Annotated in this window: 42 protein-coding genes and 4 pseudogenes; 17 read left to right on the top strand and 29 right to left on the bottom strand. The window is 36.3% G+C overall.

All coding sequences use genetic code 11. The features are described 5' to 3' along the window. Positions 1 to 84: 84 nt before the first annotated feature. The 7 genes and pseudogenes from F6K23_RS18680 to F6K23_RS18650 form a co-directional block, all read right to left on the bottom strand. Positions 85 to 873 carry a hypothetical protein gene (locus tag F6K23_RS18680; protein ID WP_293158600.1) on the bottom strand — a complete coding sequence of 263 codons (789 nt, stop codon included), beginning with the start codon at positions 871 to 873 and terminating at the stop codon, positions 85 to 87. 364 nt (positions 874 to 1,237) lie between these two features. Then, positions 1,238 to 2,026 (bottom strand): DUF2785 domain-containing protein, encoded by a 789-nt coding sequence (locus F6K23_RS18675; RefSeq protein WP_293158598.1) that lies wholly within the window; start codon positions 2,024 to 2,026, stop codon positions 1,238 to 1,240. Positions 2,027 to 3,263: 1,237 nt separating this feature from the next. Further along, positions 3,264 to 3,521 (bottom strand): SDR family NAD(P)-dependent oxidoreductase, encoded by a 258-nt coding sequence (locus tag F6K23_RS18670; RefSeq protein WP_293158596.1) that lies wholly within the window; start codon positions 3,519 to 3,521, stop codon positions 3,264 to 3,266. Positions 3,522 to 3,657: 136 nt separating this feature from the next. Next, positions 3,658 to 4,626, bottom strand: coding sequence for a hypothetical protein (locus F6K23_RS18665; protein ID WP_293158594.1), 969 nt, complete (start codon positions 4,624 to 4,626; stop codon positions 3,658 to 3,660). A gap of 650 nt (positions 4,627 to 5,276) precedes the next feature. Beyond that, positions 5,277 to 10,856 carry an ATP-binding sensor histidine kinase gene (locus F6K23_RS18660; protein WP_293158693.1) on the bottom strand — a complete coding sequence of 1,860 codons (5,580 nt, stop codon included), beginning with the start codon at positions 10,854 to 10,856 and terminating at the stop codon, positions 5,277 to 5,279. 442 nt (positions 10,857 to 11,298) lie between these two features. Beyond that, positions 11,299 to 12,314: pseudogene (locus tag F6K23_RS18655) on the bottom strand (IS701 family transposase). A gap of 231 nt (positions 12,315 to 12,545) precedes the next feature. Beyond that, complete coding sequence (locus tag F6K23_RS18650; protein WP_367267745.1) at positions 12,546 to 17,939, bottom strand: AAA family ATPase; 5,394 nt, start codon at positions 17,937 to 17,939, stop codon at positions 12,546 to 12,548. A gap of 167 nt (positions 17,940 to 18,106) precedes the next feature. Between F6K23_RS18650 and F6K23_RS18645 the strand changes: the two genes are divergently transcribed. After that, positions 18,107 to 18,337 carry a hypothetical protein gene (locus F6K23_RS18645; protein WP_293158592.1) on the top strand — a complete coding sequence of 77 codons (231 nt, stop codon included), beginning with the start codon at positions 18,107 to 18,109 and terminating at the stop codon, positions 18,335 to 18,337. A 489-nt stretch (positions 18,338 to 18,826) separates the two neighbouring features. Continuing rightward, positions 18,827 to 19,060 (top strand): annotated as a pseudogene (locus F6K23_RS41900) (transposase); the annotation flags it as partial. A gap of 1,428 nt (positions 19,061 to 20,488) precedes the next feature. On the opposite strand, the gene F6K23_RS18635 reads toward F6K23_RS41900, so the two are convergent. From F6K23_RS18635 to F6K23_RS18620, 4 genes are all read right to left on the bottom strand, one after another. Continuing rightward, positions 20,489 to 22,681, bottom strand: a complete 2,193-nt coding sequence (locus tag F6K23_RS18635) for a hypothetical protein (protein WP_293158590.1) — start codon at positions 22,679 to 22,681, stop codon at positions 20,489 to 20,491. Positions 22,682 to 23,475: 794 nt separating this feature from the next. Continuing rightward, positions 23,476 to 24,816, bottom strand: coding sequence for a cytochrome P450 (locus F6K23_RS18630; protein WP_293158588.1), 1,341 nt, complete (start codon positions 24,814 to 24,816; stop codon positions 23,476 to 23,478). A gap of 92 nt (positions 24,817 to 24,908) precedes the next feature. Beyond that, positions 24,909 to 26,189, bottom strand: a complete 1,281-nt coding sequence (locus tag F6K23_RS18625) for an NAD(P)/FAD-dependent oxidoreductase (protein WP_293158586.1) — start codon at positions 26,187 to 26,189, stop codon at positions 24,909 to 24,911. Positions 26,190 to 26,554: 365 nt separating this feature from the next. Further along, entirely contained in the window at positions 26,555 to 27,508 is a 954-nt protein-coding gene (locus F6K23_RS18620; protein WP_293158584.1) for a glycosyltransferase family 2 protein, read from the bottom strand. 242 nt (positions 27,509 to 27,750) lie between these two features. Between F6K23_RS18620 and F6K23_RS18615 the strand changes: the two genes are divergently transcribed. From F6K23_RS18615 to F6K23_RS18600, 4 genes are all read left to right on the top strand, one after another. Continuing rightward, positions 27,751 to 28,089 carry a hypothetical protein gene (locus F6K23_RS18615; protein WP_293158582.1) on the top strand — a complete coding sequence of 113 codons (339 nt, stop codon included), beginning with the start codon at positions 27,751 to 27,753 and terminating at the stop codon, positions 28,087 to 28,089. Positions 28,090 to 28,134: 45 nt separating this feature from the next. Next, complete coding sequence (locus tag F6K23_RS18610; protein WP_293158580.1) at positions 28,135 to 29,025, top strand: ATP-binding protein; 891 nt, start codon at positions 28,135 to 28,137, stop codon at positions 29,023 to 29,025. Positions 29,026 to 29,587: 562 nt separating this feature from the next. Further along, positions 29,588 to 30,277 (top strand): hypothetical protein, encoded by a 690-nt coding sequence (locus tag F6K23_RS18605; protein ID WP_293158578.1) that lies wholly within the window; start codon positions 29,588 to 29,590, stop codon positions 30,275 to 30,277. A 103-nt stretch (positions 30,278 to 30,380) separates the two neighbouring features. Beyond that, positions 30,381 to 32,141 (top strand): ABC transporter substrate-binding protein, encoded by a 1,761-nt coding sequence (locus tag F6K23_RS18600; RefSeq protein ID WP_293158576.1) that lies wholly within the window; start codon positions 30,381 to 30,383, stop codon positions 32,139 to 32,141. Positions 32,142 to 32,212: 71 nt separating this feature from the next. Here the strand turns inward: F6K23_RS18600 and F6K23_RS18595 are convergent, their stop codons facing one another. From F6K23_RS18595 to F6K23_RS18570, 6 genes are all read right to left on the bottom strand, one after another. Then, positions 32,213 to 32,548 carry a PIN domain-containing protein gene (locus F6K23_RS18595; protein ID WP_293158575.1) on the bottom strand — a complete coding sequence of 112 codons (336 nt, stop codon included), beginning with the start codon at positions 32,546 to 32,548 and terminating at the stop codon, positions 32,213 to 32,215. 125 nt (positions 32,549 to 32,673) lie between these two features. Beyond that, positions 32,674 to 32,919, bottom strand: coding sequence for a hypothetical protein (locus F6K23_RS18590; protein ID WP_293158573.1), 246 nt, complete (start codon positions 32,917 to 32,919; stop codon positions 32,674 to 32,676). A gap of 80 nt (positions 32,920 to 32,999) precedes the next feature. Continuing rightward, the gene (locus tag F6K23_RS18585) at positions 33,000 to 33,221 is read right to left on the bottom strand and encodes a DUF6737 family protein (protein WP_293158571.1); all 222 of its coding nucleotides are present in this window, start codon (positions 33,219 to 33,221) and stop codon (positions 33,000 to 33,002) included. Positions 33,222 to 33,325: 104 nt separating this feature from the next. Further along, the gene (locus tag F6K23_RS18580) at positions 33,326 to 33,568 is read right to left on the bottom strand and encodes a hypothetical protein (protein WP_293158569.1); all 243 of its coding nucleotides are present in this window, start codon (positions 33,566 to 33,568) and stop codon (positions 33,326 to 33,328) included. 526 nt (positions 33,569 to 34,094) lie between these two features. Continuing rightward, positions 34,095 to 35,204, bottom strand: a complete 1,110-nt coding sequence (locus F6K23_RS18575) for a response regulator (protein ID WP_293158567.1) — start codon at positions 35,202 to 35,204, stop codon at positions 34,095 to 34,097. After that, positions 35,182 to 37,101 (bottom strand): PAS domain-containing sensor histidine kinase, encoded by a 1,920-nt coding sequence (locus F6K23_RS18570; RefSeq protein ID WP_293158565.1) that lies wholly within the window; start codon positions 37,099 to 37,101, stop codon positions 35,182 to 35,184. Before F6K23_RS18570 ends, F6K23_RS18575 begins: the two co-directional genes overlap by 23 nt. 392 nt (positions 37,102 to 37,493) lie before the next feature. Between F6K23_RS18570 and F6K23_RS18565 the strand changes: the two genes are divergently transcribed. From F6K23_RS18565 to F6K23_RS18550, 4 genes and pseudogenes are all read left to right on the top strand, one after another. Further along, positions 37,494 to 38,012, top strand: a complete 519-nt coding sequence (locus F6K23_RS18565; RefSeq protein WP_124144976.1) for a hypothetical protein — start codon at positions 37,494 to 37,496, stop codon at positions 38,010 to 38,012. Between the two features lie 644 nt (positions 38,013 to 38,656). Next, complete coding sequence (locus F6K23_RS18560) at positions 38,657 to 38,851, top strand: DUF2949 domain-containing protein (protein WP_124143954.1); 195 nt, start codon at positions 38,657 to 38,659, stop codon at positions 38,849 to 38,851. 676 nt (positions 38,852 to 39,527) lie between these two features. Continuing rightward, a complete protein-coding gene (locus F6K23_RS18555) occupies positions 39,528 to 39,932 on the top strand; it encodes a nuclear transport factor 2 family protein (protein ID WP_293158561.1) in 405 nt (134 codons plus the stop codon). A 246-nt stretch (positions 39,933 to 40,178) separates the two neighbouring features. Beyond that, positions 40,179 to 41,378 (top strand): annotated as a pseudogene (locus tag F6K23_RS18550) (RRXRR domain-containing protein). A gap of 284 nt (positions 41,379 to 41,662) precedes the next feature. Here F6K23_RS18550 and F6K23_RS18545 read toward each other — a convergent pair. From F6K23_RS18545 to F6K23_RS18500, 10 genes and pseudogenes are all read right to left on the bottom strand, one after another. Further along, positions 41,663 to 41,962: pseudogene (locus F6K23_RS18545) on the bottom strand (family 1 glycosylhydrolase); the annotation flags it as partial. Positions 41,963 to 41,991: 29 nt separating this feature from the next. Continuing rightward, a complete protein-coding gene (locus F6K23_RS18540) occupies positions 41,992 to 42,144 on the bottom strand; it encodes a hypothetical protein (RefSeq protein ID WP_293158559.1) in 153 nt (50 codons plus the stop codon). Next, positions 42,092 to 42,289 (bottom strand): zinc ribbon domain-containing protein, encoded by a 198-nt coding sequence (locus F6K23_RS18535; RefSeq protein WP_293158689.1) that lies wholly within the window; start codon positions 42,287 to 42,289, stop codon positions 42,092 to 42,094. The genes F6K23_RS18540 and F6K23_RS18535 overlap by 53 nt, the downstream gene beginning before the upstream one ends. A 7-nt stretch (positions 42,290 to 42,296) precedes the next feature. Further along, positions 42,297 to 42,695, bottom strand: a complete 399-nt coding sequence (locus F6K23_RS18530) for a transposase (RefSeq protein WP_293158687.1) — start codon at positions 42,693 to 42,695, stop codon at positions 42,297 to 42,299. 34 nt (positions 42,696 to 42,729) lie between these two features. Then, positions 42,730 to 42,954, bottom strand: coding sequence for a hypothetical protein (locus F6K23_RS18525; RefSeq protein ID WP_293158557.1), 225 nt, complete (start codon positions 42,952 to 42,954; stop codon positions 42,730 to 42,732). 4 nt (positions 42,955 to 42,958) lie between these two features. Continuing rightward, the gene (locus tag F6K23_RS18520; protein WP_293158555.1) at positions 42,959 to 43,255 is read right to left on the bottom strand and encodes a helix-turn-helix domain-containing protein; all 297 of its coding nucleotides are present in this window, start codon (positions 43,253 to 43,255) and stop codon (positions 42,959 to 42,961) included. Positions 43,256 to 43,397: 142 nt separating this feature from the next. Beyond that, positions 43,398 to 44,375: a glycoside hydrolase family 1 protein gene (locus tag F6K23_RS18515; protein ID WP_293158553.1), complete on the bottom strand. Its 978-nt coding sequence runs from the start codon at positions 44,373 to 44,375 to the stop codon at positions 43,398 to 43,400. 83 nt (positions 44,376 to 44,458) lie between these two features. After that, positions 44,459 to 44,713 (bottom strand): hypothetical protein, encoded by a 255-nt coding sequence (locus tag F6K23_RS18510; protein ID WP_293158551.1) that lies wholly within the window; start codon positions 44,711 to 44,713, stop codon positions 44,459 to 44,461. A gap of 34 nt (positions 44,714 to 44,747) precedes the next feature. Further along, positions 44,748 to 45,116, bottom strand: a complete 369-nt coding sequence (locus tag F6K23_RS18505; protein WP_293158549.1) for a hypothetical protein — start codon at positions 45,114 to 45,116, stop codon at positions 44,748 to 44,750. A 645-nt stretch (positions 45,117 to 45,761) separates the two neighbouring features. Continuing rightward, positions 45,762 to 46,841: an HlyD family secretion protein gene (locus F6K23_RS18500; RefSeq protein ID WP_293158547.1), complete on the bottom strand. Its 1,080-nt coding sequence runs from the start codon at positions 46,839 to 46,841 to the stop codon at positions 45,762 to 45,764. A 785-nt stretch (positions 46,842 to 47,626) separates the two neighbouring features. On the opposite strand from F6K23_RS18500, the gene F6K23_RS18495 reads away from it, so the two are divergent. From F6K23_RS18495 to F6K23_RS18485, 3 genes are all read left to right on the top strand, one after another. After that, on the top strand, positions 47,627 to 47,842 hold the full coding sequence (locus F6K23_RS18495; protein WP_293158545.1) for a hypothetical protein: 216 nt from the start codon (positions 47,627 to 47,629) through the stop codon (positions 47,840 to 47,842). Between the two features lie 306 nt (positions 47,843 to 48,148). Further along, positions 48,149 to 48,337, top strand: coding sequence for a hypothetical protein (locus F6K23_RS18490; RefSeq protein WP_293158543.1), 189 nt, complete (start codon positions 48,149 to 48,151; stop codon positions 48,335 to 48,337). Positions 48,338 to 48,533: 196 nt separating this feature from the next. Continuing rightward, on the top strand, positions 48,534 to 48,737 hold the full coding sequence (locus tag F6K23_RS18485; protein WP_293158541.1) for a hypothetical protein: 204 nt from the start codon (positions 48,534 to 48,536) through the stop codon (positions 48,735 to 48,737). Between the two features lie 1,442 nt (positions 48,738 to 50,179). On the opposite strand, the gene F6K23_RS18480 is transcribed toward F6K23_RS18485, so the two are convergent. Further along, complete coding sequence (locus F6K23_RS18480) at positions 50,180 to 52,738, bottom strand: glycogen/starch/alpha-glucan phosphorylase (protein WP_293158539.1); 2,559 nt, start codon at positions 52,736 to 52,738, stop codon at positions 50,180 to 50,182. Positions 52,739 to 54,761: 2,023 nt separating this feature from the next. Between F6K23_RS18480 and F6K23_RS18475 the strand changes: the two genes are divergently transcribed. Further along, positions 54,762 to 55,907, top strand: coding sequence for an AAA family ATPase (locus F6K23_RS18475; RefSeq protein WP_293158537.1), 1,146 nt, complete (start codon positions 54,762 to 54,764; stop codon positions 55,905 to 55,907). Then, positions 55,907 to 56,602, top strand: coding sequence for a hypothetical protein (locus F6K23_RS18470; protein ID WP_293158535.1), 696 nt, complete (start codon positions 55,907 to 55,909; stop codon positions 56,600 to 56,602). The genes F6K23_RS18475 and F6K23_RS18470 overlap by 1 nt, the downstream gene beginning before the upstream one ends. A gap of 83 nt (positions 56,603 to 56,685) precedes the next feature. Here F6K23_RS18470 and F6K23_RS18465 read toward each other — a convergent pair whose 3' ends face one another. Beyond that, positions 56,686 to 56,871 carry a helix-turn-helix domain-containing protein gene (locus F6K23_RS18465; RefSeq protein ID WP_293158533.1) on the bottom strand — a complete coding sequence of 62 codons (186 nt, stop codon included), beginning with the start codon at positions 56,869 to 56,871 and terminating at the stop codon, positions 56,686 to 56,688. Positions 56,872 to 57,015: 144 nt separating this feature from the next. On the opposite strand from F6K23_RS18465, the gene F6K23_RS18460 reads away from it, so the two are divergent. Next, positions 57,016 to 57,153 (top strand): hypothetical protein, encoded by a 138-nt coding sequence (locus tag F6K23_RS18460; protein WP_293158531.1) that lies wholly within the window; start codon positions 57,016 to 57,018, stop codon positions 57,151 to 57,153. Positions 57,154 to 57,160: 7 nt separating this feature from the next. Continuing rightward, on the top strand, positions 57,161 to 57,577 hold the full coding sequence (locus F6K23_RS18455) for a transposase (RefSeq protein WP_293158529.1): 417 nt from the start codon (positions 57,161 to 57,163) through the stop codon (positions 57,575 to 57,577). Positions 57,578 to 57,671: the final 94 nt, after the last annotated feature.

Genomic DNA, 57,671 nt, shown 5'->3' with positions numbered 1-57,671 from the left:
CAAAAATCAAATCAATTATTGCAGTCTTATTCATCAATTCTTTCCCCCTACCTTCTATTTTGTAGGAGATGCCTAATAGTTAAATTATAAAAAATTTAAAGTCTTCGCTAATAAAGAGACTGCACTAATAAGTCCAATAATAATCATCAAGTTATTGAAGTATTTTGAGAATTTATTAGCAAGATTTTTGTCTGGCAAGGTACGATTAACAATCTGCCAATCTGAAGATAAGACTAAACTAGATAAACCACGCCAAATGTCAGAATCAATTAAAGTTTGTTCTTTTTTTATTCCCGTTACAACTACAATTAAACTCTGTTGAGTTGGTAAGCGATATTCTTTCAATTCCATAGCTAATTCCTGTTGACGTTGGAGTGAAGTTTCGGCAATTTTTTTAGTTGTATTTGGCAATTTATCTTGGAGTAATTTTTGAGCTTTTTCAGTATTAGTTAATTTTTGTATATGCTGAAAATCAACTTGAAAACCAAGCTCTCCTCCTAAACTCACAGCTTGACTAATTTCTACTGTGAAATGTTGTCTTTCTTCTGTATTTAAAGCCACAGCAGCTAACATTCGCAAAATTCTTTCATTATCTGGAGAATCTGAGATTACCCAAGCTATAGAAATCCGAATCTGACGATCAGCAAAATCTACTCGATCTTGAGGTTTAATAGCTGTTAATAAACACAGTAAGTTATTATTTTTCCTACTCAAAACTACTGAAGCAGACTCGCTATCAATTAGTTGATTTGCTTCCTGAATTATGGCGGGCAAATTTTGTTTATCTATTCTAGCTAGAGTCTCTTCCGCAACCTTTAGCCAACGATAATCATCATCTTGAGAAAAGCCTCTACTTTCAATATATATTTCCATATAAATCTCCTGTTTAAAATCTGAAATAATACAAAATTAATAATTTATTGCCACAAATACGCCAGCTGTTTCTAGTAGTAAATAGATTGAGATTATGATAATTTTTTTGACATGAAACAATTCCATTCCCTCCCATAGATATCTAAATGAAAACATCTTGGCTGACCATAAATCAGGTATAAAGCCTCCCATTTAAAAGGCATAAAAAAAATAAAATTCAGTATTTTCAAGCCTTCTACTTCAGTAGAGGGTACTGTTAACTTATAACTGAAATGATTCAATTATTTGTAAAATTATTTTTTTGAATGGGTATAATAGAGCTTGTTTATTCTAGTTAACTAGCTATCAGGCATTAGCTAGTCTCCTAGGTCGGAACTACGTTAACAGCATTGCAAAAACCTGTTTCTATAAATTGTAAAGCTTGATAAATTAGTTGTCGAACTGGATGTTGCTTCTCAATGGTATTTTCTGCCATGTCCCACTGAAAATAGAGAGAGCGCAGAAAATTTTGGATATTTCGATAAGCACATAGTTGTTCAGTCGAACTTGTAAGTATTTTTCGCCAAGGATACTTTTCAAAGTTATCCCAAATCAAAAGACCCGATGGACACCGCTCAGTTTCAATCAAGATATCCAACCAGGAATTTATTTGCTCAATACTAAGCATATTCTGTTGGCAAATTTTGACAGTTGCTCGTGCTAGTCTCTCCTCTTCTGAATGGAGATCAACTGATGGTACTGGTTGGCGAAGTTTGGTCGCGATCGCTTTTAACAATCTCATCAAATCTGAATCGTTGAGATAGGAATTTAAGCTGAGAATACCTAAAGCATCGGCAACATGAGCAATTCCGTGAAACCATCCTTTCTCTGGATCAAAATATCCCCTTAAATTTTGCTCTTTTTCTAGATAAGTTAGGTATAGTTCCATAGGACTACGAATTTCTGGTTCTTCTAGGTAAGGATGATGGCGATGAAAGTCGGTTAAGTCATTTAAAAGTAATATAGAATAACTCCGCAAAAATACTCCATAGCTTTCTGCTTCACCGAGACCAATTTTGATATTACGTTTAGCTTGTTCTGAGAGTTCCAGCAGTTCTGGGTCACTATAGTGGGTCTGGTCATACCATCCCCAAATGTATGCACTCAATGTCATATAGCTGTAATCCCGCAAATCCGATATTATATCATGTCCGGATAAGAGCGATCTGGAAAAAACTTATCATGAGTGCTTCAACAGTAAATCTTTCTATTTTCCCGGCCTCCCCTACTCCCCCACTCCCCTACTCTCCCACTCCCCTACTCTCCCGCTCCCCTACTATCTTAATTATAAGTATTCAACCGGAATGATATTACTGCTCCTAAATTCTTCATTAGTTGGGGGGTTAATTCCGCAACCTGATAATTATTAGGAATGGCAAATCTATATAGAACCCCTAAGCGTATCTTCATAAATATTAAATTTTTCTAGCTAGGAGACAGGAGACAGGAGGGAAGAGGGAAGAGGGAAGAGGGAAGAGGGAAGAGGGAAGATGTGGGGATAAATAATACAAAAAATTCAACACTCCTTTTCAGATTTTTCCTCACTCATTGATGCGCGAAAAGACTTGGCTACCATAATTATATAGATCTCAAATGGGTTCTATATAGAAAATTGATTTTAAAAGTTCTATATCCATTGATTTTATGTTTGAAAAATAGTAGAGTAGCCATAACTTCGGGCGATCAATAATAGAGTTTATCTAAAAAGTCCAGGAATGCGATAAACTTCTGGATAATCATGGAGTTTTCAGCGACGCTCTGGCCCGTTTTCTGTAATGAAAAAATATTCTTCATTAATTGGTAAATTTTCGATATTATCGGGTAAGCGAATTTGAAAGTTAGTTGACATTTTGTTAAAAATTTTATTGAGTAATATTATGTCCAGATAATCAGCGATAGAACTCTGTTCCGCTTACGCGATCAAAAAGTTTTTGTTTGTAGTAGTAGACTGACACAGCTAAAACTGTGCACTCTTATTTTTATTTCTAGGTGTCTTTTTCTCCCCACCCTTCCCACACTTCCCACACTCCCCACACTCCCCATCTAATGCACCATTTACAGTGCTTTTCAGACTAATAAACCACATCGTCATAAATACAACCCTGTAGGGGCGAATGGCATTCGCCCTTATTGTGGTTCACTGAAATGAAAACCGCTGTAAGGTGTGTCAGTCCAGTAGTAAGTAGCCCCATCTGCCATTACGCCAGCAGAACTACCATTTTTCTATTAGAACTTCTGACTTCTGACTTCGTTAACCTGTCGAAATAGTTAAAGCTTTACTATTATCGCTCGCTCCAATGTGTAACAGAAAAGGAACAGCAACTTGTACCCAAGCTTGAGGTTGAAGACATTTAGCTGCTTTTTCTCGTCCATAAAATGTTTCTAGGGTATCGGTATGGATGGTTCCTGGCTACAGGAGAAACGGCTGCCATACCAGGAGGTAACTCTTGAGCTAAAGCTTTGGTCAATCCTTCGATCGCCCATTTGCTCGCACAATAAGGGACCGCGTTGGCAGTGGTATAACGTCCCCAAGCTGCACTAAAATTAACAATTACTCCTTGACTCTTAGGGAGCATTTGTGGTATAAAATGCCGGAGAAAATTAGCCACTCCTTTGATATTAATATCAATTACGCGGTCAAAAAACTTTCTTGTTCTGCTCCTCTTTATTCTTCTTTATTTCCTCCTGACTCCTGACTCCTGACTCCTCCGTAATTTATTTATAATTGTTCAACCGGACATAATATTACAATAAATCTCTACCCTGAAGTACCGCAAAACCTCCAGTATTTTTACAACCCTTAGAAAACTGAGTCAGAGCATTTTTAATATGAGCATCTAAGCCAATCCAACTAACAAAAGCTTGTAAAAATTTAGGGGTACGCTCTTCATGGTGCATTTTCAACAAAAACCGTAATAAGTAACGTAAAGGTTGGTCATTATCTACAGGACTATATTCAGCGTCGCGACTAATTTTCCGAAATCCAAATGTTGGTAAATAATCGTTTCTTTGCTCTTCAATCATTGTACAAATTACACTTCCCAAAGTTTGTACTGGAGTAATGGCAATAGCAACTTGAGAATTTAATGGTGGAGAGGATAAGAAATTAAGCAAGTCGGCATATTCTTTTTTGATTCTTTCTAATAATTGTTTGGCTGCTCTCTGTCCTTTAGTCATTTCCATCTCACATTTTACTGGAGCAAATATTACTAACCGGGGTTCTCGAATATCCTGATAAGCTTCTTTAAACATTGCCGTAATTTGCTTTGGTTTATTTACATATTCATTAAACTTGCCCTTAGACATCATCAATGCTGGCGTATCAATAGCAATGACAACTGCAGCAGCATCATTCATCAATTCTCTGACAAATTTTCTCTCGTTAGGACTAGCTTTATCAGAAATATAACCTCCTGGATAGTCATAAAAATTCAGTCTTAAAAATGGCTTTTTATCCTGTTCAGCTAAGTCAAAAATAAAAGAGCGAACTTCTGAAGAACCGGGAATACCTGCTCCTGGTTGAACTTTAAAAGTTTCTGTGATACTTTTTAATTCTTTCAGGCGTTTTTTGAGAATAGCGTGACTTTCTGCTTCTGGAATTAGTTGGAGGTTAGCCTGAAAACTTATTCTTTTAAATTGTTCGTACATTGAAGTTAATAGGCTAGTTTTACCAACAGCGCTAGGACCTAGAAGTGTGATTTTTAGTTCATTCATAGTGATAATTATTCCTTGATTTGATTGTTAATTGATCGTAGGTATTATGAGGTATAAACACTAATAATAAAACTTTTGTGGTGTAGGCATCTGGCCTGCCACAAGTGCAGCTCACTTACAGCAGTTTCGGAGTTAGTGAGGTACAAAATTTAGGACTTTAGGCAACAGCTCCGGAAGGCAACAGAGAATTAATAAACTGTACCTGACTATCCTAAAAAGTGCTGTCAATGAAATTGGCTGTAATAGTGGTCTAACTATTTATATTTACTAGAGGTTTTTGACAAAGGTAGACTACAGAAAAAAATATACAGCAGATTCCAGATTAATGTGATAAAACTGACGGAATGAATATTTTTTACCGAAAAATTGTGGGTATGCGCCTCCCCTTGGATAGGGGATAATAAGCGGTCGTTTGCGGAGCATGACCTTAGGATGGGATGGCGAGGTCTCGGAGCCATATCCAATCGACTCCTGTGAAGAAAAATTTTCATGAATTTGTCAATCCTCTTCAATTTATTCTCAAGGAGAGGTAATTATTCATTATTCATTGTTGAACTGTTCCTTATTCTCTATTACTTATCTCTCCATCTCCCCTACTCCCTATTCCCTAAAAACATAAATATATTTACTTCCAAAAGGAAGGTCATATTTTATCTAGGAATCACGATGGTAAAAATTGTACCTTGCCCAACTTTTGAATTACAGCTAATCATACCTCCGTGTTTTTCTGTTACGATTTGATAGGCGATCGCCATCCCCAATCCCGTTCCTTTGCCCACTCCTTTTGTCGTAAATCCTTGCTGGAATAGTCTGGCTTTCACCTCTTCTGGCATTCCCGTTCCGTTGTCCGCAATTCGGACGATGACCTGCTTATTGTCTTCGCTTAATTCTGTGGCAATGGTAATAGAATTAGGTTCTTTTTCTATCTCGGCAAATGTTTTCCCTTCATTGCTTTCATCTAAAGCATCAATCCCATTCGCCAATAAGTTCATAAATACTTGATTTAGTTGTCCCGGATAACATTTCACTTCCGGAATATCCCCATAGTTTTTCACAATTTCAATGGCTGGTCTTTGCTCATTCGCTTTGAGGCGGTATTTTAAGATTAATAAGGTGCTATCTATCCCGTGGTGCAGATTAAACTCGGTTTTGCTGACAGTATCTGTACGGGAAAAAGTACGCAGAGATGTGCTGATATTGCGAATTACCTCGCATCCCTCTTTCATTGATACTATCAGTTTCGGGAAATCTTCCCTAATAAAATCGGCATCAAGGTCTTCAATTTGTTCAGCAATAGATTCTGGCAGGGAGGCATTTTCTTCATAGAGAGAAAGGATTGATAGCAAATCTTGCAAATGTTCTTGTGCTGGAGCGACATTACCACCAATAAAGCCAACAGGATTATTAATTTCGTGGGCGACTCCCGCGACAAGATTGCCCAAGGCAGCCATTTTTTCACTTTGCACTAATTGCAATTGTGCTTGTTGTAAATCTGTTAATGCTTGTTGTAACTCGTTCCGTGCAAGTTGTTCTTTGTCGTATAATTGGGCATTTTGGAGCGCTATGGCTGCTTGAGAACAGAGCAAATTCAATATTTCGATGCGATCGCTGGTAAATGCTCCTGATACTTGATTGTTTTCCAAGTAGAGAATGCCGATAAGTTGACCTCTGTCAATTAAAGGTATACATAAAACTGACTGTGGTTGATGCTTTTGGATGTAGTCATCTCGATCATAGTCCTTATCTTCTTTGACATTATCTAGGACGAGGTACGCTCCCGTGTTTTTCACATGATTTATGATAGTTAAAGGCACACTGTTAGTTTTCTCAACCGGAATGCTTATTAGAGACATTTCCTCTTTTGTGTTCTGGGCTGTTAGCATGAGAATCTCTTCTTGAAAGAGCATGAGTGTAACGCTTTCAGCTCCAGCGTTTTCTTGGATTACTTCCATCAAGTTAGCAATGGTAAGATCGAGGTCTATTTCCTCGGAAAGGCTGCGGGAAGCTTTCATAAGGCTGGCTAAATCTAACAACTCTCCAGTGGAGGTTCCAACAGTGGAAGTTGTTCCTTTAGTGAGAGAATTTATTGTACTTTGTGCAGTCCGACCCAATTGTTGCCATTGGAGAATGGGAGAGAGCAGTTGGGGATAGTTTTTCTCTAGGTCGTCTGTTTTAGCTTTAGCTCCCCACTGAGCGTAACAATAATAGGCTTGTTGCATATATACAGCAGCCTCTTTTTCTCGCCCCCAATCGAGATAGAACTTGGCAAAGAGTTCGTTGGCGATCGCTTCTTCTTGGATGAATTCGTTTTCTTTTGCTCCGGCGATCGCTTTGTCATAAAATTCTATTGCCTCTAATTTCTGTCCGAGCACTCGGCATTTTTCTGCCTCTACTAAATTCACCTTATGTTGATGGTTCATCGGGGCATAATCGGCCCAATGTTGTAGGGAGGCAAGATCGGCTTCCACCTGCTGGATAACTTCTGCTACATTCTCCAAAGCAGGCTGCAACCCTGCCAAAGTGCTTAAAGCTGCATAGAAATGAAGAGCGGGAACATATATCGTTCCTGTCGTTCCCAAAGTGTATTGCCGACAGGTATCGATTTGGATGAGAGCGGACTCGATATCCCCAAACAGATAGCATAGCATGAGTTTCCAGGTATGAAAATAAGATAATCCGGTGACATCGTTAGCTGCTTGCCATTGGAGGAGCGCTTCGCTTTCTTGCAAGGCTTCTCCAGACAAAACAGTAGGATTTTCTGCCTGCGCGAGCAAATTTAACATGGCTTGCCAATAGATCCGAGTGTAATTTGCTGTAAAGATTTGATTGATTTGCTCTAAACCGCGACAGTAAGTGCGGGTTTCTTCTACCAAAGTCTCTAGGGGGTAACCGCACGAAAGTGAGTAGCCACAAAAACTATGACCGCTATGGCCTGCAAATTCGTAATTACCAGTTTCCAAGCCACTGGTATAGCCTGCTTGCAGGAACTGCAGGGTCTCTTGAAGGTGAGAGGTGCGATGGAGAATAAACGCACCTGCCATCAGTAATACTTCAGGCTTGGCAGTTTTAGTGGCGAGTTTGTCAACCAATTGCAAGGCGAGCTGACCGAATTTCCCCCCAGTAATGATATCGGGAGTCGCACTGGTAGAAATCATCAAACCATAGCAAACATAGGCAAAACTTGAAGCGGGAATATTTCCGTACTGGATGGAGAGAGAAACGCACAAACAAACAAGGAGAGGAAAAAGTAGGGAATTGCAGGTGTAAGTACTGCTGAAAATGCTATTGGCAGTTTGCACGATCGCAATTGTTTCCTCATCCTTCATTTCTGGTAAGTCGAGCAAGTCTTCAACTTCACGATTTTCCATAAGTTCTTGGACAGTGGTGAAGGCATTAGTGATATCGGCTTCCGTCGGGTTTTCGGATAACCTCACCCCTAACTGTTGCAAGAACCCTCGGCCAATCTCGATTGCCTCAGCCAGTTGCTCGCGAGAGTTATTGGCTTGAATTTGAATGCGATAAACATTCGCCCGTTCCACCAGGGAATGGCTGTTGGCAACCACTTCTCCCACCCAGCAGTCCATCTCTTCCCATTCCCCGCACAAGGCGACAAATTCGGTGGCGAGTTCGCTGAAGGCAAGGGTCATTTCGTATTGTTCCTGCCAAGGATTTTCACCCAATAACGATAAACCTTTGTCTGCATATTCCCGTCCCGCTTGATAAGCCGTAGCATTTTTTGCCTTGCGACAGGCTATAAGATTGAGCCGCGCCAATTCTTCCTTTTCTTCTGGTTTGGATATCGCATCAATGCCGTAGTTTAATTGACCCACCAACTCAAAGATGTGTTCTTCTCGCTCTTCCAAGGCAATGTTGTCTAGTAGCAGCCGTCCGATGTGATAATGCAAGCTTGCCTTTTCTGCTTCGGGAATCAAAGAATAAGCTGCTTGTTGAACGCGATCGTGTAGGAAGCGATAGCCTACTGCAATGCTGTCAGCTTTCTCTTCGTCTTTTTCCCATCCTTGGAAAAATTTGTAGGCTTCGCTCTGGGGTAGAATAAACCCTTCTTGCAGGGTGCTCCACAGGGCGGTAGCGACTTCTTCGGAAGGGGTTTCGTAGATAATGGCTAAGGTCTCTAAATCAAATTGATTGCCGATACAGGCGGCTAATTTCAGGACATTTTGGGTGGCTTCAGGCAATTTGTACAACCGTCCTGCCATAAATTCTACTACATCATCAGTGATAGCTGCATCTCGTACCTGAACTAAATCGCATTCCCAATATCCAAAATTGGGATTAAATACAATCAAATCATCTTCATACAATCCTTTTAAGAATTGGGTGGTAAAAAAAGGATTTCCTTTCGTCTTTTGATCGACTAAATTCGTTAAGGGAGCTGCTAACTCCACCGTACAACTGAGGGTTTCTGCCACCAATTGATTGATATGACCTACAGACAACGGTGCTAGAGTAATGGTCGAAATCGTCGCTTTTTGTTCTCTTGGTACGCGTTCCCTCTCTTGTTCAGCATTCCCTTTCTTGGTCAGCATTCCCTCTCTTGGTGCGCTAACAGGTGCGAATGTCGTCGTCGCGGGGTCGCACCGCTTGCGACTGTCGTTGCCGCTGGGTCTGACCGCTTGCGAATGTCGTCGTCGCGGGGTCGCACTGCTTGCGTCTCTCGCCGACGCGGAGTCGCACCGCTTCTCCAACTCCGCTAAAGTTAACATCAACGGATGGGCGGGGAAGATTTCGTTATCTCGGTAGGCTCCTAACAGGAGCAAATATCCCGTTTGATTCTCCCCCATCAGCACTTTCAGCAAGTTTAACGATGCTGAGTCCGCCCATTGCAAGTCATCAATAAAGAGGGTTAAGGGATGCTCAATGCTTGTGAAAACGGCGATAAATTTTTCAAACAGGAGATTGAATCGGTTTTGGGCTGCATTGCCAGAAAGTTCTGGGACTGGAGGCTGTTGTCCGATGATGTGTTGAAGTTCAGGAATGACATCAATCAGAACTTGCCCATTTTCTCCCACTGCTTCTAGTACTTTTGCTTTCCACTTTTGCAATTTGGCATCTGATTCTCCCAGTAATTGCCCCATCAGGTCTCGGAAGGCGATGACAAAGGCAGAAAAAGGTATGTTGCGATTGAATTGGTCGAATTTGCCTTTGATAAAGTACCCTTTTTGTCTGGTGATGGGTTTGTGTACTTCATTCACCACTGCAGTTTTCCCGATACCCGAATATCCCGCTACTAGGATCATTTCTGTTTGTCCTGCTGCTACTCTTTCAAACCCATCAAGCAAACTTTGTACTTCTTTTTCCCTTCCATATAGTTTTTCGGGGATTAAAAAGCGATCGCACAAGTCTCGTTCTCCCAATACAAACGGATCTATTTTCCCGGTTTGTTGATATTCAACTCTACATTTTTCTAGGTCATACTTTAGCCCTAAAGCACTTTGATACCGCTGTTCCCCATTTTTCGCCATCAATTTCAACACTATATTTGCTAAGGGTATCGGTACTTGGGTTTCAGGAATTGTGGGAGGACTTTTGGCTATGTGTGCGTGAACCAGTTCCAGGGGGTCTTCGCTTTCAAAGGGTAGTTTGCCTGTTAAGAGTTCATAAAAGGTTACTCCTAGAGAATAAAAATCGCTGCGATAGTCTATGCCTCTATTCATTCGTCCAGTTTGTTCTGGTGAAATATAAGCTAGAGTTCCTTCTAAGACATTGGGGGTTTGCAAACTTTGGGTTTCTTTGGGCAGTAACGATGAGATACTAAAATCGATTAATTTTACTTGTTTTGTTTCTGGATGAATTAATATATTTGCTGGTTTAATATCTTTATGAATAATTTGGTTTTGATGGAGATGGTGCAGAATTTCTGTTATAGATAGAGCAATTTCCCAAAATTGTTTGAGGGATATAGAAAATTGGTGCTGATATTCTGCCAGGGAGATAGCTCCTATATCTTCCATGATGAGAGCATAGCCATTCTTGTAACGCAAGAGGGAGTATGGTTTAACTATACCGGGGGTGTCTAGATTTTTGGCAATGGCGTATTGATTTCTAAACTGAACTAATTCGTTAAAGGAAGGATATTCGTTACCCATTAATTTGACCACTACGGATTGCTTGCTCTCCAAATTTATGCCACGATAGACTAGAGTACGTTCACTTTGGTGGATGAGTTCAAGGGTTTGATAATTAGCGACTTTAACTGTTTTTGTCTCCATCATTTGGCTGAATTTGTTTATCTTTTTAGTCTAATTTTTATCATATCTATACCTATTTTAATTAGTTTTTTTCCGAAAGTCCAGCTATTAGACATCTCCGGAAATACTCATATCATGTCCGAAGGCAATCGTTTGTGTAAAAGTTAGTGTGGATATCTACAGGAAATTTAAGTTTTTTTCTTGCCTGTTGCCTTCCGGAGCAGATGAGCTGTTGCCTATTTACTATACAAGACCGATGCTACCGGAATGATATCAGACATTTCCCAAAAATCAATGAATTGCGATTACTCCCGAAAAGAAACTGACTATAACAGGACTTACGCAAAGACACTATATATAGTGCATGGCAAATATAGCGATTGCTGACGCAAAGCTCCGCTAACGCTTAGAAAAATTATAGCTATCGCCTAACACTGTTGGTTTTATACCTATTCTTCAAAACCTAAATAACTGTCATTTTAATTGTAGGATATTTAAGTTCAGATACTAGATATTTGGACAATAATTGATGTTTCAGATGATCAATAGTTATCCCCAAAATATTTGCCATTTTTTTCAAATAATTCCAGACTAACATGGCACAAGCTATATGATTTTTTTGGAATTTTGCCAATGTCGTCGGGCAAAATTCCAGCCCTGTTAGTTGTTTAATTCTGGCGTGAAATTCCTCAATTTTCCATCTAGGCGCGAATCTCAAACTCAACGTCATCTGTACTCTGATTACTGAGGTGATTACTCACAATATATTCTGTTCTGTTTGTAGAAACAGTAACCCAGAATAATTTGACTTTTTTGTCTCTTGGAAAACCTTTAATTTTTATAACTTTTCCCGATACTAATTCCCTCTCATTCCATGTTAGTTCTTCCAGTTTTTGATATTTTTTCACACCCCCTGTATCGTCTACTAAACGATTGCTTTTTAACGGGCAATAGTAAATTTTACCTAAGTTATCTATTAAGGCTATGAGTCTTTGGGTTGCAGACCAGCTATCCATTAATACTGTTTTAACTGGTATTTTCTTCTTTTTTACTGCATCAATCATCATATATTCTACATTATCTATTTTACTCTTTTCATCACTTTCTGGGTTATAAATCCTATAATCTACTATCCATAAACGTTCTATGTGAGGATTAAAATATAAGCAATTAACTATTCCTATTCCACGCACTACTCTATGTTCGTTACCACTATACTGACGCCGAACAAGCTCAATATGCATGGGAATACTTTTTCTTAAGAACTGTGTCGTCAAAAATTAAATAACCATCTTCAGTAGTTACAATTTCTTCTCTGACATTTTGCCACAACATCTCTGTTCCTAAATCAATATTTTTTAAATAACGGTTAATTTGATCGTGGCTAACTTGTTCCAAATGGTTAGCAAGATTTGTTAAGGTGTAATTTTTCTGACTACTTATTAAATACTGACAATATTTTATATAATTAAAGTCCATTAAAAAATCTTAATTAAAAATTAATGTTATACTTAATTATTATACAAAATAATCTACATAAATCTCAATCAAATTTTTCAGTTGATGATAATTTTGTTGTGGTTCAGGCGATCGCTTAAAAGATTATAGCCTTAGCGGAGCTTTGCGTCAGCAATCGCTATATTTGCCATACACTATATATAGTGTCTTTGCGTAAGTCCTGTTATAGTCAGTTTCCAGAAAAACCATATTTTATCTAGGAATAATAATTGTAAAAATTGTACCTTCCCCAACTGTGGAATTACAGGTAATCATACCACCGTGTTTTTCTGTGACTATTTGATAGGCGATCGCTAATCCCAATCCCGTTCCTTTTCCTACTTCTTTGGTAGTAAAAAAAGGATCGAAAAGTTGCTTTTGCGTTTGTTCACTCATGCCCACTCCATTGTCAGCTATCGTAATCTTCACTTGTTTTCCATCCGCTTCCGTGCCAATGTGAAGAGTTAGAGAATCTTGAGCCTCACATTCTTCCAAAGCATCAATGGCATTATTAAGTATATTCAGAAACACTTGATTTAATTGTCCGGCATAACATTCCACTAAAGGTAATTTTCCATAGTTTTTCTCCACTTGAATTTCTGCTCGTTTTTCCTGTTTTTGCAACCGATGTTGTAAAACCGTTAAGGTACTTTCAATCCCTTTATGTAAATCTACACGTTTTAATTTTGACTCATCCAGACGTGCAAAGGTTCGTAGGGATGTCACGATATTTTTGATGCGTTCGCTCCCATTTTCCATAGATTTTAACAGTTTTTCAAAGTCAGAACGCAGGAACTCTAAATCCATCTCCTCCATTGCGATTTCAATTTCCTGGTGCGGCTGAGGATAGTGGCTTTGATAAAGGGCAAGTAATTCCAGCACTTCTTCCATATATGTGTTGGCATGGGTAATATTGCCATGAATAAAACTCACAGGATTGTTAATTTCATGGGCAACTCCTGCTACCATTTGACCCAAACTAAACATTTTTTCACTTTGAATCAATTGGATTTGGGTTTGTTGGAGTTTATGGAGTTCTCGTTCCAGTTTTAGAGCTTTACGGGATTCTTGATAAAGGCGGGCATTTTCCAGGGTAATAGCAGCTTGAGCGCAGAGCAATTCTATCACTTCTACCCGGTCTACGGTAAAAGCTCCCATTGTTCGATTGTTTTCCAGATAAACAATACCGATGAGTTTTCCGCGGTCTGATAGAGGCAGACATAAAATAGAACCAGGTTGATTTTCTTTTATATACCTATCTCCTACATAGTCAGTTTCACCTACACAATTATCTAGGATAAGAGACTTTCGGGTACGCTTGACTGTATTGACGATCGCTAAGGGAACTTCCAGGCTGTCTTCAACGGGAATACTCTCTATGGGTTTGGTTTGTCCGTCAGATAACTTGGCTTCTAGGATTAAGGCTTCCTCGCGGAATAACATTAATGCGACGGTCTCGGCACCAGCATTTTCTTGGATGACTTGCATGAAGTTGACGATAGCACCCTTAAGGTTGATTTCTTGGGAAAGGCTGCGGGATGCTTTCATAAGAGAGGCTAAATCTAACAGTTCTCCGGTGGAGGTACTGGTGCTGGACACCGTTCCTTTAGTAAGATTGGTTATGGTATCGTTGGCAGTGCTCCTAAATTGCTGCCGTTGTAGAATGGGAGAGAGCAGTTGGGGATAACGTTTTTCGAGGTCTTCTATTTTTGCTTTGGCTCCCCACTGAGCGTAACAATAATAGGCATCCTGCATGTAGGTACACGCTATTTTTTCTTTACCCCAGTTGAGATAAAATTTAGCTGCGAGTTCGTTGGCAAGAGCTTCTTCTTGAATGTATTCATTTTCTTTTGCTCCAGCAATAGCGTGATCGTATTGCTCCATTGCTTCAGTTTTATTGCCCAACACCCGATATGTTTCTGCTTCAATCAAATGCCATTTGTGCAAAAAATTGGTTGGTGCATGAATTGCTGCATTCTGCAATATCTTCTGATTAGCTGCAATTTTTTCCAGCCTCTTTTGGCGTTCGCTTTCTGGTTGGGAGCTGAATTCGGCTAACATCACCAGAGATTGATAAAAATAAAAGAGAGTCACCAACGGAGTTGCGGTAGCACCTGCCAAGCAGTTCTCTGCATTGTCAAGACTCTCAAATGCACCATTCCAGTCTTGAAATAAATAGCAAAGAAATACCCGAGGAATGTAAAAATAACTTTGTGTTGTCAAATCATTGGCTTGCTTGCAAAGAGGCAGCATTTTTTCTTCATCATAAGCTTCACCGACTATCGCGCAAGGATTTTGAGAGTTACCCAACAAGTTATCAACTATCTGACGATATATATCAATCCAATTCTTAGAAGTTTCCTTGTTCATGCGTTCTACAGCTTTACTATTAACTAACATTTCTTTTGCCAGCTCAGATAATTCTTTGCCGCTAAGATAGCTATAGTATGAATAAAAGGCAAGAGCATAGGCTGCAAATTGAAGGTCTCCAACTTCTAAACAAATTGTATAGGCTTCTTTAAGATTTTTGATGCTATTTCTTAAGTGTTCTTTGTAATGCTGGATATGATTAGTCATCATGTAAAAAGCCCGACCATAGGCAACTGCATTACTTTGGTGTTCCAGTTGGAGTGCTAGTTTGCCAAATTGATATCCTTGTTCGATGTCACCAAAATTGTTACATGACAAAAAACCTTGAAAGCAATACCCACTAGCAGAAACAGGTGAGTTGCCGTACCGCAGCGATAAATTAACTTGCTCAAAAGTAAGTAGTACCATCAACATTGGGTCGCATTTGTAAGTAATAGGACTTACATAGAATAAAAGTCTCATCGCTGCTAGCATCTTAGGGTTGGTCATCACAGGTAGTTCTGCTAAGGTGCTTGGATGGCGATCGCCCAAAGTTGCTTTTAAATCATTCCACCAAAGCTCAATATCCGAGGAATTTGTTTTTTTAGGAAACTGCCGAATCCCTAATTTTTCCAAAACCATCATGCCAGTATCAACTGCTTCCTGAAAGCAAGTGCGATCTTCTAATGCCTGCATTTTGACCTCATAAAATTTGATAGTATCGAGCAAAGCACGAGCATTGTTCAGTCCCACCTCGGCCAACTGCTCCATTTTTTCCAAGTCACCATTGAGATAAGCGGACTCACAAGCCAACTCGTACAATGCCAAGGTCAGTTCGTAATCGCACTCCCAACTATTTTCGCTCAATAATTCGATTCCCAACAATAAATATTCAATGGCGGCTGCGTAAGCTGTTGCATTTTTGGCTTTGCGTCCTGCTTGTAAATTTAACTCGCACAGTTGTTTTTTATCTTCATCTGTAGCGATTAAACCCGCTCCTATATTCAGATGATTGATAATATCAAAAATTTTGTCTTCTAAGTTTTCTTCTGATGTAGAATCGAGCAGCAATCGACCAATGGTTAGATGGGTTTGCTGTTTCCGTTCTTCGGGAATTAGAGAATAAGCAGCTTGTTGAACGCGGTCGTGCAAAAATCGATAACCCACTCTAATCCCCTCGGCATTATCCTCCTGTTTTTCCCATTCTTGAAAAAACTTATAGGCTTCGCTCTGGGGTAAAATAAACCCTTCTCGCAGAGCATTCCACAGAACAATGGCGACTTCCTCTGGTGGAGTTTGACAGATAATGGCTAAGGTTTCTAAATCAAATTGATTGCCCATACAAGCCGCTAATTTCAACACTGCTTGAGTAGCTTCAGGCAACTTGTGCAATCGGGAGGCCATAAATTCCACAACATCATCCGTCAGAGCTGCATCTCGTACCTTCACCAAATCGCATTCCCAATATCCTAAATTTTGGTTAAATTCAATCAACATATCCTCATGCAATCCTTTTAAGAATTGAGTGGTGAAGAAGGGATTGCCTTGAGTTTTTTGATAGACTAAATCTGTTAAAGGAGCGGCTAAATTCACAGTACAACTAAGAGTTTCAGCGACCAGTTGATTGATATGAGCAACAGATAAGGGAGCTAGAGTAATGGTTGAAATTGTTGTTTGTTGTTTATCCAAATCCCCCAAAGTCAACATCAACGGATGGGCAGGAAACACTTCATTATCCCGATATGCTCCCAACAGCAGCAAATATCCACTCTGATTATCTCCCATCAGTACTTTCAGCAAGTTTAACGATGCTGAATCCACCCATTGCAAATCATCAAGAAACAGCGTTAAGGGATGCTCAATTGTTGTGAAAACGGCGATAAATTTTTCAAACAGCAGATTGAATCGGTTTTGGGCCGCATTGCCAGAAAGTTCGGGGACAAGAGGCTGTTCTCCAATAATCCTTTCGAGTTCGGGAATAACATCAATGAGAACTTGCCCTTGCTCTCCCACTGCTTCTAGGATTTTTCCTTTCCACTTTTGCAATTGGGCATCAGATTCTCCTAGTAATTGCCCCATTAAGTCTCGGAAGGCGATGACGAAGGCAGAAAAGGGAATGTTCCGATTGAATTGGTCGAATTTTCCTTTGATGAAATATCCTTTCTGTCTGGTGATGGGTTTGTGAACTTCATTCACCACGGCGGTTTTTCCTATACCTGAATATCCTGCTACTAGCATCATTTCCGATCTTCCCCCCTTACCAAGGGGGGTTGGGGGGGATGCTACTCTTTCAAAAGCATTGAGCAAGGTTTGTACTTCTTTTTCCCGTCCGTATAGTTTTTCGGGAATGATAAAGCGATCGCACAAGTCCCGCTCTCCTAACTCAAACTCTTCAATTTTTCCCGTTTCTACCCATTGCTTCCTGCATTTCTCTAAGTCATGTTTTAATCCCAAAGCACTTTGATACCGCTCTTCTGCATTTTTCGCCATCAACTTCAGGACAATATATGAGAGGCATTTCGGACATAAAGAACCCTCTAATACCAAAAACTGACTCAGAGGCTCTGGAGAGACGGCCAGATGAGCATGAATCAGTTCTAAGGGATCATCACTGCTAAAGGGTAGAATTCCCACCACTAATTCATAAAATGTGACTCCTAGAGAATAAAAGTCGCTGCGATAGTCAATACCTCTATTCATCCTTCCGGTTTGTTCTGGAGAAATATAAGCTAGGGTTCCTTCTAAAACATTGGGAGTTTGTAAACTTGTTTGTTCTTTCGGCAGTAACGATGAAATACTAAAATCTATTAATTTTACTTCTTTTGTTTCTGGATGAATTAATATATTTGCTGGTTTGATATCTTTATGAATAATGCAATTTTGATGGAGATGGTGCAGAATTTCTGTTATAGATAGAGCAATTTCCCAAAATTGTTTGAGGGATACAGAAAATTGACGCTGATATTCTGCGAGGGAGATGGCTCCTATATCTTCCATGATTAGAGCATAGCCATTCTTGTAACGCAAGAGGGAGTCTGGTTTGACAAGACCGGGGATGTCTAGATTTTTGGCAATTGCGTATTGATTTCTAAACTGCACTAATTCATTAAAGGAAGGATATTCGTTACCCATCAATTTCATAATTACGGGTTGCCCACTATCGATATTTCTACCGCGATAGACTAGGGTACGTTGGCTTTCGTGGATGAGTTCAAGGCTTTGATAATTAGCGACTTGAATTGTTTTTGTCTCCATCATTTGGTTCTGCTTTTTCGTATTTGAGTCTAATTTTTTTGCTCCTCAGCCTCAGTTTACTTCATTTTTTTCCAAAATTCCAAGTATTAGGTATCTCTTTCAAAAATTAATAATGAATAATGAATAATGAATAATTACCTCTCCATGAATTGAAGAGGATTGACAAATTCATGATTTTTTTTTATTATCCCCTTAAAAGGGGAGGCGCATACCCACAATTTTTCGGTAAAAAATTTGATAATTTATTTAAAACCAAAGCTCAAACAAAGGGATTTTGTTATTATTTAGCGGGATTACTTGGAGAAAGCAAAAGGAAAAATATTGCTCAAATGACCAACAATTTTATTGGTGCTTCGTACAATAATATATATCATTTTATAAGTTTTGCGATTGGGGAATGAAAGCGTAATAAATGAACGTCGTTTACAAATAATGAACAAAGGTAATCAAACAAAAATTAGGCATGGATTTGCTCTGATTATTGATGCCATGCGAACATAGGAAAAGTGTTCAATAATTGATAATGGATAATTGATAATTACCTCTCCCTAAAAGGAAGAGGATTGAATAAAAGGAAAATTTTTTCTCTCTTGGTCGATTGGATATGGCGAGGAGACCCGCTCTTATCAGAGCCGCTCCGAATTGCGCCATCCCCCGACCGCTTGTTTCTCCTTTAAAGGAGAGGCTTTAAAGCTTAATTATTCGGTAATTTTACTTCGGGGGTAAGTAGACAATATCTTGGAGAAATTGGTAAAATAGACAATGGAGTAGTCATAGTGACAACTCACTTATATGATGGAGTACGAAGTCTACCTTTGGATGTGGAATTATATCAATCTTCATCTTCTTTTCCAGAGGGAAAAGAAGATAAATAATTTGTAAAAAAACCGGACTTGGCACTCAAATTAATTCATCAAACGTTGTCCAGAAAATATCGTCCTGGTGTAGTTTTAATGGATGGAGGTTATGGTAATAATTCTTCATTTTTAGAGGTACTAGAAAGGCTAAACCTTAACTATATAGGTGGTTTTGCCAAGAATCGCTTAGTCAGTGTTATCGCTCAAAAAATCAGTAAAAAAAACGGACAAAAAAGGTTAGATGAAATAGCATTATCTTTACCTTAAAAAAATTTTCAAGCAGTAACTTTAGAACAAGATATCCCAAAAACAGTTTGGGTAGCTACTATAGAACCCATTTGAGATCTATATAATTATGGTAGCCAAGTCTTTTCGCGCATCAATGAGTGAGGAAAAATCTGAAAAGGAGTGTTGAATTTTTTGTATTATTTCTCCCCACATCTTCCCTCTTCCCTCTTCCCTCCTCCCTCCTGTCTCCTGTCTCCTGTCTCCTGTCTCCTGTCTCTTGTCTCCTAGCTAGAAAAATTTAATATTTATGAAGATACGCTTAGGGGTTCTATAGAAGCAGAAATCAAAGGTCTAACTGGTCAAATAACTATTGCTATCGTCATGAATAATAATTCTGTAAAAGATGCAACTGAAATTGATTATTTAATTACAAATAAACAAGATAAAAGTGTGACAGTAGAATGGATAGTTAAGACCTTTTCTTAGAGAAACTACATTGAAAAGTTTTATAGAGAATCTAAAGGATGCTTGGGTTTAAAAGAGTATCAAGTCAGAGATAAAACCAGTTTAATGCGTCACTTTATTTTAGTTTTTACAGCCTATACTTTCATTGTATACCAACAATTAATGGGAGAGCTGAGAAAACGTTATTCTCATAAACCTTTGACAAATTTCACAGAAATCTTAGAAGCATTTCTTACCGAAAAATTGGGTTTAAAGCCTCGCCCTTGTAGGGCGACTTTTTATTTTATGTGCAAGTGAATTGAATATGTGGTACAGTGTTATTAGTTGCCGGGGGGCACTCGGAAACTCGTGCGCGGACGTGGAGGGAAGCGTTAGACTACCGCCAAGGAAGCAGCACCCTGTGTTAGCGGCAGCTATGCGAAGCAAAGCGTCAACCCGCCGAGGAGCTACGGCTCAGTAGGAATCTCCGTGCCTTTAGGCCGGGGAGGATGTCAAAGGTGTTCAATAATTGATAATTGATAATTACCAAAAAATGAGGGTATGTGCCTCCCCTTTTAAGGGGATGAAAAAAATATTTAGTTCAGTATTTCAAGCCTCCGACTTCAGTCGGAGGTTCACTGATAACTGATAACTGATAACTGAAATGACCTCTCCCTAAAAGGAATAGGATTGATCTGGGGGTAAACCCAGGTATAATCCATTTTATATCTAGAATAGAGGCTATTATTTTTTACTTTTTTCCAAAAGTCAAGTTATTTTGATAATAAAAAATCAAATCAATTATCACACAGAAATTATCATTTATTTCTCCCTATTGCCTACTACATACTACCTCTTTTCTGGAGAGTTCTATTACAGCGCTTTTCAGATTGATGAACCACATCGTCATAACCAAAAGGGCGAATGCCATTTGCTTCGCATAACTATCGTTAACGCCCCTACTGTGGTCTACTGAAATGAAAACCACTGTAATCTAAGCATTCCGCAGGAAATGCTTACCTATTAATTAATAAATTGTAGTAACTCTAATTGATTAGCATCAGCAACTCTCTCTACTAATTTTTGCCATTCTTTGAGTGAATTTGAACCTTCTCCCATAGGTTTAAAATAAGTAGGCCAAACTTGCGATCGCACTTCATATAAAAACACAGGCCATTCATTTTTTATTTCTTCTCCACGCAATACTTGATCGACAAATTCTTCTACTGCAGCAAATACGGCTAATTTTGGTTCTGATGATAAATCTGCTAAGGCTTCTTGACATTTATATACTGTTTCTTGGTGCAATTGTTCTAAATTTTCTAGCACTTCTTCAGCGGTGGGTTTAGCAGATAATCGGAGGGAAGTATCGTCAGGAGTTAAGTCATCTAAGTGTTGTCTAATTCGGTAATGAAAATTTACTTCATAAGACATTTCAAAATTCCATAAATTCTGGAAAGCTCTGCGTAAATTAGGTTGTAATTCAGACACTTTATTCTGAGCAATAACTTGCAAAAAATCTGCTTCTCTAGCAGTAGTTAAACCTCCCATTTTTCCTTGTTTGGTTAATATTTTAGTTATTTGAGACTTGGCATCATCAATTAATTGTTTTAACCCATTATCTAGAGAATTAAAATGTCGAGTTAAATGAGTCCTAATTTTATGTAAATATTCGGCATAAACAATTTCCCAGGAACCCTTTTCCCGATGTCTAACCTTAATCTCTTGTAAACTAGGAATTCCCGGATCTTCTTTACAACCTTGAATTGCTACCTCTACTTGTGGCTTAAAAAAGTCTTCATCTACTAAATAACGTTGCTGCTTAAAATTATCCAGTAATTCCATTAACCCTACCGATAAATTACTCATCAACTGATTATATAAAGGTAGAAAAACTCCCATTTCATTTTGATTTGCAGTCGGACTTGCTAAAGCCTGACGCGCCTTTTCTATTTCTACCTCTAAAATTTTTTGTAACTCCACCATCCGCTCCTGACAAGAGGAGGCATATTGTCTATCTAAACTCTGAATTTTAGTAGCTAAATAATTTAAAACAGTATCTAATATTTTCATATTAGCTGCTTCTACATCCGCACAATTAGCAATAATACAATCCACTAAATTCAGATGTTTTTTGCTCAGGTCGCCAGCCAAATCTTGACAATTATTCAAATTATCACCATTAGCCGAATTAGCATTAGTTTGATTGAGAATCATAAACGACCACAAATCCAAAGGCAAGTCTATAATTGCTGCACTAGCTGTGTCATAAAGTCGTACATCAACATCTGCCCAATAGTCACCTTTAGCACTAGGCATTCTCACAAATAAAACAGCATCAATATCCTGACTTAATGTCTTAATTAATCGTTCTTCATCTCCTACTCCAGTATCCCCTAATCCCGGCATATCAACTAAAGCAATTTGCCCAACTTCATTATTAGGAAAGGGGCAAGTTATTTTCACTTCTTTTACTGCTAAATAATTGAAAAATATGCGCTGGCCGTCGGCAGTATCTTGAGCCACATATTCCCGAATTTCATTACTAGAAATACGCCTGGGTGGAGAATTTAATAACCCCACATATTTATCAATATTAGTATGATATCGAGTCAAATGTTCGTACATCGCACCCGGTTCCGCATATCCAGGCAAATTTTCTGGTAATGGTGGCAAAGGTTTAGAAGCAAACTCAACTAAACTATTAGGTTTAACACCTAGATGTAGCTTTTCATAATAGGGAGCAATAACATCGTCAATAAACGACCGCTCCGAATGAAAATAAACCTCACCGAAAGTCGTAACATTAGGGTTGTGATGAATAGTACTACGAACGCCCGTACAATGTTGGCGATCGCCATCGGGAATTTCTGTGGCAGTCAACCCCGTTAAACTTTGCAAAAGGCGACTTTTTCCTTGTCTAGCACGACCCACCACCCCAATATTCAAAGTGTCGCGGGAAAAACGTACCTTCAGTTTTGCTAACGCTTCTAACTCTGTAGCAATTTTTAGTTGTAGCGCCAGAAAATCTATTTCTGCCAGTCTACCTTGAATTTTCCGGTCTTCTATTTGGGTAATTAATTTATTGCGTTGAGATTCGAGAGCGTGTAGCGCTGAGGTAAGTTCCCTCAAATTTTCCTCTGTGCGTTCAATTTTCTGAGCAAGGGGACGACGTTTATCGATAATATCGCTAATAGTTTCACTTCTATTTCGCATAGCCAAATTCCTCTATGAATATTTCAGCAGAATTAGAGGATGGTAATTTGGAGACTTCCAATATCCTTCTCTCTGAATTTAGCTACAAATTCTCCCCCCTCGCTTCCGGTTAAATTTTAGTAATTAGTAATTGGGAATTAGCAGTTTGGAAATGGTAGTTAATTGTGATAGAACCCCTGATCGTATCTTCATAAATATCAAGTTTTTTTAGCCTTGAGTCAGGAGACAGGAGACAGGAGACAGGAGACAGGAGGGAAGATGTGGGGAGAGATAATACAAAAAATTCAACACTCCTTCAGATGATTTTTCCTCAAAATTGATGCGCGAAAAGACTTGACTACCATAATTATATAGATCTCAAATGGGTTCTATAGGAATTACGCACCTGCAACGCATTTCCTTCATTGCGACCGACAGGATTTATCGTTAATATCTCTAGTTTTAGCCCACCTGCGACAATAACACCATAGAATATTTTTTTCTACTTGATCGATCAAAAAGTCGCCTGCTTATGGGTTAGGGGAAGAGACCCAATTTTTTGGTAAAGTTCTAGTGCAGGATGGCAGAAATAACTAATATAATGTCCGCTAGTATTGTTTGTGTAAAACCAAGGGTGAATATCTAAAGAAAATTTAAGTTTTTTCAAGCTTTTAAGCCTTCTTCCCTCCTCCTTCTTCCTTCTTCCTTACTTTCGCTATACAATACCGATGCTACCGGACATGATATAACCAGTTACAAAATCCTAAAAGCCTTACCAATCAATACTTTTGACTTTTGACTTCCGCGTAGTGGCACTAGCCTGAATTTTTCATCATCAGTATTTTTAAACCAGAGCGAGGGTGTAAACTGGGAATCGCTGTAAGTGATAAATCTTGATTTGGCTCCAATTTCCACTGATAATTACGCAATAGTAGAGAAGCAAAAATCTTGATTTCCATTTGAGCAAAAGCATAACCCAAACAAAATCTGGAACCTCCACCAAAACCAACTAAACTATAATCCATCTTCTTATCTTCAGCTCTTTCTGGATGAAAACGCTCTGGATCGAATTCTGAAGGATTAGTATAAACTCTTTGATCTTGGTGAGTTCTTTCGATGCGATATAATACTTGCCAACCTTGGGGCACATAGTAACCGTTGTAAGTAAAAGGTTTAACCACACCTCGAAAACCTCCACCAACAGGAGGATATAGTCTTTCTACTTCTTTGAGGACTTGCTCTAAATAAGGCATTTGTTTGAGTTGCTCATTACTCAACTCTCCCTGCTGCTTTAATTTTTCTTGCTCCGCTTTTGCTTGTGCTAAAATATCAGGATGTTGCGCCAATGCCATACATAGTGAGGTAAACATTGATGTTGTGGTTTCATGTCCGGCAAATAGCATTAGTAATGCTTGTACTTTAATTTCTTCCAGACTGAGACTGTTCCCTTCTTCATCTCTAGTTTGAATTAATAAACTTAGTGCATCTTGAGTTGGATTTTTTTCTCTTTCTCTGATTTCTGCTTCTATATGATTCAGTAAAAAATCTCTCGCCTTTAACGCTGAGGTATAAGTAGTAAAAGGTAGCCTAATGGGTAAAGCAAAGAAACCTGCACTTAGTTCGCTAAATTTTTGAGACAAAAGTGCAGTTTTTGTTCCTGGTTTACTACCTAAAAGCAATATACTCGCAACTTCAAAGGTCATCTGTTTCATTTCTGGTAGTAAAGTCAGATGTTTCATCTCAGACCATTTCACTAAATAACGATTGATAATATCAACCATAGTGGCAAAATAATTCCTTAAAGCTTGTCCATGAAAAGCAGGCATTAATAATCGACGGTTTCTTTGATGTTCTTCTCCTTCTTGCAAGAAAAGAGATCTGCCTAAAAGTTCGTGAAAATTTTTCGGCCAACCGTCACGCCAAGAAAAATGGTCAAAATGAGTGTGGAGAATAAAACGGTTTGCTTCAGGGCCGATCATTACAATTGTAGGACGACCTAATATATGAGTTTTGAAGATAGTACCGTATTTTTGTTCTCGTCGATCGGCGAAATTACGATCTCTTAGAAAATCAAGAGTTTCACCAATTAATGGCAGCCCAAAACTACCAGGGGGTAAAGGATGAGTATTTTCTTCTGTCTTTTTAAGAGTTTGCATTTTTATACTTTCGTGTGTGATTTTATTGGTAGTGTACCATTGTCAGAAAAATAACGTGGACGAGATGGAGCATTTGCACAATAACCTACGATTTAATTCTGCATTGATTCTTTAACTCGATTAATCCAGCCTTGACTTTGTTTCAGCACTTCAGAATAGGGAAGTTCACTCTCCATTATTAACTCCATTGGCAGAGGATTTGTCAGCAATGGAAACCAAGGTCTTAGCTTCTTACCAACGGTCAGGCGGAAAATGAATTCTAACATCATAGGTTTTGAGCGCGGAAAGGTATAATCTGAAAGCTCTCGCAAGGCATGAACATCTGATAGTCGCTTGGCTGTAAAAGCTGGAAGCGCTTCTTCCCATTTATCCTCGTACCGATCTAAACATTGAGCAAATACCTGCACGTCTTGTAGTGAAGCATTACATCCCTGTCCAATGGATGGAGAAACTGCATGGACAGCATCACCAACAAGCAAAATGCGATCGCAAACGTGCATCCGGTCACACTTCACCGTCATAATTTTTGATACAGGCCGTTGCCGGAGGACAGCAGCATCTTCTAACCGCATCATAGGTTTGATAAATGGGATATTCTCTTGAAAATAGGCTAGAACTGCTTCATCAGTAGTGCAATTTTCCAGGGGATTATTATCTGGGGAAAAGATCAGCGTTCCATGAAGCCAGTCGTCAGGTTGAGGAGCCATAACTAATCGAATTCCTTTGCCCAAAGTTGAGGTGTGAAGGCAGTTTCCTGCCAGCTCTACTGTTTGATCAGGCGCAATTCTAGGAACGTGCAATGATTTGTATACATCTGGGATAAAATCATATTGACATTGGATATCCGATCTAGCACTCAATACCTCCCGTACCTGGGAACCCACTCCATCTGCTCCCACCAGACGGTCATATTTAGTAGTAAACCTTTCTCCATTGTTGGACTGGAGGATCGCCTCCTGACTTTCTAGATTAATGTCAACGCAGGAACAATCAAATTTGACCTTCACCAAATCCCTACTATGCTTCTCTAGCAAATGTTCCAATAGCACCAAATTAAGTTGATTGCGGTCAATAAGTAGTGAAGGCATCTTCCGGTTAATCCGACGAGGTTGGCCCTGCTTGCTATAAATTAAAACTCCTTGAGACCAAACTCCTTTTTTTGCTAAAGCTACTTTCAACCCAAGAATCTGATCGATAGCATTTAAGCCCCGTGACTGTAGAGCAATTGGGAAGGTACGCTGATTTGATTGTTCTGCCAATCGAGGATCGAGCCGACGCTCATAAATCTCAACCTGGTAATCTCTTCGACTGAGTAGATAGTGGGCTAGCAATAATCCTACTGGGCCAGCTCCAATAATTATAATCTTTTGCATTTGCAAGTTTCCTTTTAGCCAGACTAAACCGAAAAACTTTGTGTTATTCACACGTCGGTAGTTTGATTGAAGTATTCTGTTTGTTTACTGATTCATTATCTTTAATTAGTAAAAGATGTTCCAGTTCCCGATCATTCATAGCTCAATTTACTAATTACCGAAAAATTGTGGTTTAAAGCCTCCCCTTTTAAGGGGATAATAAGCGGTCGAGGGATGGCGCCATTCGGAGCGGCTCTGTCAAGAGCGGGTCTCCTCGTCATATCCAATCGACCAAGAGAAGAAAAAATTTCATGATTAGTCAATCCTATCCTTGAAAATAATTAATAATTATTAATTATTAATTATTAATTATTAATTGTTGAACATTATCCATCAGTAATTTTCTGCATTTTATTCTTAGATAACTGGCGACTAACAGAAGAAACTGCCCTCACAGGAATCTCTGTTAATTGAGCTAAAATTAGATTCCAGAGGTAGCCATATTGAGGATTATTTTTCAGTAATAAAAGTTCGGCAAATACATAAAATCTTTTACTTCTTTTATATTCAGGAGGATTATCTTCAATTCTAATTTGTTCTGGTTTAGGCAATTTATGACCGATAATTTTTCCTTGCTCATAATACTTTGCTTGAATAGATAGCCCTAATAATCTATCCAAACACCAAAAAGGAAAATATTTAAAAGGTCCTGACAAAATCATCGCATCTCTAATATCTGCCAAAGTTGCTTGTACTATTTCATTTTTCCATACCTTTTTATCAAAGTTTTCTGTATGCCATCCTTTATGATCTTTTCTTTTCCCTAACAGACACAAGGGGTTGAATTTATTCTGCAAAGGAGCTATGGGTATTTCTACCATATAATTTGGTTGATTCTGTAAGTTTTGGTCTCCCGTTCTTACACCACAAGTATTCATTTCATCAATATTAAATATTGATTCCCATGGAGATTTTAAACTAGCCTCATCACCGTATTTTACATCTTTTCTATTAAGCCTTAAAACCCAACTATCAGGATATTTAGTAAAATATTGTCTGGTTATTTCTGCAATATCTGGATGCAAAAGTTCATCACAATTTACTGTTAAAATATATTTTCCCGAAGCATTTACTAACCCAGTCATTCTTTGAATTATTTCTCCGCGAAATGAACTATTTATTTGTTGCATTCGGGGGTCATTAATTGGCAGTTTTTTCATTCCTGGGGGGTGGGATAAAATTAATTCCACATCTCCATTTATTTTTAAAAGGGTTTCGATCCAATATTCAGGAAGACCTTCTCTTGTGGGTACTACAATTGATAATATTGGCTGAGTCATTTTTATGTATATGAGTTAAGAATTTTAATTATATTTTAGCAAGTTTATTGAGCCTGAGTCAATTAAGAAGTGATTTTCAAAATTAAAGCTCTGATTAAATTGTCTTTATTTCTGACATATTTTTACTTTTTATTTAGTAAAAAACTTTGGACTTATCAGCTAGCAGCGGAGTTATAATAATGAAAATACCAAAAATATTGTCTGTAAGTCCTTCCTTCTTCAAATTTTCAAGTCAAGATGTAATGGTAAATCCAAGAAATCCTTTCACTGTAGGCCAGCCAGTTGCTCCAGAAGCTTTTGTGGGGCGGAAAAATTTAATAGCAATAGCATTTGACCAAATATACAACCGCAGTAATTTAGCGATTTGGGGTGGCCCTGGAATGGGAAAAACTTCTTTCCTAAATCTGCTGACATCTGAGCAAGTCTGGCAGTCAGAAGATATAGATCCATCTACGGCAGTAATTGTTTATCTAAATTGTCTAGAAATTAAGCCTTTCATGCCTGCTATTTTCTGGCGAAAAATTATTAGTTTAATTAGAGAAAAAACTAAAGATGATACTATTCTACAGCCTATAGTTTGAGATTTACTAAAAAAGCAAAAAATAACTAAAGATTACCTGCGCCATGTGTTGAAAAAATTAGGTCAGCAAAATAAATTTTTAGTTCTACTTTTAGATGATTATGATGCGACTTTTCGTTCCCATTCTCAATATACCGAAACTGACGTAGAAGTATTTTTAAGTGAGTGTAGAAATTTAGCCTATCACTCCTCGGAAAGAAAATATTTATCAATGATTGTAACTTCAATCCGACGCCTGAATGAAACTGGTCCTAGTCTGACACCAGAAAAATCTCCTTGGTATAATCATTACGCATTTCAACAATTAAAACCACTTAATCAGAAGGAAGTAGAATTGTTGCTTAATAAAATGAAAATGCCACCTGGACTATGGGATGGAATTCAAGAAATTGCTGATGGAAATCCACTATTACTACAAAATGCCGGATTTCTTTATTATCATAAAATGCGCTCTGGAGAAATACCTAGTACTGAGATATTTGCTAGAGAGTTGATAGCAGCAACAGAGCATTTTTTTCAAGATACATGGCAGCTTGCTAATGAATTAGAACAGACTTTATTAATGCTAATTGCATTGTCTAATTTAGAAGGTCGCGTGCAAAAAAAACGCTATAATTTAGGTGATGTTAATATCATTTTTAGTCAAAAAGAACGAGAGTTAATTGATTTAGAACAAAGGGGAGTGATTAAACGAACTACAGAACAAGAAAAAACAGTTTATTCATTTTCTTCAACAATTATGGAGTGGTGGGTAATTAAAGAAATAGAAAAGACTAATGCAAAAACACTTAAACAGAGAGAGAAAGTATTTCTCAATTTTATGAGTCATCAACAAGCAAAAAAAGTAACAAATGTAATTAAGTATTTGTCAGAAAATAAAGAAGCTATAAAATCTATAGTGAAATGGGTAAGCAAGCTAGCAGCATACCTTGCATAATTTTTATAACTCTTTAATTATATAGTAATTAGGAATCAGATGTGAGAATTGAGGTGTTTCTTTAAAGCATAGAATATAGCAGTTATCTTATTCTTATGTATTCGTTTCTTCCCTCCATACCTATTCCCTATTCCCTTAAACAAAAGTCTTCAATATCTCACAACTAAAATCATATTGCTATATATAGAAAAGGTTATTTTTCTGTTAGTTGGTAATAGGCCAGTAGGCTCAGTTAGACGGGTAAAATTTAGACTATTAAAGGGATTTAACAATCCGTCGTAACGCACCATGGCATAAGTGTCAGTCCAGTAAGGTGCTTTAGATGGTTAAAATTTAGACTGTTAAAGAGATTTAACAATCCGTCGTAACGCACCATTGTATAAGTGTCAGTCCATTAGGGTACTTTAGATGGCTAAAATCACTCGGTAAAATAGAAATGGTGCGTTACATTTCATTAACGCACCATACTAGGCTATAACTCCTTAATTGTATATAGAAAAGGTTATTTTTATCTTAGTGAGCAATAGTAAAAATATCGTTACTACAGAAACTAATAATTAATATGACAAGCGATCTGCCAAAACTAGCTTTGTTGTTTAGAAGGGCACCTCAGCACAGAATCGGATTGTTAGACCCATTAAGTGCTCAAAGGTTAATTATAAATCCTGTTATTGGATTGCTACAGTACGATAGTAAAGCAATAGACAAAATTATTAGCATTTCAGCAGGACATCCCTACTTCACACAAGCTATATGCTCTGCTCTGTTCGTGCAAGCACGGGAGAACAACAAAACTAAAGTTTTAGCTCAAGATGTAGCTAAAGCGATCGACGATGCTATTGAGTTGAGTGAAGCAGGCTTAATTTGGTTTCGCGAGGGATTAATGATTCCAGAAAAAGTTGTATTTTCAGCAGTAGCAACATCTCAAGAAAAAGCCAAGCAAAATAATCAGTCACGACCAGAAGAAGCATTAAAGCTACTAAAAAGTTTTGGAGTAGAAACAGATCAACTGCATTCGGCAAAACAGAATTTGAGCAAAAATGATTTCTTAGATGCAGACGGGTATAAAGTTACAGTTGAGTTTGTTCGTCGTTGGTTAGTCAAATATTACCCACTACAGTCAGAAATATGGGAATTGGAAAACCTTGAGTCAGACGCTTGTGACTACTTTGAAAAAGCAAAACGATGGCGTCATTTCAGTTATCAGTTATCAGTTATCAGTTATCAGTACCTCTGCAATAAGGAGGCTTGAAATCTGAAATATTCTCTTTTTTTATCCCCTTAAAAGGGGAGGCGCATACCCAGAATTTTTCGGTAAACAGGGAAATATAGACAATGAATCGTCCAACTATCGTATGGCTTTAGACCTTAATCCTAATCATTTTAGTGCTTTATTCCATTTGGCTGAAGCATACCGGAAAAATCAAAAATTTCAGGAAGCAATAAAATTATATGAGCGAGCTGACAAAATTAATCCACAACGTACAAAAGAGGGATATATAGAATCATTGCTCGGTTATGGCGATCATTTAATTCAAAAAGGTTTGATCGAGAAAAATTTAAGCCTAGTGAAAAAGCCATACGAAATGGTCTTAGCAATCGAATCTAACAATACGAAAGCTCTAGAGAAACTTAAATACCTTAGAGCCAAGGAAAAACCTATAAATATTCCAACTTCTCATGTAAAAAAGTCGAAGCAAATTCCAATTAGTTTGGTGATGTTTATAGCAACTTTAGCCGTTCCTATACTAATTGGAACAGGATTTTTTTTTGGAGTTAAAATTCAACCTGTTCTAGATTCTGAACCAGATAATGAGCAGCAAGAAAGAGAAAGATTTAGTAGTGGCGAACGCACACTCTTTTCCAATAGTTATGAAACAAAACATAATGATAATTTTTTAAACTGTAATCAAGAATTCCAAAGCAAGAATTATAGTGAAACTGCTAATTGTTTTGCCGCACTTGTCAAAGACTATCAAAATGAACCAGAACCACTGATTTATCAGAATAATAGCCGAGCTTATGAATTTGGTAATCCTCTAACTCTAGCAGTGGTTGTACCAGCAGATACAGAAAGTAAAATAGCTAAAGAAATATTGCGAGGTGTTGCCCAAGCACAAAATAAGTTTAATCAAGATCGGCCATCAAATTCTAGATTACTAGAAATTGTTATTGTTAATGATAGTAATGAGCCGACAATATCCAAGAAAGTTGCGCAAGAAATAGTGAAAAATAGACGGTCTATTTTAGGGGTTATAGGACATAATTCTAGCAATGCTAGCAAGGCAGCACTAGAAGTATATAAAGCACAGAGAAAAGCACAAAAATTAGCAATGATTTCTCCCACCAGCACAAGTACAGAATTGAAAAGTGATATTTTTTTTAGAACAGTAATTAATAACTCAATGTTGAGTCAAAAACTAGCTAAATATGTTAAAAAATTAGGTATAAAAAAAGTTGTAATTTTTGATAACGATCAAGGTTCATATAGTCTAAGTCTCAAAGAATATTTTGATTTTCACTTAAATAGCAAGGAAATTATTAAGGTAGATTTGAAGGAACAATCCTTCTATTTAGAATTAGCAGTTAAGACAGCAGTAGAAAGTCAAATTAAAGCTGGTATGCTCTTCGCTGATGTAAAAACAATTCACTCAGCAATTAAAATTGCCACAGCTAATTATGAATTGCCAGAAAAACAAAAATTAAAATTACTTGGTGGTGATAGTCTTTATAATTGCGATACTTTAAACAAGGGCAAGCAAGCAATTCAAGGTTTGATTTTAGCAGTACCGTGGCATAAAAAATTACCAACAGCAAAACCATTTGTAGATGGGGCAAAATCTATATGGGGAGGAGAGGTTAGTTGGCGTACTGCTACCAGTTATGATGCAACTAAAGCTTTTATTTATGCTTTATCTAATTCTGGCAATAATCCAACTAGGTCTAAAGTTTTGGAAAAACTTAAAGAAGTAAATCTTCCAGCGAATGAAACATCAGGACAAAATTTGAGATTTTCTCCAGAAGGGGAGCGCGAAGGTGAAGCTTTCCTGGTTGAAGTTGTTGAATCTCCCAATCCAGCTTGTTCTGATTTAGATTTTCGTTTAGTAGAGGAGTAGGAAATCACTTATTTAATTTTAAACCAAAATAAGGCCAGTTTTAGGATCAGAAAGTTAGTTGAAAATTTTAATCAACACCTCCTAAACCTACCTATAAAATTCAATATTAACCAGATAACTGAAGTAACAAAATTTATGTCATCCAAGTAGCACACCCACAACAAAAAAAAATCATAATCTTCCGTCCAAATAGCAGCAGATAAAACTAATGCTAAAGCCACAGCTTCCCAATCGTTAGGATCTCTAGGAATTCTCTTTCTAGCTTCAGTTTCTAGATGAGAATAAAAAGAGATTGGCATTAAATTTATTTGAGTTTCAATTATTGCCAATGCTATTTCTATTTGCTCCTCTCCAGCAGATTCGCTTAATCTTCCTTGATTAACTATTATTTTTACTCGTTGAATCAACTCATACTCTGATTATTCCTTAGTTTTTTCTGCTAAGTAAAGTTCCATTTGAGAATTTCTTAGTAACTCTCTTCCTCGCTTTCGTAATAATTCAGCTATTAAAATATTAGCATCAAGAACTAATTTCATTTCTGTTTTGATTTCTTTGGTGCTAGAGCTTCTACTAATCCTTCTTCATCTAATCCTGTTTCTACTATTACCCTTTCTACTGCTTTATCTAAACGTTCCCAGAGTGCATCAACTTCTACTTTATTTTTTTGCACAATAGGATAAAAGTATCCTAATAATTTACCATGATTTTCGATCGCTAAAGCTTCTTTTCTTGCTATTAATATCTCTGTTTGTAACTGATGCAATTCTACTTTTTTCATGGTTAACCTCTCATTTTTATTGAAAATAAATTTTGCCACCTAAATTATGCTGAATATATGACTCTAAAAATCAATTTTTATCACATTCTTGATTCTGCGATTAATTTCGGCCAAATTAGTATAAAAAATCCCATCCAAGTCAATATTGGAATAGAGATAATAACTGTTAACCAAACAATTCTAAACACTAACCAACTACCACTAATAATAGTTATTCCTGTCAACAATATTGACCAAGGTTGACACCACCAAGGTTTGTAATTCCAAGGGTTAAACTTTTCTTGTTCAATTGAATTTTTCATAAATAATAAACGAAGAATAAGGAAGACAAAAAGTGAACTCAACTTGCCGAAAGTAACAAAGTAACAAGGAGAAAGTTTTTTTATTAGTAATGAATCAAATTTGATTAATTAGAATTTAAACGTTTGGTAATTTGTTTAATTATGCCACTGAGAATTGCACCTCCCATCAAAATTCCGATAGCTGGAGTAAATACTGGTTCCCATAATCTATGCCAAAGATCCAGACCTAAAGCCACTCCAGAATAACGACCAATCACAGCGATCGCGAACCAAGCAAAACCAATTATTACTAAAAATACATCTGCCACTAAAAATGTATCTAACCAATTGAGTAATTTGTCTTTCATTGTTAGTAATTTTCCATTAATATTTTAAGTTATTATACTATAAGTAGATAAATAACATTATTTATATATTTACTCATCTATATTTTTTGTTATCTATTTTAAGCTATTATACCAATTATTATGTAGAAATTCCACAAAAAAAAATAAATATTTTACTCCTAAAAAGGAACGAATCCAATCCTATTATCTACTTATTTCTATTATTTTTCCTTTTTATGTTCTTGATTACGGATTCCAACTTCAGTTTTTCCTTTTTTCTTTTCTTTACTAATATTACATTGCTCGATCAAATTGGTTTTATACATTTAATATCATGTGCCCCCTTCGGGGGAGCTACGCTTACAGTAGAACAGTTATAATAGGGCTTCGTAGTTTTGATTGAGCAATAATATCAGTATGGCCAAGGCTAAAGCCCAACTACAAACAAAAACTTTATTATAAGTAATTATCCGAATATAATATAAATTATGAACTATGAACTATCAACTATGAAGATCAAATTAGCAGTTAGAAATTAACTCATAGTTTAACAGCCTTTTTCTGTTACCTTTGTAGGGATAAAAACAGTTACAGTGGTTTGTTCTAAAGGAATACTTTGGATCTTTAATTGCCCATTATGTAATTCAGCAATTTGTTTAGCAATACTGAGACCTAAGCCCGATCCCTGTTGCTCATATATTTTACGATTAAATTGTTTATAAGCTCCGATATTAGAAATTTCATTAACACTCATTCCTTTGCCATAATCTATAAAATCAACAGCAAAAACATGATGAACTAATCTACCTACTACCTTAACTTTTGTGCCGAAATAAGAAAATTTAAAGGCATTGTCTAACAATTCATCTACAATTTTTCTAAAGTTAGGCTCAGAAATTTTTAAATGAGTATTTTCTGATGCAATCTCTAAGTCTTTTAAGCGATTAAAACTTATTGCTTTTTCTAGAGCAACCTCTCTAATTATTGACTTAGGATTACTAAGAGAACCTGTTGTAAATAATTTCAATCTATCTCGCTCCCGTGATAATAGCTCTAAATCTGCATATAGTAAAAAATTCTGGATTAGTCTATATAAACGGTGGGCAGAAATGTGAATATTTTCTACCATTTCTAAAATTTCATCGTTTTCTAATTCTTGAAACTCTTCAATAATAAAATTGGCAGAACCAATAATTCCATTGAGTGGAGTGCGTAGTTCGTGAGGTAGAGATAAAGTTATACTACTTCTTAATTCATCTAGTTGTTCTTGAGTTTTTCTTTGAATAGTTCCTTGTTTTTCTAATCTAGTATTAATTGCCTTCATTAATTCATCTCTGGTAAAAGGCTTTGTCAAGTAATCGTCAGCTCCTAATTCCATTCCCTCTCTTAAATCGGCTTTTGTAGATTTTGCAGTCAGAAAAATAAATGGAATTGCTTCTGTTACTAAATTTTGCCGTAATAATTTTAATACTTCATAACCATCAAGTTCTGGCATCATTACATCACAAATAATTAAATCTGGAACATTTTCGAGAGCTTTTTCTACTCCTATTCTACCATTTTCTGCCTCTATTGCTATAAAATTTTCTGCTTCTAAAACATCTGTAATTATTTCTAAAATTACTTTTTCATCTTCAATCACTAGAATTTTTTTCATCTATATTTTCCTTTTCTAAATTTAACGGTAATATGACAGTAAATGTAGTTCCTACTCCAACTTCACTTTCGACAAAAATTTGACCTCTATGTAAATCTACAAAATTTTTGACAATAGTAAGTCCTAACCCTGTACCAGAAATATTAATAGCATTTTGAGCGCGGTAGAAAGAGTCAAATAAATATTTTTGTTCTGCTGCTGGAATTCCCATACCTTCATCTTGAATTTGAAAAATTGCATAGTTATTTAAGTAAGAAAGTCTGAGAAAAATATGACTACCTTGGGTCGAATATTTAACTGCATTCCAAAGTAAATTGGATAGAATATGTCGCAACAATTTTTCATCTATGAAAACCAATTCAAATATTTGTTCACTAGATTCATTTTGTGATTCTGCTGGAGCATTATAGATAGCATCATGTTGCTTTTGTTCTTGCTGAATTGAATCCGCTTGAAGGAAATTTAAAATACTTATATTCATCCCATCTTTGCCAGAAAATTTTGTTGTTAATTCCTTGGCTTCTTGAAGCACAAAATCAAGAGAATATTGACTACCAATACTGAGTTTAATATCTTCTATAAGACCTCGACAAAAATTTTCTAAATCTAATGGTGCAGGGTTAAAATCAAAATAACCTGATTCTTTTTTGCCTATAACTAATATATCATTAAGTAACCCTGTCATATGTTGAGCTGTAGCTTGTATACGACGCAAATAAGTCAGTTTTTTTTCTTCATTCCATTTATGACTATAGTATTCTAATGCTTCTGCCGAAGCTAATATAGTAGTTAAAGGAGTACGGAATTCATGGGATGCCATGGAAATAAATTGAGATTTAAGTTGATTCAATTCTTTTTCTATTTCTAGTGCTTTCTTCATTTCAGTTTCTGCCCACTTGCGCTCTGTAATATTTTCAATATCACCTTCATAAGCAATTAAATTACCTTCTGGGTCACGCACTGCTCTGGCATTCTCAGAAACCCAGATGACACTCCCATCGGCACGATAAGCTTGATACTCAAACTTTAATACACTTCCATCCCTGCTAATTAAATCAATAAATTCATCTCTAGAGTTAGAATTAACATAAATTTGTTTGCCAATATCAGTAACTTTTGCCATCATATCCTCTGGCGAGTCATAACCAAATATCTCAGCTAAAGTAGGATTACCATAAAGGTAATGCCCATCTGGTGTAGACTGAAAAATACCTTCAACTGAATTCTCAAAAATGCTACGATATTTGGCCTCAGTTGAATTTAGTTCTTGATATGCTGCCTGTAATTGTAATCTAGTATTAAACTCAGTTTTGTGCAAAGATTCATATAAATATACAGAAATGTCACAAATTAAACATATCCAGAAAATTCCCAGACACATCTTCATAAAATTCCCATCTAAGGGTGCTACATCTAAACCGAGAATCTTATTGAAACCGAAGTAATAGCCTAATATAGTAATCTGGGATATTAGGTGTAAAAACCATCTGACCGGAATTAAAGTTGCCAGAGAAAAGAAAGTCAACATCCAGGCAAAAAACTCAGGATTAACATTTCCTGTAACTGTATCTGAAATTTGCTCGATCATAGTCACAGACCAAGAAAAGCAGATAAATATTAGACCAAGATGACGACCACCCCAGGAAGTTCGTAGTAGAAATATACAACCAAGTAGGGTTAAATGTACTAAAATCCTGGCAATTTCCCACTCTTCTAAAGGAGGGTATTTATCTAGTATGAAGAAGATTAAACTGAGTATACTTCTACTCAAGAAAAAGAAAAAAGCTAGCCACAATGTTAAATTTAGTCGAGCAATCAAAAAACCATGTTGCCACTGTGAATATGAAACATTTGTTAAGTCTCTGCTATTTTCAGAAGTAGGGTTAGCACTATCCAAATAGCTCAGTATTTTCTCAATCGGGGATAGTCTCTGTAGTTTTTTCAGCCATCCATTTAGCATAGCTAATTAGATTGAAACATCATAATTTAAGTCATAGACTTAGTACATAAGAATATTGTAATATAGCTGTCCTAAATAAGTTTTGAATAAATGTTAGTTATCTAAATACTGAGAGTGACTTCTCTTGAGATGTAGCTAATGTTCATATTCTATCTAGGATAGCTATAGTAGGTTCAATATGAGCTAACTACAATTTTTTTTCACTCGTCATTAACAATAATTTAGGGCAGGCAAAAATTATTAATTATTTACAGCTAGCTCGGTCTAAAATGGTATGATTATTTTTACTGTATATTAGTTATATTTATACCTAAATTGTTAGTCAAATTATGGTTAGTTATACCTTGCCTCAAAATCCAGATACAATCATAACTGTTAGGGGGAAAGAGTCACCCCGGGCCCGTCAGAAAGCTATGGATAAGCTTGTGGAAATGATGGACTCTGGTGAAATACTAACAGAATTAGAAAATGGATTTAGTCCGGAGCAATTTATTGAGGTCAAAGAGTCAAAAGAATCAAAGGAAATTGCCTCTGAGGAAGAAGAAGCTGTTGCCCAAGCAGTACAAATACTTAGCGATCTAGCAGCGCTGAAGATTAAGGTTGTAGAATCGAGAGAGGAAGCACTAAAGATTCGTTCTGCAATTGAGGTACTATTCACAGATGAAGCTGTCACTGTTGAAGAAATTGCTAATCTTAAAGATGGTTTTAAGGTGTTGAAAACTTTTGCTGTGGCTAATTTGCGTTATAGAGAAGCAAGAGAGAAAGCAGAAGAAGCTCGTATTATCTTAGACCAAGCGCTAAAATCTGCCGAATCAGAAATCAAGCAGTCTCCTAAACCGGATAAATAAGTTTTCTGGTATCTAATAGACTTCGATGGGCAATTAACTATAGCAAAGAAAGGGTTGGTTAGGACATATATTGATAATGAATCTTAGATAAGAAAGGTTTTTCTCACTATTTTCTATCTATGCATATCTACTACAATATCTAGATATAAGTAATCAAAGCTATTATTGCCTACATCAGTAATATTGCTGAGGGTGATGTAATTATAGTTTCCTGTAATAAATTTATAAAATCTCTACATCATCCCACAAGTCAGACAGTATTATGAAACTTTAAATCAGAGAAGATCGGATAGTAAGTATATACTCATTTGATCAAATATTTACTTTATATATGCTACTCATAAAAAAAGCATATTTTTCATATATATTTATTGATAATTAAATTAAGAACTATTTTATAGCAGTTGAAATGTATCAATGTTTCATCAAAAATGCTCAAGAGTGACTAACTTTTAGAACTAGAGTTTAGTGTTCTAGACAACAAAATTGTGATCTGCATCATTACAAAAATTGAGAGAAGTCACATCATTAAAAGATGTGAGTCATTGAAGCTTACCTAATAATAATTGATACTAGGTATCGTGGTTATCAAATAAAACCGATTTAAAATTTTTTTAATATACTACTGGAGAAAACTTTTAATTATGTCTACAAAACAAGCTCAGTTAATCAAATTCTTGAAGTGGGAGTTGTCCATCTCTGATTCAGCGATCGCCATTGCTTTACGACATGAGGAAGAAGACCCTAATCAATTACCGATGATACTTTGGCAATACGGTCTTGTAACATTGAAGCAGTTAGATCAAATATTCGACTGGTTACAGATGGCCCACATTTAATCGACTATATTTCCTGAATCATCTAGGCCATAGATATATTACCCTGGTAATACAAGTGAAGCGACATTTAAGGAGGTATGAATTGGGTTTTAAACCAAGAAAAATTATAAAAACTAAATTGAATAAAAAATTTGAATTAAACAAGGGAGTATCTCAGTTAGCTTTTTCAGCAAGATTACTCCCTTTTTTTTATGGAATAATAAACAGGGAAAAATTATATAGCAGAAGGAAGAAGGAAGAAGGAAGAAGGAAGAAGAAGAATATTGCGTTGTCTGAGTTTTAAGCTTTTGAGATGTCTGCACCTTTTGCTTCAACTTCTATAAATCTTTTTGATTAAAGGAAGCAGAACTAATGGTTTCAAACTTTTTATCTATTTTGAAACTTTTCACAAATCAATCAAATAGACTAGCTATAATTAAATTATTAAATATCATAAATTAGACAAAATCCGGTTATTAAAGATATTTTATAGAATGTAAGATTCAACCTTCACCTCATTTCCCCTAAATCCAGTCTCCCCTTTTACATAAAAGGATGCTCTATAAATCGGATTTAGGATTATATTCTTAATTTGTTTATCTGGCCATGAAAAAAAATTTGATTGTAGCGAATTATCTCAACTTGGTATCATAAATATGATTTAGATGACAAAAACCGATTAAAAGAAAACTCGAAAATGACAAAAGAAACTATCGAAACAGTAGTCAATTCTTATTTTACAAATATGGCAGCGATGAATGCCGAAGCATGGGCAGAAAACTTTGCTGAAGACGGTGTTACCTATGACCCTGTAGGTAAACCACCCAGTAATGTGCAGTCAGATTATCAGAAATTCTTTGAGCTATTATCAATGATTTTTGCTCAACTAGAATTGACACCAAATAATATATTTATTGTAGATAATGGAGCAGCAGTTAAATGGACGATGCAGGGAGTGGGAAAAAATGGTAATCAGGGAGTTGCAGAGGGAATTAGTATATTTGAAATTAATGAAAATGGCAAAATTAAACAAGTATCTTCTTATTGGGATGATGCTGCAATGATGGCTCAAATCAAAGGTGATTCAACAATTAATAATTAATAATTAACAATTACTTCTCCTTGAAAATAACGTCAACTTCTGCGAGCTAAAGTCACGCAGCTTGGACGGCCCAAGGTCTGAATAATGTTGACTAGACCACTGAGCCAAAAGCGATAACACTTCCGGGTATTTCCCTAGCCCGGATTATCTGTTGGCCTTTTTGGGTAAAGGCATCGCATAATTGCGAGACACAATGTTTTTGGTTGGTCTTAGGGACACACAACTTGTTCTACAAGGATTATCTCCATGATTAGAATACCAGTCCAAAATCCTGATGGTTCTCCTGTAATGCCTACAAAAGCATCGCGGGTGCGTCGTTGGGTTAAACAAGGAAAAGCAACTGAGCATTGGAATGATGCGGGCTTGTATTATGTCCGGCTAGTAGCTGAACCGTCGGGTAGTTAAACTCAATAAATAACAATTGGTTGCGACCCTGGCAAAAACTATACAGGGATTGCAGTCCAGTCGGCCAAATTCACTCTTTATACCGCTCATTTAGTTTTGCCGTTTGAGCAAGTCAAAGAACGACTTGGCTCTACTGTGATTAAGCAAGGAAAAGTTATCAAAAATGTCAGAGGTAGAGCATTGCAACGCCGAATACGACGTGGCAGGAGGATTAATAGAAAAGTACCTTTTAACCAGCGTGCGCATAGACAAAAACGATTCGATAATCGCCGTAAAAAGGGTAAATTAGCTCCATCTATTCGAGCATCTAGGGAAATGGAAATTAGGATAATAATAGAGTTGTCCAAAGTTTTCCCCATTACCACGATTGTTTACGAACTGGTTAAAGCCGATGTAGATTTAACTAGCGGCAGGAAAAAAGCGCGTTCGGGTAAAGGGTTTTCTCCAGTTATGATTGGGCAAAGTTGGTGTGTAGAAAAACTCAAATCTATTGCCTCAGTGAAGACCGTTTATGGCTGGCAGAAAAATAACAATGGAACCAGTCAAATGCCTCTTGCAGAGGAGCTTCGCTTTCGTAAACATTTAGGATTGGAGAAAATCAAAGATAAAAAAGCCCAAGTGCCCGAATGTCATGCAGTTGATGGTATAGCTTTGACGGCCAGTGAATTTGTCCGACATGGGGTAACTCCCAGAAAAAACTGTGATACCTGGGGATGGATTGGTTCTGTTAGCATAAATCCTTGCGTTTTTCGAGTAATAGCTAGACCTGTTTATTTTCGTCGTGCATTACACTTTGATAATGCGGAAAAAGGCGGTATTCGTAAACGCAAAAGTGGAACAATTACTCCTTTTAAACTTCGGTATGGAGATAAAGTTATTGCTGAGAAAGTAGGAAAAACTTACAGCGGATGGATTGGTGGTTTTACTGACGCTAAAACCAAAAATATCAGCGTTTATGACCACAATTGGAAACGAATTGGGCAATTTTCTCCTAAGAAAGTCCAACTTATTCGTAGGTCTAATAAACTGTGTGTTGTTTAACTTTCCCGGCGGTTTTAACCGCCGTTTGCCTTGACTCCACCCTTTAAAAAGAGGTGGATTCCAGACTCTCGATTACTTCTCTTGAGTAGGGGAGTGGGTGAGTGGGGGAGAAGTAAACATAAAAATAATTAATTTAATGTGCTCCTAGTCAATAGTTATCAAATTCGCAAGAGGTCTATTTTATGTCCTAACCGCTCTAGTTATTGCTATATCAAAAAAATTTTCTTCTTTCTCTCCTAGATAACTAAAGCCTTCTTCCTTCTTCCCTCTTCCTACTTCCTTGTTCAAACAACTCTATTTTGCTTAATACATTGCCGATACCAATCGAAACTTGCTTTTGGTAGACGTTGCTGAGTTTGGTAATCAATATAAACTAAACCAAAGCGACGGTTATAACCATAAGACCACTCAAAATTATCCATAAAACTCCAGACAAAATATCCTTTTAATGGATAACCTTCACTAATAGCACGATGGGCAGCTTTGAAATATTGGCGTAAATACATAATTCTGTCAGTATCTATTACCTTGCCTTGAACATTAACTTCATCTTGAGCTGCACAACCACTTTCAGAAATAAATAATGGTAAATCTTGTCGCCGTTCTTAGAAACCTACGATAATCTATATAAATCTATGATTATCTGTTCTATTCTTGCTTCTATCTGGCAACGTCGGCGTTGTCCAGTCCACAAGCTGACACGGACGTTCGCGTTAGCGTTGCGGAGCAAACTGCCCGCCATAGCTAAATTTAATGCTGCATTCAAATCTCGTTCGCGCTAGCGTTGCGGAGCAATCACAACTGAAATTGCAGTGTTCGCAATTAAAAACGCGCTCTGATAACAATAGAGACTCTTTAACAGTTCCACACCTACTGCAAGTTTTAGAACTAGGAAACCATCTATCAACGATGATTAACTCAGCAACCTAATAACTCACACTTGTACTCTAACTGTCTACGAAATTCATAAAAACCCATGTCAGCAACAGCCTTAGCTACGTTGCATGCAATGTAGCTGTGATTTGCCATCATTCCTGATACATTTAGGTCTTCTATTACTATCCGGCTGTGGTTTTTAGCTAGATAGGTAGTCAGTTTATGCAATGTATCTTTCCTGATATTGGCTATCCTGTTGTGTAACTGAGCTATCTTAAGTTGAGATTTTTTCCAATTATTAGAAAATTTAGTTTTATGTCTGTTGAGGTATTGCAGTCGTGATAATTTAGATTCTAACTTTCGGTAAGACTTAGCGCCTTTCCTTCGGAATGCTTCGCAAACAAATACTTCACCAGTAGATAACGTAGCTAGAGATTTTATACCTAAATCTACACCAACTACATCTACAGATTTCTCAGTATTTATGGAAGCTGAGTCTCAGAGCGAAACTGACAAACCATCTATCAGCTTTTCTACTAATAGTTACTGACTTGGGAGTAACATTGTCTGGTAATATTTCAAAGGTTTTAACCCATCCAATTCTCGGTAATTTTATGTGATTAAAGCCTACCGATATTGAGCCATCTAAAGTAAAACTATCATCCCTACCTTTTTTCTTGAATTTAGGTTGACCAGACACTTTACTAAAGCAACGTTTCCAAGAGTAAAGATAAATATCTCAAAGCATATTGAGGCGCTGTTTTAGATACTTCATAATACCAATAGTTATTAGGTTTAACCATTGCTACTAATAGTTTATGAAGGTCAATTGCAGTGGGGAATTTAAGTTTACCTGAAGGATTATTGGAATTGTGATTAAGAATGTTTCTAGTTAGCCATAATCCCCAATTCCAGGCATGGCGAGCCACACCTGCGTGTTTAGCTAGCAAGGTTTCTTGTTGGTTATTTGGGTGTAACTCCGTTTTGAATCCTAGTAGCATAAAATAAAATATAGATAATCATAGAATATACTAGATAATCATAGATTATGTCAAGCTGTTAATTACCCCAATAGAGACTTTCGGGAATAATATTTAACCAAGGCATATACATTTTGGGATAACCAACAGGAAAAGATAAAAACTAATAACCAGGTTGGCGATCGCTGTAATTATGGACTGCATTATCCCTTGCTTGCACATAAGTACCAGAATAGATATTTAATCCAATAGCATCAAGGGGTTGATGAATAATTTCTAAATCTCCCGCTTGAATATCTGGCGCGTCTTTTCCCAAACGCTCTAGTAAAGCAGGACTATATGCACCAGTCAGAGCAGGAAAAATAATCCCACCATTTTGCCCGCAAAGGTGAAATGCTTGTTGAGCAGCTTGAATATTTTCTGGTGTTTCATAAATGGGAACAGTTACAGAAATATTATCAACTAAAGAAACTAAACAAGGTCTGGGAGAGGCCGCAGGAATAGCTTGAGTAGCTAACCCGTGGGCAAGTAAAGCATGATGGGAAGTTTGCCAGACTTCTTTATTAGAATTAACACGAGTACCTGGAGCATGAGGAGGGTCAGAATTGACAGCATAACCGAGATGGGTAAAACAATTAATTTCATTTATAGTCATCCAGTTAGTGATGCGATCGTCTAACCGACTTACCACCGCAGTTACATAGTCTGCAAAATCTTTTGTCATTTCTCTACTACGCCAAGACCCGTATAAATCTTCCAAAGTTTGGGGGCTATCCCAATGAAACAAAGTTGCGTGGGGAGTAATATTATGTTGATGCAGACAGTCTACTAAACGGCGATAAAAATCTATCCCTGCTTCATTGACTGTACCCCGACCATCAGGAATAATGCGTGGCCAAGCAATACTAAAGCGATAATGTTTAACACCAAGTTGCGCCATTAGTTTAATATCTGTTTCGTAACGATGATAGTGGTCGCAAGCTATTGCACCTGTATCGTCATGTAAGACTTTTCCTGGAGTTTGGCTAAAGGTATCCCAGACGCTTGGTTTGCGACCTGCTTCTGTGGTAGCACCTTCTATTTGATAGGAAGCGGTAGCTACTCCCCACATAAAATCGTCTGGAAATTTATAACTATTCATATATAAGCTGTTTTGCATTAGAGATCAAAGAGGCAACAGGCAACAGGCAACAGGCAACAGGGAATATAGAATTTAAGTGATTTTTAGCTGATCATAAGGATATTATGTTTACTACTCCCCACACTCCCCACACTACCTACCCTTCCCACACTCCCCACACTCCCCACACTACCCACCCTTCCCACACTCCCCACACTACCTACCCTTCCCACACTCCCCACACTCCCCACCCTTCCCACACTCCCCACACTCCCGCTCAAAAAAACTTCGATCAAAAATGAGGAACTGAGAAAATCAGTTCCCCATCTGTTATTTCCATTTGAATCTATAATTTGCAAAGTATTCCCAAAAAGTTGAGTAAATCAATTATTTCTAAATTCCTAATTTTAGTTTGAATCCTTCTTCTCGTTTATCCCCTTCTAGGGTATTTTCTAGAGGGTTCTCTGATTGAGGCTCATCTGGGTTAATAGGGATAGAGACTCCTGGTATCACTTCTACGTTTTGTTGTTGACGACGCAGTTCATAAGGTTTAATTCCATTTGTAGGAGAGCTACTAGATTTTGGGTCATCAGTATATGTGCTGTAATTATCTTTATTAATGGATCTGCCTTCTACCGTTTTCAGAGAGTCTCCAGAAAGAGTTGTTTCTCCAATTTTAGGATTATTTGATTGTGCTCTAGTAGTAGGAGTATAAGATAGCAAGATTGCACTAATACCTAAGATAGTAATGATTGTCTTCATTATCAATTTTCTTTTATTGTTGTGTAGGGTTTATATCCTTTATTGTACTATCTAATTATTGAAAATGCTAGGAAAACTTTTTCTAAATGTAGAAATAATACTTAAGTATAACTACTAAATTTATTTTAATTTTAATGTAAAAAAACAATCTAAGCACAAATGCTGATATTTCTTGGCAAATACTATTTCCCGTCAAAAAAAGTATATTTTTTTAGATAAATTAGTCACTTATTACTTTCTTCAAGAAAAATATTAAATTAAACTTAAAATATTCAACAAAAACAACTGTTGAAGTTGCAACTTTAGTGTGTACTATACCTAATGATTCTTTTAGAAATAGGAGACAATAATTAGAGTAAAGAGTTTAATTTTCAATCCAGATAAAAAATTATTTGTCAAGTTACTTCTGAACTTTACTGATAAATTTGTCAAACATAAATGTAAAAAAATAGTAGGTGTTAGAGAGGTATTTTCAACAATTCTTTATGGAAAAAAGTAGGAAAATGTGTAAAATAGTATCTCAGCAATTAATCTATAAAATTATTAGAAAAATTGATATTAATTATACCAAAATTTTTCAGATTATTCGCTAGTAATATTTTTGACTCCTCATCCTCCTCTGCCCAACACAAAGAAAATAAAAACTTAAAAATCGCTTAACAGCCTAATTTTTCTGAGAACAAAAGTTAGCACGGTTTCTTGCGAAGAAATTATATCAGCTCGACCTTCCATTCCTGGTTGGATTAGATATTGACGACCGCTCCTAACTAAGTATGGTCTTTCAGGTTCTATAGTCACTTCATAATAAGCTTCGCGAAGTGCTTCTGAGGTGATAGCATCTGGAGAAATTGAATTGACAGTTCCTTTGAGAATACCATAGTCCGGAAAAGGATACGCTGAAATTCTCATTTGCACGGGTTGACCAACTTTTACCCTAGCAATATCTGCTGCTGTTACTCTACCTTTAAATACTAAAGGTGCATTACTAGGAACAATTTGAGCGATCGCTGCTCCTGACTCTACAGTTTGCCCAGGATTACGCAAAGATAGCTGAAAGATAGTACCATCTACAGGGACTCGAATTACACTATTATCAAGTTTAATATCTACTTTTTCTAGTTCTCTAGTACCTGTAGTCAAATCTTTAATTAATTTTGTCCGCTTCACAATTAGGTCTCGTCGATCCTTAGCAAATTGTTGAGCAACTGTAGGTAAAGATTTAGATAAATCTAAAATGGCTGACTCCACAGATGCATTATCTATTTTATTATTTGCTGTTGTACTTGATTTAGATTTCTGAAAAGTCTGAGGTTTCGCGGTAGCTAAAATTTGAACTTCTAGAGCAGAAATTTGTTGATTTATCTGTTCTAATTCTACCTCACACTGTTTAATTTTTTCCTGTAGTTGATTTTTTTGGCGATTAAGTGCAGATTCATCTATGCGTGCGATCGCATCTCCCATTTCAACAGCTTGATTTTCATTTACTTCTACACTTTCAACTTTACCTTCTGTAAGCGCCTGAACAATTCTTACATCTCCTGTTGGGCGAGCAATTGCTTCAGTTCTTACAGTAGGATTGTACTTGACTACACTCATTAGAGCAATAGCGACACCAAATGTTCCTACTAAAAACATTCCTCCTATTTTGCTCCAAGGACTTAGAGGAGGGAGAAATTCATCACTTTCTAGAGGTTGTAGTTCTACATAATCAGAATTATTTAACATAATTGATATTCACTTACTAAGTTAAAGAAGGTGGTAGGTTTTAGGTGAAAAAGCTGACCGCATGACCTAATATCTAATACGCAAAGGAAGCCTAACAACGATAATTATTTTGAGGCTAAATTGAGAGATGAGCTACTTTTGTTAACGACCTTAATCATATTTGTGTTAACAACTTGACTTTCTGGTTAAAGTCCAATATTTTGTAGCAATTTTATCTAGTTAAATGTCTATTCGTAGTCATGAGTATAATTTCTTGAAGAAGGAAGAAAAAATGGATGGGGACTCAAACCCCAACCAATTGTAAACACCGTGTAGACGGTGGGATATTAAACCTAAAATAAAAAGATAAAAAATATCTTAAAAAAAGGGAAATAGGTCGCAAGAGTTTCAGATTGTTGATTTTACTGGGAATTTCTGACAAATTATTTAGATAATTGCTATATAAAGTAATGAGTAGTAGGGGTGTTGTATACAAATCCTCTACAAAAAATGTAGATAGTATTGTTTTTTAAATTTGGTATGAAAAATCATTTATAACTGCCGTATATAATTTATTCTCTAATAATTTTTGCAGATTTGTTTCAACTTAATCCGGATAGAATGAAAACTTGAAGAAATTAGGATTAAAGTCAATACTTCACAATAACCTGATCGTCGAAGTATACAAAACTCCGGACACTACAGATTATTTGGGAATGATCGAGTACCATTCCTTCATACATTCTAGAACTCAGCTAAAGATTACAACTATTTAATTAAAATTATTAATCATGAGGAAGTTAATTATGCAAGAACCTCAAAAAAAGCAACTTTTTACAGAACTGAATTATGAACAATCTACCTATATAAATGGTGGTTATAATGAAAATTATCAATATCGCCGTAATTTTTTAGGTTTTCAACTTTGTCCTCGTAGTTATTATGGTGATAACCGCTACTCTTATGACTACCAACGTTCTAATTATAATTACTATAAAGGAAATATCAAAGGCTATTACTAAAGTCTTTTTTTGTGTCTATATCTCTATGGATTAAAGCACAATTAATTTTAACTTTATAGTAGTTATCAAGTAGTGAAGTACTATTATATAGTGCTGATTATTCTGCTGCAAAAAAATCTTTAACTCCAATACTTTAATCGCACTTTTAAATATAACTCTTATGGAATCTATTAAGAATATCCAGAAAAGAGGGAGTAGATAGTTATCCGGATATTACCAACTTATGAAGAATACTTAACTGTAATTCCTCCTATATATAGGAATTATTAAACATGACGAATGTCATCAAACTTGAGGAAAATATTCATGCAAGAAACAAAAAATAATCAACTCTTTACTGAAATTTCTTCAGAAGAATCTGCCACTATTAATGGTGGTCATGGCTATTATGGTCGTCGGTATTATAGTTATGGCTATCGTCGTTATTACCGTAGTCGGCCTGTACGTTACTACTCCCGTCGTCGCTATTATGGCTATAGGTCTAACTGCTACTAATTTCAACTTATGAGTTGAATTCAAAAGCATTTTTAAAGTGCTTTTTAGCAAGCTCTAAGGAGTCGCTAATCAAAAAAAAATATCCTGATGCTGGAGTTCAGCAACGAAAAATACAATTAGAAGCAACAAGATAGTTAAATAGATATCGATAATTTTTAACTATCTTGTAAACACAATTAATCAAGAGGATAATATTATGCAAGAAACTCAAAACACTGAATTATTTTCTGAGCTTTCTTCCGAAGAATCTGCCACTATTAATGGTGGTCATAATTTCGATGATTGTTACGGTTATGGTCGTTCTCGACGTTATTATCGTCGCCCTGTTAGTTATCACTACCGTAGTTATCACTATAGTCGTCCTGTACGTTACAGCTATAGACGTTATGATTGCTACTAAGAATTAGCTATATAATTACAACTTTTTAAGTTTAATTTATAGTTGAATTAAATTTAGCACCTATAAAACTATAGGTGCTTTTTTATAACAATTGAATTCTGAGTACTGGAATTTAGACTAAATAGTTGAATAGATTTTCAAAGAAAAGAGGTACAAAGTTTTATTGCTCTAGGGAACACCGGATCTGGGAACAGGCAACAGAAAATACAGGAATAAATAGTCTTATAGCTGTACTTCACTATCTTCAAAAGTGCTGTAAGCGCCTTGACAACTGCTATATCTACTTCCTCTCTTTGTTGCGAATGTCGCAATAGTCATTTCATTTTTTCAAGCACCAGAATTATGAGGTGTGTGGAGGAAAAATATCTACTTCCTCTGTTTGTTGCGAATGTCGCAATAGTCATTTCATTTTTTCAAGCACCAGAATTATGAGGTGTGTGGAGGAAAAATATCTACTTCCTCTGTTTGTTGCGGATGTCGCAATAGTCATTTCATTTTTTTTAGCACCAGAATTTGAGGTGTGTGGAGGAAAAATATCTACTTCCTCTGTTTGTTGCGAATGTCGCAATAGTCATTTCATTTTTTTTAGCACCAGAATTTGAGGTGTGTGGAGGAAAAATATCTACTTCCTCTGTTTGTTGCGAATGTCGCAATAGTCATTTCATTTTTTTTAGCACCAGAATTTGAGGTGTGTGGAGGAAAAATATCTACTTCCTCTGTTTGTTGCGAATGTCGCAATAGTCATTTCATTTTTTTTAGCACCAGAATTTGAGGTGTGTGGAGGAAAAATATCTACTTCCTCTGTTTGTTGCGAATGTCGCAATAGTCATTTCATTTTTTTTAGCACCAGAATTTGAGGTGTGTGGAGGAAAAATATCTACTTCCTCTGTTTGTTGCGGATGTCGCAATAGTCATTTCATTTTTTTTAGCACCAGAATTTGAGGTGTGTGGAGGAAAAATATCTACTTCCTCTGTTTGTTGCGAATGTCGCAATAGTCATTTCATTTTTTCAAGCACCAGAATTATGAGATGTGTGGAGGAAAAATATCTACTTCCTCTGTTTGTTGCGGATGTCGCAATAGTCATTTCATTTTTTCAAGCACCAGAATTATGAGGTGTGTGGAGGAAAAATATCTACTTCCTCTGTTTGTTGCGGATGTCGCAATAGTCATTTCATTTTTTCAAGCACCAGAATTATGAGGTGTGTGGAGGGAAAATATAGCAACTGTCAAAGCGTTAGGACAGAGAAAAGATCAAATTATTAGACCATCTCAATGAGGAGATATAGCTGCCGCATTTACTGCCCCAACGCTATGTTTGTCCTTTATGTCCCAAGCGTCTTGGCGACTGCTATATAAGTATTCAAGAGGACATGATCTAACAAACCCATACTGACACTTACAGCGGTTTTCAATCTAGGTTTGTTATATCTATTGAAGACGCTAAATTTGACAATAACGTTGTAAACCTGCTGTTTCCTGACTATATGCTTCCATATCAATTTTCACAGGTTCGACATTCCAAATTTCCTGACAATATTCATTGATAGTACGGTCAGCGGAAAATTTGCCCATATTAATAGAGTTAATAATCGACATCCGAGTCCAATATTCGGGGTTACGATAAGCCTGATTAACTCTTTCCTGACAATCAATATAAGCTTGATAATCAGCAAACAACATATATTCATCTTTTCCTAGTAAAGATTCTACAATTGGCTGGAATAAATTTGGTTTGCCAGGGGAGAAATAACCAGAAGCAATACGGTCAATAACCTGCCGTAATTCTTGGTTAGAAGTATAGTATTGCTCCGGATTATATCCTTGATATTTTAATGCTTTAACTTCTTCAACATTCAATCCAAATAGGAAGAAATTTTCAGCACCAACAGCTTCGCGAATCTCAATATTTGCTCCATCAAGAGTACCAATAGTTAAAGCGCCATTTAGGGAAAATTTCATATTGCCAGTACCAGAAGCTTCTTTTCCAGCAGTAGAAATTTGCTCAGAAAGATCGGCTGCTGGATAAATTCGCTGACCGATAGATACAGAGAAATTAGGCACAAAAACTACCTTGAGGCGATCGCGCACATCTGGGTCATTATTCACGATTTCCCCTACAGCGTTAATCAATTTAATGATTAATTTTGCCATATAATAACCTGGTGCTGCCTTCGCGCCAAAAATGAAAGTGCGGTGCAAAATATCTACATCTGGATTCTGTTTAATTTGATTATAAAGGGTAATAATATGCAGCACACTCAACAGTTGACGCTTATATTCATGGAGTCGTTTTACCTGAATATCAAACAGAGAATTAGGATTAACTACAATTTCTGTCTTTTGGTAAATATAAGCAGCTAAATCTTGTTTATTTTCATGTTTAATCTGCCTCCAATTATTGCGAAATTCAGGGTCATCAATAAACCGCTCAAGCTGCTTAATTTCCTCTAAGTTTTTAATCCAATTTTTGCCAATTTTATCTGTAATTAGTAATGCCAATTTCGGGTTACTAATTAACAACCAACGACGAGGAGTAATACCATTAGTTTTATTCGTAAATTTCTCCGGCCACAATTCGTAGAAATCTCTCAAAACATCTGTTTTCAACAGTTGAGTATGTAATGCTGCCACACCATTGATAGCATGAGCGCCAGCACAAGCTAAATGAGCCATTCGCACGCGTTTTTCAGGAAATTCTTCGATCAGTGACATCCGTGCCAACCGCCCATCATCTCCCGGATAACGTTTCTTGACTTTTTCTAGGAAACGGAAATTAATTTCATAAATAATTTCGAGATGTCGTGGTAGCAGAGTTGCGAACATACTAACTGGCCAACGTTCTAGAGCTTCGGATAGCAATGTATGGTTAGTATAGCCAAAGGTATTTTGAGTAATATTCCAAGCTTTTTCCCACTCCATATCATGCTCATCTACTAACAGGCGCATTAATTCAGCAACTCCTATAGAGGGGTGAGTATCATTGAGCTGAATGGCTGCTTTTTCCTGAAAATTGTCTAAATTTGGATTCCGTGACAAGTGAGTACGAATGATATCTTGGAGAGAACAACTGACGAAGAAATACTGTTGCTCTAAGCGCAACATTTTGCCTTGAAATATATTATCGTTGGGGTAGAGAACTTTGGAAATATTTTCAGAGAAAGTTTTGTCTTCGACGGCGCGGTTATAGTCACCGGAGTCAAAAATTTGCAGGTCAAATTCATTACTTGCTTTGGCACTCCAGAGGCGTAGAGTATTGACTGTGTTGGTATTGTATCCAGGAACAAGAGTATCATAGGGCATTCCAATGACTGTGCGTGCAGGTATCCATCTAACCCGATAATTGCCTTGTTTGTCTGGGTATGCTTCTGTGTAACCGCCGAATTTAATTTCTACTTGGTCTTCATGGCGAGGAATTTCCCAAGGGTTGCCTAGACTTAACCATTTGTCTGGTTGTTCAACTTGATAGCCGTTTTGAATTTGTTGTTTGAAAATGCCAAATTCATAACGTATACCGTAGCCTACTGCGGGAATTTCTAGGGTGGCGAGAGAGTCGAGGAAACAAGCTGCTAGACGACCTAAACCACCATTGCCTAAACCGGGTTCTGGTTCTTTTTCGATTAAGTCATCAAGTTTAAGACATGATTCTTCGAGAGCTTGACTCGCGACTTCCCAACAACCTACATTGACTAGGTTTTTTGCTAGTTGGCGACCCATGAGAAATTCGGCTGAGAGATAGTATACTGTTTTGACGTTTTGATGGAAGTATGTTTTTGTGGTTTTGAGCCAACGATGCAACAAGCGATCGCGTACTGTATATGCTAAGGCCATATAATAATTATAGGTGGTAGCAAATTCTATATCTTTCCCCTGTAAATAATATAAGTTATCGGCGATCGCTCGTTTGATGGTATCGAGACTAGTGCCTGTACGATCGTCTTCTACTTGAATTTTGACTTTTTCTGTGTACGATGTACTCTGATTTTGGTGTACTTCTTGCATAATTCTATAATTTGGTAATCTGACGATTTATTGACAACAATCAAAGCATAATTTACCGAATAATTAATAATTAAATAATTATGGTTTCAACCCTCGCTTTTTAAGGAAAAAAAGAAGAAAATATTCCTTATATTCAATTCCGTAACGGTTTTAACCAGATGTAATTATCAATTATCTATTATCCATTAATGAAAGGGCTTTTTAAGAATTAATTCAGTTCCCATATTCTGGTAAAAAGCTCTATTTTTAGCTTACTTTTCATTTAGTATCAGGATTACTTCAGCTTATATCTGGTAGTTTTTTTATGTTTTAATAATACACCCATTTGATTACCTTTCATAGATATTAAGTTTCATTATTTGAATTTATTTCTATACCAAATCTAAAACATTTTAGTATAATATAAGATTTTTTCCAAAAAATTTAGATTGATTTTCTGATTTGATTTATTGACAAATTTTTAGTTGTGGTAAATTTTAAAGAAAAGATAAAATATTAGATAATTTTAAAGATAATAGAGTATATTGTTGAGGTTTTAAATTAAAAAAAAGAAAACAGAGAATCAAAAATAGAATAACTGAATATTTAACATCTTCTGACCTATGAGTAATATGACTTATAGTTCAGTTTATCCGATAGAAGTAGTAGAAATAGCACAATTAAATTAATATGATATTGGGAGAAACGATTGATTTTTTCTACTATTACTTAACACCTTATTTGATTAATGTATTATTTCTCATATAGCAGGGAACAGGCAAAAGTGGGAAAAACATTTCCCTGTCTAGTGATTGTTTTTGTCGATAATCTTATTAACATACCATGAGATAATTAACTAAAATTAAATAAAAACTCAGTGGTGGAAAGTATCAAAGTATTAATCTTTAAATTATTGAGAAATACAGTTATTAGAAAGAACTTGTACTACTCATTTAGCGATCGCTTATGCTCAAGAACTAAGATTAGTTTGTTGCTCTGGTTTTGTCTGAGAATGAACTAGACAGTAGCACACATAATTAGGGTCTGCTGAAAAAATTGGTTGGTGGGGGTAGGACACGGGGAGACACCAGACGCGGGGACGCAGAGATGGGGATAACAGGCAAAGGTTTCGGCAATTTTATGTGAATAAATTTTCTTGAATTTCAGCAGAAAATTTCAGTATCTTGAGGCAAATAATATCATGTCCGGTTAAACAGTGATAAATAAATAACTACGGAGGAGTCAGGAGTCAACCCACCCCTCGCCCCTCCCAGGAGGGGAAGAGGGAAGAAAGAAGAACAACTGGAGTTGAAGGAAAAAGTTTTTTCATAACTAATTATCCGGACATGATATAAGAGCTATAAACTTGAAGATAAACTGAATATAAAAAGCTCTATTACCGAAAAATTGTGGGTATGCGCCTCCCTTTTAAGGGGATAATAAAGAAAAATTTTCATTATTAGTCAATCCTCTTCTTTTCAAGGAGAGGTAATTATTAATTATTAATTATTAATTATTCATTGTTGAACGTAAGCTATCCTGACTTTTAGCTTTAATCAGTAAGCCTTAATTAGGGTTTGCTGAAAAAGTATGAGTGATAAGGGGAGGAGTCAGGAGTCAGGAGTCAGAATAAATAGGAATTATAGAGGAGGTAGTTGGAAAAATTATCCCTGGATTGTTCTGCCATAATCATCCCAAAATACTTACTTTTTGTAGCTCTGAAGCACCGAAAACCAGGCACTTTTTTCAATCCTAAAAAAACTCAAGCCAATATAAGTCAATGCTTTTAGATTTAATCAGCAAACCCTAATTAACATCAGATACAAAAATTATAGTCATTCTGAATAAGACTGGAACACTTTTTCTGCTGAAACTCTTTCAAGGTAAGAAACCCTTGTCTCAATCTTAACTGGAATGACTATACTTCTAGTGGAATTTTTTTGTTACCTTTGATCGCTTTATCTATTTGATAGCCTCAGTATAAATAGACTTTATTCAAATTAGATGATAGGATTATTGTCAATATAATTTAAGGATAATATCGATGAAAATTCAGAAACTAGAGTATCGCGATCGTGAATATGATTTGCATCTTGAACCTGTTGAATTCTCACCTAATATTACTTTGCTTGTGGGTGTCTCTGGTGCAGGTAAAACTCAAATAATTCGTTCAATTTTATCTCTAAAAAAAATTGCTAATGGTGACTCATTAAATGGAGTCTACTGGAATGTCACTTTTCTAACCAAAGATAATATATCCTATCGTTGGCAAGGAGAGTTTGAAAATGTAGAGGGATTCAAGATAAAAATAAATAATTCTGAGGAAGAAGATAATTTTAAACTCATCTCTGAACATCTTTATAAAGATGAGGAAATTATTATTGAAAGAGACTCAGAAAAAATAATATTTGCAGGTGTTCGTACTCCAAAATTATCCCCTTTTGAAAGTATAGTAGAATTACTAAATCAAGAAGAAGATATTAGTCCTGTTCAGGAAGAAATTAATAAAATTATACTGACAAATCCTGATCGAACTTTTGAAAGAATTTGGCGAATACCTATTTCTGTAATAGGAAAATATGAAAATTGTTCTTTCAGGGATATTCAAGAAAGCGATCTTCCTGTTTTTATTAAATTATCTTTAGTTTATCGATATTTGCCAGAAAGCTTTGAAAAAATCAAAGATAAATTTATAGAAATATTCAATCAAGTTGAAGATATTAAAATAGAATCACCATTTACTGACAATGAAATTCCCGAACCATTTACCGATATTTTTAGAGGATCTACAGTTGTTTATCTGAAAGAAAAAAGAGTATCTGATTGGATTTCACAAAATAATATTTCTTCAGGAATGTTTAAAACATTAATGTATATTAGTGAATTATATTTATCGCCAGAGGGAAGTGTCATATTAATTGATGAGTTTGAAAAGAGTTTAGGAGTGAATTGTATTGATAGTGTCACAGATTTGATATTAGAGAATAAAGGAATACAATTTATTATTACTAGCCATCATCCATATATCATCAATAATATCGGAACTAAACATTGGAAAATAGTTACTCGTCAAGGTAACAAAATACAGGTGAAAGAGCCTGAAGATTTGGGAATTTCAAAATCAAGACATCAAGCCTTTATCGATCTAATAAATGTTCTGGAAGAATCTTCCGAAGAGGTAGAAGCATAATGAATATTTATTTTCTTTTAGAAGGAAGAAGTACAGAAAAAAAGATTTATACTTCTTGGCTTAACTATCTTCTACCCGAACTAACAAAAGTAAAATTTTATCATCAAGTAGACAAATATAACTATTGTTTATTTAGTTATAACGGTTATCCCGCAGTTATTCGTGAAGGCATTCCTGATGCGATAAAAAAAATTCAAGAAATAGGCAAATATAATTACCTTGTCATTTGTATAGATGCTGAAGAGGAAACCGTAGAAAGTAAAAGAAAGGAAATAAACGATTTCATAGTTCAAAATAACCTCAACCTAGAACTAGGAAACGTGAAATTTATTCCCATTATTCAAAACCGATGTATAGAAACCTGGTTTTTAGGCAACAGAAAAATGTTCAATTCTAGGCAACCTTTAGAAAAGCCTCTATTAGATTATGTGAAATATTATGATGTATCCGTAAAAGACCCTGAATTAATGGGTAATTATAGTCAAGATTATAATCATGCCGAATTTCATTATTTATATCTCAAAGAAATATTTTCAGCTAGAAATAGTAGTTATAGTAAAAAATTACCTAGAGATGCTCAAAATAAATCTTATTTAGATGAGTTAATCAAGAGAGTTGGAGACGAACCCAAACATTTGAAGACCTTTCAAAACTTTATAGGATTTTGCTGGATGATTAAGCAACAATTATGTTGATTTAGATAAAGATGAAAGGTTGAAGGGTGGGAACTAACCAACCTTAATTATATCGACCTGTTATCATCATCTATAAGCTATTCTCAGGTGTAACTTTTCTTATTAGGAAATTTAAGTTTACTATCAGGATGACGCTGATTGTGATTAAGGATGTTTCTGGTAAGCCATAATCCCCAGTTCCAGGCATGACGAGCTACACCAGCGTGTTTAGCCAATAAGGTTTTTTGCTGATTATTTGGGTGTAACTCAGTTTTGAATCCTAGTAGCATAAAATGAAATATAGATATTCATAGATTATAATAGATAATCTATGATTATGTCAAGCTGTTAATTACCCTGAAAATTCACGGACCTTGCCAAATCGTCTATCAACCCCATGACGCGAATAAAAGTCAAGCCGGAGGAGCTCGTCTGTGGATAGAAGTAGAACCACAATATATATAGTAGAGCGAGTATATTTCAGCGATGGAGATTATGGTCCGCCACCAGAGGTGACTGAGCAGAGGGCTATCAACAGTATTAAAATAATTAGACAAAGTCAGACAAATTAGACATTTAATGTGGTATACTAGAGTTATGTCTGACTTATTAACTATAGATGAAACAGCAGAACTGCACTTAGTGCCAACAAAAACAATAATCATGAAATCCTTTAAAACTAAGCTAAAACTTAACAACCAACAAAAAACCATACTTGCCAAACATGCAGGAGTAGCTCGTCATGCCTATAACTGGGGATTAGCAACTTGCATACAAGAGTACGAAGAAACTAAAAAACGCCCAAGCGCCATCACTCTGCATAAACGTTTAGTAGCGGAAGTCAAATCAGTTAATCCATGGTACTATGAGGTATCTAAATGTGCCCCACAACAAGCATTAAGAGATTTAGAGAGGGCATTTAAAAACTTTCTCACTATTCCTAAACGTGGATTTCCAGTCTTTAAAAAAAAGGTAGAAAAGACAGTTTTTACTTAGAAGGAAGTATTAAGATTTTCCAAGGAAACTACATACAACTACCCAGAATAGGAGTAGTAAAAACATACGAAATTTTACCCTCTGTACCAGTAAA

Origin of the sequence: Okeania sp. SIO2C9 (genome assembly GCF_010672455.1) — a bacterium.
Classification (GTDB): domain Bacteria; phylum Cyanobacteriota; class Cyanobacteriia; order Cyanobacteriales; family Microcoleaceae; genus Okeania.
Note: the sequence above shows the minus strand (reverse complement) of the source record. Positions and strands in the feature narration are given on the sequence as shown.

What these genes read in the sequence shown, in the direction of transcription:
- F6K23_RS18665 (WP_293158594.1), bottom strand. Translation starts at nt 4,626, where the DNA reads ATGAATGAACTAAAAATCACACTTCTAGGTCCTAGCGCTGTTGGTAAA.
- F6K23_RS18650 (WP_367267745.1), bottom strand. Translation starts at nt 17,939, where the DNA reads ATGATGGAGACAAAAACAATTCAAGTCGCTAATTATCAAAGCCTTGAA.
- F6K23_RS18590 (WP_293158573.1), bottom strand. Translation starts at nt 32,919, where the DNA reads ATGAAAAAAGTAGAATTGCATCAGTTACAAACAGAGATATTAATAGCA.
- F6K23_RS18625 (WP_293158586.1), bottom strand. Translation starts at nt 26,189, where the DNA reads ATGCAAAAGATTATAATTATTGGAGCTGGCCCAGTAGGATTATTGCTA.
- F6K23_RS18515 (WP_293158553.1), bottom strand. Translation starts at nt 44,375, where the DNA reads ATGAATAGTTATAAATTTCCAGACGATTTTATGTGGGGAGTAGCTACC.
- F6K23_RS18480 (WP_293158539.1), bottom strand. Translation starts at nt 52,738, where the DNA reads ATGCAAGAAGTACACCAAAATCAGAGTACATCGTACACAGAAAAAGTC.
- F6K23_RS18485 (WP_293158541.1), top strand. Translation starts at nt 48,534, where the DNA reads ATGCAAGAAACTCAAAACACTGAATTATTTTCTGAGCTTTCTTCCGAA.
- F6K23_RS18635 (WP_293158590.1), bottom strand. Translation starts at nt 22,681, where the DNA reads ATGCGAAATAGAAGTGAAACTATTAGCGATATTATCGATAAACGTCGT.
- F6K23_RS18645 (WP_293158592.1), top strand. Translation starts at nt 18,107, where the DNA reads ATGATTTTTTTTTATTATCCCCTTAAAAGGGGAGGCGCATACCCACAA.
- F6K23_RS18475 (WP_293158537.1), top strand. Translation starts at nt 54,762, where the DNA reads ATGAAAATTCAGAAACTAGAGTATCGCGATCGTGAATATGATTTGCAT.
- F6K23_RS18605 (WP_293158578.1), top strand. Translation starts at nt 29,588, where the DNA reads ATGACAAGCGATCTGCCAAAACTAGCTTTGTTGTTTAGAAGGGCACCT.
- F6K23_RS18585 (WP_293158571.1), bottom strand. Translation starts at nt 33,221, where the DNA reads ATGAAAAATTCAATTGAACAAGAAAAGTTTAACCCTTGGAATTACAAA.
- F6K23_RS18465 (WP_293158533.1), bottom strand. Translation starts at nt 56,871, where the DNA reads ATGCTACTAGGATTCAAAACTGAGTTACACCCAAATAATCAGCAAAAA.
- F6K23_RS18555 (WP_293158561.1), top strand. Translation starts at nt 39,528, where the DNA reads ATGACAAAAGAAACTATCGAAACAGTAGTCAATTCTTATTTTACAAAT.
- F6K23_RS18600 (WP_293158576.1), top strand. Translation starts at nt 30,381, where the DNA reads ATGGCTTTAGACCTTAATCCTAATCATTTTAGTGCTTTATTCCATTTG.
- F6K23_RS18520 (WP_293158555.1), bottom strand. Translation starts at nt 43,255, where the DNA reads ATGCTACTAGGATTCAAAACGGAGTTACACCCAAATAACCAACAAGAA.
- F6K23_RS18615 (WP_293158582.1), top strand. Translation starts at nt 27,751, where the DNA reads ATGGTAAATCCAAGAAATCCTTTCACTGTAGGCCAGCCAGTTGCTCCA.
- F6K23_RS18630 (WP_293158588.1), bottom strand. Translation starts at nt 24,816, where the DNA reads ATGCAAACTCTTAAAAAGACAGAAGAAAATACTCATCCTTTACCCCCT.
- F6K23_RS18565 (WP_124144976.1), top strand. Translation starts at nt 37,494, where the DNA reads ATGGTTAGTTATACCTTGCCTCAAAATCCAGATACAATCATAACTGTT.
- F6K23_RS18680 (WP_293158600.1), bottom strand. Translation starts at nt 873, where the DNA reads ATGGAAATATATATTGAAAGTAGAGGCTTTTCTCAAGATGATGATTAT.
- F6K23_RS18620 (WP_293158584.1), bottom strand. Translation starts at nt 27,508, where the DNA reads ATGACTCAGCCAATATTATCAATTGTAGTACCCACAAGAGAAGGTCTT.
- F6K23_RS18470 (WP_293158535.1), top strand. Translation starts at nt 55,907, where the DNA reads ATGAATATTTATTTTCTTTTAGAAGGAAGAAGTACAGAAAAAAAGATT.
- F6K23_RS18580 (WP_293158569.1), bottom strand. Translation starts at nt 33,568, where the DNA reads ATGAAAGACAAATTACTCAATTGGTTAGATACATTTTTAGTGGCAGAT.
- F6K23_RS18560 (WP_124143954.1), top strand. Translation starts at nt 38,657, where the DNA reads ATGTCTACAAAACAAGCTCAGTTAATCAAATTCTTGAAGTGGGAGTTG.
- F6K23_RS18675 (WP_293158598.1), bottom strand. Translation starts at nt 2,026, where the DNA reads ATGACATTGAGTGCATACATTTGGGGATGGTATGACCAGACCCACTAT.
- F6K23_RS18500 (WP_293158547.1), bottom strand. Translation starts at nt 46,841, where the DNA reads ATGTTAAATAATTCTGATTATGTAGAACTACAACCTCTAGAAAGTGAT.
- F6K23_RS18660 (WP_293158693.1), bottom strand. Translation starts at nt 10,856, where the DNA reads ATGGAGACAAAAACAGTTAAAGTCGCTAATTATCAAACCCTTGAACTC.
- F6K23_RS18575 (WP_293158567.1), bottom strand. Translation starts at nt 35,204, where the DNA reads ATGAAAAAAATTCTAGTGATTGAAGATGAAAAAGTAATTTTAGAAATA.
- F6K23_RS18505 (WP_293158549.1), bottom strand. Translation starts at nt 45,116, where the DNA reads ATGAAGACAATCATTACTATCTTAGGTATTAGTGCAATCTTGCTATCT.
- F6K23_RS18495 (WP_293158545.1), top strand. Translation starts at nt 47,627, where the DNA reads ATGCAAGAACCTCAAAAAAAGCAACTTTTTACAGAACTGAATTATGAA.
- F6K23_RS18490 (WP_293158543.1), top strand. Translation starts at nt 48,149, where the DNA reads ATGCAAGAAACAAAAAATAATCAACTCTTTACTGAAATTTCTTCAGAA.
- F6K23_RS18455 (WP_293158529.1), top strand. Translation starts at nt 57,161, where the DNA reads ATGTGGTATACTAGAGTTATGTCTGACTTATTAACTATAGATGAAACA.